Below are 57,036 nucleotides of genomic sequence, written 5' to 3'. Positions count from 1 at the left end.
CGGCCAAAGACCTGGGCATCTCCGTCAAGGAAGTGCGGACCACCGCCACCGGGGCACAGGTGATCGAAACCGCCGCGACGCTGGACTCCACCGCATCCGAGGACCTCGTGGCCGGGCTGGAGGCCAATCCGGATGTTGCGTACGTTGAGCCGGACCCGCTGCTGCAGCCGGCCGCGGCGGCGCCGGATGACGAGCTGTACGAACTGCAGTGGAACTTCTGGGAAGAGCAGGCGGGACTGCGCGTGCCCGGCGCCTGGGATGCCGGCCGGGGCGAAGGCGCGGTGGTCGCCGTCGTCGATACCGGCATTACCAACCACAGCGACCTGAACGCCAACGTACTGCCGGGGTACGACATGATCTCCGATCCCGCGATGTCCCGCGACGGGAACGGCCGCGACCCCGACGCGCATGACGCGGGGGACTGGTACGGTGCCTACGAGTGCGGCTCCAACACCGGCGGCTCGGGCTCGTCCTGGCACGGCACCCACGTGGCCGGGATCGTGGCCGCGGTGACCGGCAACGGCCAGGGCGTGGCCGGCGTGGCCCCCGGCGCCAAGGTCCTTCCGGTCCGCGCGCTGGGCGCCTGCGGCGGCTACATGTCCGACATCGCCGACGGCATTATCTGGGCAGCCGGTGGCACGGTGCCCGGTGTGCCGGCGAACACGAATCCGGCTGATGTGGTCAACATGTCCCTCGGCGGCAGCGGAGCCTGCTCTATAACATCGCAGGCCGCGATCGACTACGCCTACAACGCCGGAGCCGCCGTGGTGGTCGCCGCCGGCAACGAGAACCAGGACGCGCTGAACTCCAACCCGGCGAACTGCGAGCATGTCATCACCGTGGCCGCCAGCGGCCGCGAGGGCAACCGCGCCGACTACTCGAACTACGGTTCCGTGGTGGACGTGACCGCGCCGGGCGGGGACATGAGTACGGACTTCACCAGCGGCATCGCTTCCACGCTGAACGACGGCGCCACCGTGCCCGCCGCCGAATCGTACTTCTACTCGCAGGGCACCTCCATGGCGGCACCGCACGTGGCCGGGGTGGCTGCGCTGATGATAGCAGGCTCCGGCGGAACCATGACACCGGCCGCCGTCGAGCAGCGGCTCAAGGACACCGCCCGGCCGCTGCCGGCCTCCTGCACCGCCGGCTGCGGCGCCGGGCTGGTGGATGCTGCCGCCGCGGTGGGGTCCGCCCCGTCGCCGACCCCGGAGCCGCCCGTCGTCCAAGTGGTGCCGAAAGACGTGGTTTTCACCGACAAGGACGGCACCGCCGCCGATAGCTACACGGTTCCGTCGGTCGAGGGGGTCCGCTACCAGTCAAACGGCAAGACCGTGGCTGCCGGCAGCCACCCGGGAACCGGCACGGTGGTGGTCACCGCGGCCGCGCAGCCGGGCTACGGGCTGCAGCAGGGCTCAACCACCGAATGGTCCCACGCCTTCAGCGCGGCCGCCATCAAGGTGGACACCGCAGCACCGGCACTGGCCGGCTCCACGGTGACGCCGGAATCGCTCAACCCGGCGGACGGCACGGAGACCGTCACCGTGAAGGTGCAGTTGACCGACGCAACCGGAACCGTGGCACCGTCGGTCTCCTTGGAGCACGCGGGGACGGATGAAACCGTGGGCTTCGGCGAAATGAAACTCGTTTCCGGCGACGTCAAGAACGGCACCTGGGAACGGGCCATGACGCTTCCCGACGGAGCGTCCGCCGGCACGTGGGACGCCACGCTGTATCCGCTGCGGGACACCCTGGGCAACTCGTCCGGTGACTTCCAAAATCTGGGCAGCGTCGAGGTCACAGCGGGCAACTCCGCGCCGGAGCCCAGCCCCTCGATCACGTCCCAGGGCGAGATCGTGGCCTTCGATTCGCACGGCCAGCTCTGGAACTACGGGCACAGCGGAACCGGTTCCACCCGGGTCATGATCGGTGCCTCCGGTTGGACCACCATGGACGAGATCCACACGGTGGACTGGAACGCCGATGGCTACATTGACATCATCGCCCAGTCCAAGTCCGGCAGGCTCTACTACTACCAGGCCAAGCGCGACGGCGGCTTCAGCCGCCACACCATCGGCAGCAGCGGCTGGGCGCCCTATGACCTGACCGTCACCAAGTGGCGGACCGGCGATAAGTACTCGGTGGTGATCGCCAAGAACAGCTCCACCGGAAAGCTCTACGTGTATCCCAACGAAACCGGCACCGGGCTTTCCCCGCGGTACGTGCTGGGCAGCAGCGGCTGGAGCGATTACACGCTGACCGCGATGGACTGGGACCGCGACGGGCAGCAAGACGTCGTTGCCAAAACCCCGGCCGGGCAGCTCAAGCTCTACCGCGGCAATGGCTCCGGGACGTTCATCAGCGAAACCCGCCGGATTGTGGGCAGCTCCGGCTGGAACTCGATGAGCAACATCGTCACCTCCAACGGCTACGCGGGGGAGGGGACCGCCGGGCTGATCGCCAGGGGCAGCGACGGCCGGCTCTGGTACTACCAGGCGAACAAGGGCAGCTGGGCTTCGCGCGAGCTCATCGGCACGGGCTGGTCGAGCTACACTGTGGCGGCCCAGTAGAACCGAAGAACGACGGCGGTGCTCCGCGACACGGAAAGCTAACGTTTAATCCTGCATCTATCGCGCGGGTATGAGGATGCTGTAGTTTTGTTGTCAGCGGTGAAGGAAAATGTTGGTGCAGTTTCCTTCATCTGCTGGCGCAGTTGGGGCGTTGGGGAACGATACTTCCTTGTTGGGGAATGATATTTTCTTGCCGTGCCCGAGTGCGTGTAAGTACTGGGAGGCTCTCAGTTCTGTTACCGCCGGGCACGTGCTTCACTTGATCCCCCGAAATCGGGTCAGCGCGTGCCCGGCTCAGCAGACTGTTGTGCTCCCCGTTTGGAAATAAGCGATAGACAGTTGGGGAACTGCATGAATCTACGACGTTTGCGGCGCAAATGGCGCCGGATGAAACCCGAAGCGCAGCGCGGCATTGCGAACGCAACAGTAGCGGTCCTGGGCGTGATGGTCCTGGCCGCCGGAGTTTACTCCATCACTCTTTAGCGCCGGCCAGCACTTTTGTGCCGGCCCGCACTTTTGTTCAGTACCCAGTCGGATCGGCCGGCGCCCGCTCCCGCCGTCAGCAGGCTCGCGCACGTATGTTTAGAAATGCGCGAGCTGCTGCGGCTGCGGATGCTCCGCCGGGAGTCAGAGTGGACGGATGTTCTCCGCCTGCAGGCCTTTCTGGCCCTGGACAACGTCGTATTCGACCTTCTGGTTTTCTTCCAAGGACTTGTATCCACTGCTGGCAATGGCTGAGAAGTGGGCGAAGACATCCGGCGAACCGTCGTCCGGCTCAATGAAGCCGAAGCCCTTGTCTGCGTTAAACCATTTGACGGTTCCTGTTGCCATGATTCTTCTCCCAATGCTCTTTCGGCGGACCGGTTGGGACAGCCCCATTCGGTCTTCGCTTCTCAACCTAGAGGCAGGCAGCAGAAGTCGCAAGGGTCCGTGTAATCCCGCGCGGCCGTCATGCGGGTGAGTGCAGCCCGTCGGCTTCGACGGGCAATCCGGCGGCGACCCATTCAGGGTATCCGTCCTCCAGCCTGGCTGCCGGGAGGCCGCGTGCGTGCATCATGCGTACGGCTTCGTCGGCGAACACGCAGTACTGTCCGCGGCAGTAGGCGACGACGGTGCGTCCGTCGGGCAATTCCTTCAGTCGGCCAGCCAGTTCCCGGACCGGGACGGAGACCGCTCCGGCGATGTGGCCGGAGCGGAATTCCGGTTCCGGCCGCACATCCAGGACAACGACGTCGCCGGCGGCCATCCGCTCGGCCAGCTCGGAGCGCGTTAGGACGTCCAGGCCGGAACGGGTACCCAGGTAGGCGGCCGCAAGTTCGTCAAGCTCCTCGACGTGCTCAGCAGCTACTTGACGGACTGCGGCCCAGAGCCGCACTACGGAGGGGCCGCTGAGCCGGTAATAGATTCGGGTTCCCTGCCGGCGGGCGCTTACCAGGCCCGGCCGCAGCAGCTGTTGGAGATGCTGCGAGGTGTTGGCCACGGTCTGCCCGATCTCCCGCGCGAGCTCGTCAACGGGGCGTTCTCCCTGAGCCAGGACGTCTACGATCTCGGCCCGCCGCCCGCTGCCGAGCACCTTCGCCACTGAGGCGAACGTGTCAAACAGCATGTCCTTCTCGGCCCTGCCACCCATCGCGTCTCCTCACAAAGTCACACTAAGCATATTCAAGTAAGTACTTGACAACATATACCGCGGGGGTGTGGTATTCAAGTATCTACTTGAATAGAGTTCACAGGGCCTATCCGGGCCCGGTTCCATCGGAAAGAGGCGAACCACGATGGGAACTTCAGCAACCACGCGCAACGGAATCGACGTGGACACTCTTGTCGGGACGGTCGAGGCAATCAAGGCTGATCCCGCACAGGGCAGCTTCACCTTTAGAGCCTCCAGCGCCTGGCGCGGAGGCACACACAACACCGGCCGTGTCCCCGGATTCACCCACGCCGGAGCGGCCGACACTACCCGGAAGTCCGCCTTTGAGCTCGAGGGGGATGAACCGCCCGTGCTTCTGGGAAACAACGCCGGGCCCAACGCCGTCGAGCTGCTGCTGCAGGCCCTGGGCTTCTGTTACGCCGTCGGCTATGCAGCCAATGCGGCCGCACAGGGAATCGATATCAGTTCCATGGAGTTCGAGGTCGAAGGCGACCTGGACGTCCGGCCGTTCCTAGGTCTGGATGGTCCCCGCCCCGGATTCACCGCCATCCGCGCCCATGCCCGTGTCTCCAGCCCGAACGCCGGGCCGGAGCAGCTGCAGGAACTGTGCCGGTACGTGCAGGACACCTCGCCCGTGCGAGACTGCCTGACCAGCCCGGTGCCGATCGAAACCACGCTCGAAATCGTCTGAAATGCAGGCAGAACCATGACCACCACCACCGCAATTGACCGAATTGAACTCGAGGCCAAGGTCAAGCAGGTCTACCGGGCCGTCGCCCAGGACCCCGCGGGTAAATACCACTTCAAGATGGGCCGCGACCTTGCCGAGCAGCTGGGCTACCCGCCCGGGCTGCTGGACCAAGTCCCGTCCAGCGCCGTCGATTCCTTCGCCGGTGTCGGATACTTCTTCGACCTTGCGGACCTGGTTCCGGGAGAAAAGGTCCTGGACCTGGGCTCCGGTTCCGGCATGGACGTCTTCGTCGCCGCCGTCAGCGTCGGCAGCGGCGGGCAGGTAGTTGGCCTGGACATGACCGAGGAACAACTGGACAAGGCCGAAAGCCTCCGAAAGCAGGCGGGATTCAACCAGGTCAGCTTCACGCGCGGACACATCGAGCAACTCGCGTTCCCGGACGGCAGCTTCGACTGCGTTATCTCCAATGGGGTCATCAACCTGTCCGCGGATAAGCCGGCGGTCTTCACGGAAGCCTCCCGCGTGCTGCGCGCCGGCGGGCGACTGGCCATCGCCGACATCGTCACCCGGAAACCGCTGACCGACCGGATCGTCTGCAATACCGACCTCTGGGCCGCCTGCATCGGCGGCGCGGCCCTGGCCGACGATTACCAACAGGCCATCGTCGACAACGGGTTCGACCTACAACGTCTCAGGAGGAACGATTACGAATTCCTATCCGACAGCGCGCGCGCCGCGACGGCCAAGTACGGTGTGATGAGCCTCTCGCTCCTCGCGCGCCTTCACTCCGGGGAATGATGGCACCGTAGCCGGCCATCCGCCGTCGTGCTTTGACTGTTTTTCCTGCTCAGGGGCAAGGTTCAGTGTGGGGTAGGTTCTGGCGGGAGGCCGGGAACCGTGCCTAGGATGTGAGGAACAGCCCAGCGTCGGGCAGGTGAGGTGGTTCCTATGGCACTGAATCATGGGTACGGGGTGGTCGCGGGGGTCAAAGAGGACTACTTCCGGGATCCACCGAACGACTACGGGCAGTACTTCCACGGGAACCTGCGGCTGCGCACGCCGGCGGGTGTGTACCACTGTGCGATCGACGTCGACAGCAAGGCCGTCCCGAACGGCGTGCAGTGGCGGGTCATCGAGCTGCGGCCCTCGATGCTCAAGGGCGTGGACAAGCTCGGCGACGGCTGGCATCCGCTGGAGTCCACGCCGGATTCCGGTGCGCTGGACTTCATCCGCAACAAGGACCTGAACTGGCGGCACCACCTGGGGTGCATTCCGGGCCTGCTGGCCGCGGTGTTCCGGGTGCATTTCCCCGTGCAGTGGAAGTCGGGCGTGAGCACCGAGGCGCTCGCCGACCTCGAGCCGCTGCTTGAAGTGTCGCAGCGGATCTGGGTCTTCGGGGAACCGTTCCAGGACGGGCTGGGCTTGCACAACATCCACCAGAACCAGGGGGACCCGCTCGATTCGCCGTGGTCGGCGGAAAACGGGATCTGGCAGGACGGTGCCACCCTGGTGCAGCGGCAGGATGGCTCGTTTGCGATGTTCTGCAACAAGTTCGTCACCCAGTCGGTTCGGACGGACGAGAACGGCAAGCCGCGGAAATAGCGCAACCCATTGTCCGGTCCTTGAAGCGGGGTTAGTGTCGGAAGCAGGATCCATTCCATCCGAGACCGCAATCAATATCGGGCGGGGCGCGGCTGCGCGGCTGCCCGAGGCAAGGAGGCTGGCATGGCTGAACGCCGGACTGAGAGGAGCCTGCGATGGGCTCCGTAGTGATATTTGCGCCCTCGCCGGTGCTGACCGTGACCGTGGAGGATGTCGAAGGGACCGCCGACATCCACCTCCACGCCGGAGGCCAGGGCGTGTGGCAGGCGCGGATGCTCACCGCCCTGGGCGCTTCGGTCACGATGTGCGGCGTGTTTTCCGGCGAAACCGGCCGCATAGTGCGCCATCTGATCGCCGACGAAGGAGTCCACGTGCTCTCGGTAGAGGGCCAGGGCAACGGCGGCGCCTACATCCACGACCGGCGGGACGGTGGCCGGAAAGTGGTCGCCGAATCTCCGGGCGACAAGCTCTCCCGCCACGAGCTCGATGAGCTGTACGGCCTGACGATCAAGGCGGGAATGGACGCCGGAACGGTGATCCTCAGCGGCGCAGCCAGGGAAGACGCGGTGCCGGCCGACGTGTACCGGCGGCTGGCGGCGGACCTCCGAACCGCCGGGTGCCGGGTCATTACCGACCTGACGGGGGAGCGGCTGTCCGCTTCTTTGGCCGGCGGCCTGGCCGTGGTCAAGATCGCCGACGACGAGCTCGTGGAGTCCGGCCGCGCCGCCGGCTCCAGCCCCGCCGACATCGTCAAAGCGATGCGCAAGCTGAACGAAGAAGGCGCGGAAACGGTCATTGTCACCCGCGCCCACCTGCCGTCCCTGCTGCTGGAGGAGGGCGAGGTCAGCGAAATACACATGCCGGAGATGCAGAGCGTGGACACCAGCGGCGCCGGCGATTCGCTGACTGCCGGTGTCGCCGCAACGTTGTCCGACGGCGGCTCGATGCATGAAGCGGTGGTGCTGGGAACGGCTGCCGGCGCGCTGAACGTGACCCGGCACGGGCTGGGCACCGGCGAAGCGGCGGCGATCCACAAGCTGAGCACCCTGGTGAAGGTGGCTCCCTTCGAGGGCGAGGCTGAAGCAGATCAGTCGCAGCAAATTAGTCCGGACGAGCTGGCGCAGAAGATACGGAAACAATGAACAAGCCGAAGATGGTCCTGATCACGAACGACGACGGCATCGACTCCCCGGGTCTGCATGCCTTGGCTGCCGGTGCCGTGGAGGCCGGCCTCAAGGTCACGGTTGCCGCACCGGTGGTGGAAGCCAGCGGCAGCAGCGCCTCCATCACCGCCCGGGAGGACGAGGGCCGCATCCGCATCGAGGAGCGGAAACTGGAAGGCCTCGACGGTGTTCCGGCGTATGCGGTCCACGGCGCGCCGGGCTTCATTGCCATGATTGCTACCCATGGCGCCTTCGGCGACCCGCCCGACGTCGTACTTTCCGGGGTGAACCGCGGCGCGAACGTCGGCCGCGTGATCCTGCACTCGGGCACGGTAGGCGCAGCGCTGACCGCGGGCATCAACGGCGGCCACGGGATGGCGGTCTCCCTGGACACCGGCATGCATCCGGCCCACCTGTACTGGGACAACGCCGCGCGGCTGGCCACCGGGCTGCTGCCGTTCCTGCTGGAGCAGGAGGCCGGCACCGTGCTGAACCTCAACGTGCCGAACACGGACTCTCCGGAGCTGCCCGAATACCGCACGGCCACGCTGGCCGAATTCGGTATCGTGCAGACCACCATGGCCGAACGCGGGCAGCAGCATCTGCGCCTGGCCATTGCCGACAGCAAGGAGGAGGCGCCGCCGGAGAGCGACTTCGCGCTGCTGGCCGCGGGTTTCGCTACGGTGACAAGCATCCAGCCGGTGACCGAAAGCAAGCTGCCGGACCTGGAGCGGAGCCTGCCGAAGCCAGCCGGATCCTAAGATGGACTTTCTTGCCCGTTCAGGTCCGGCACGATGGCGGCGGGCGTATGCTCGGCCTATGGGTATTCCACGGGGATTGGCTGTTCTCGCCATGGCCGCGCTGGCTCTGACCGGTTGCGGCGAGGGCAGTGGCAACGAATCCGCCGGTTGCATGGAAGCTTTCGCCGCGGCCGACAAGGAACGGGAGCTGCAGGACACCGATAAGTTCCTGGAGCCGGCCTTCACCGCATGCTCGAATTTGAGCGAGTTCGAGGCGGCTTCGGAGGCGCATCAGGGCGTTCTGGGCAATACGCTACCCAGCAGGTATGTGACGGAGCGTTGCCAGAACGAAACTGCGCTGGCAGAGACGCCTCTGTGCACGTCGTTGGGCAGCGGTTACTAGGACGCGCGCTTAAATCTGTTCCGGAGTCGGACGCCGGAAGCACCCTAGTGCGCAGGTGGGGTGTATTTCAGCGGCACCGAAGAGTACAGCGAAGCCAACGACTGACTGCAGGAGGTCCTGGAGCGCGAACTGCGCTGACTCGATTACGGTGGACACACCGGATCGGACCGCATCGGATCCGGAGAGGCGAGCTTCAACGGCGGAGAGTCATCGGCCGCCGGCGAGATCGTTCAAACTGGGGCTCACAGTCGTTCCCTTTCACAGCGTCGTGAGTCACGCTAGACCGGATCGAGTGGTATTCTGCAGGAGAAACTTAAACGAATAATGGGGGCGTGTGGAATGGATCGGATTACTAAGTCTTACCTAGAAGTTTTTCGTAAAGAGCAGAGCCTAACTGGCCTTACTGAGAGCGATTTGTTCGAACATTTCGCGGCCTTTTGTGTCGTCTCATCCGTATATGAAGAAGAATTCGACATTTCCACAGTAACAGTTGGCGGAGACGGTGACTTAGGCATCGACGGCCTTGCGATATTGGTCAACGGCGTTCTGGTGGACTCCGTCGACGCCGCGCAGGACCTTCTCACAACGAACGGTTTTCTCGACGTCAAGTTCATCTTCATCCAAGCGAAAACTAGCAGTGGCTTCAGCGGAGAACAAATGATGACGTTCTTCGATGGCGTAGACGAGTATTTCGAGGAGACACCGACGCTCCCGATGAATGAGCAAATCAAGGTTTCTCGAGAAATAATGCAATGGATATTCAACAACAGCGTGAAGTTCAAGCGCCAAAAGCCTGTTCTTAGTATGGCATTTGTGACTACGGGCGATTGGCAAAGCGATGACCACCTAGAAGCTAAGGTGGCCAAACGCCGGGAGGTGCTCACAAAGACAGGATTGTTTAGTCAGGTTGTTTTCGAGCCATACGGCGCCGACGAAATTCAAGCAGCTTATCAGCGTAGTAAGAACAACGTGACAGTTGAATTCTCATTTGCCAGTAAAGTCACCCTTCCTGAAATTACTGGCGTCACTCAGGCGTATCTGGGTGTGGTACCTCTCAAGGAGTACCTTACGCTCATTACAGACCAAACCGGAAACATCAGGAAGCCGCTATTTTACGATAACGTGCGTGATTTCAAAGGCGATAACCCGGTCAACGACGAAATTCGAGCAACTTTAGAGGACAAATCGGGCCAACAGCGCTTTGCAGTGCTGAATAACGGAATCACTCTTGTTACTCGCGGTCTAAAGACAACTGGCAATAAATTTGTTGTAACCGACTATCAAATCGTCAACGGCTGCCAGACCAGCCATGTGCTCTTCAATGCAAAGGCATCGATAAACGAAGACACATTTATTCCGCTTAAGGTTATTGACACAGCGGATGAGGACCTCATTACGTCCATCATCACGGCTACGAACAGACAGACGGAGGTAACAGCCGATGATTTATACGCGACGAGTTCCTTCCAGAAAAAACTTGAAGCCTTTTTCAATGCATATCCGGATAGGAAGAAACTCTATTACGAGCGGCGCTCGATGCAATACGCGTCGGTAAGCGGGATAGAAAAGGTTCGAATAATAAGCAAGACTCTCATGCTACGTTCATTCGCGGCAATGTTCCTTGACGATCCTCATCGTGCGGCTCGCTATCTCTCTGACCTGCATGGTCTCGTCGGTTCCAAGGTCTTCAATCTGGAACACAAATTTGAGCCTTATTATGCCGCCGCCTATGGGTACTACAAACTTGAGTTTCTTTTTCGGAATGCATCAATACCTGTTTATTACAAACCTGCCCGGTACCATCTCCTCATGGCTCTCCGGTATGTCACCGCGGGCGAACCAACGCCTTTAGTAAGTAGCAACAAGGTGACTAAGTACGCAAACGGGATCGCGGAAGTCCTCTGGTCTGACAACGCAGCGACCAAGGCGTTCAGTCGTGCTGTAGAGGCAGTCGACGCAGCGCTGAACGGCGCGGCGCTGACTCGTGACGTGATCAAGACTCAGGCCTTCACTGACGCAGTGAAATCGGCGGCAAAAGCATTGGCGCAAACGCCGACTCCGACGGTCGTATGAGTATGTCACCGCTCACAAATCGGACTCGTTGAGCGACTAGCCAGCGAACGATAGCCATGCTGTAGCTTGTCCTTTGCAGAAGGTGTTGGTGAAGGACAAGCGCCGCTAGGTTGCCAGATCTAATGCCTATCGGGTCTCGATAATGCGACTTCCAGTTTACCGCTCAGAACTCCACATTTCGATCGCGCAGCTTCCATGCTTAGTCATCGAAGTATGTTTGCGCCGCTCCCTGGCCGATGGAGGCCACAATTCCGGCTGCGATCTCGCGGAGCTTGATGTTCCGGCTGCTGGAGGCGTTCTTCAGGATGCTGAACGCCTCGTCCTGGCTGCAGCGGTTCTGGCCCATGATGATGCCGACGGCGAGATCGATAGTGGTCCGCGAGTCCATGGCCCGCTTGAGATGGTCTGCCGTTTCCGTGCGGTGGGCAAGACGCAGCGCCAGCTGCAGCGTGCGCGAGGCTTGGGCTGCGTAGCCTTCGGCAATCCGGACCGAAGCGGGTCCGAAAGTGCCCGGTTCCCGCGCATAGAAGTTCAAGGCAGCACCGCCGCTTTCGCCCAGGATCAGCGGCACTCCCATCATGGAGTAAAAGCCATACTCGGCAACGGCCGCGAAGTAGTCCGGCCACCGGTTATCCGTGCGGACATCGGCAATGACCGTTGTTTGCTCGGTGGCAATGGCATGCAGGCACGGCCCGTCGCCGAATCCGTACTGGACTTCATCCAGCAGCTTGGCCTGGGCGCTGCTGCTGGCCACCGTGAGCGCCCGCTTCTCCCGCTTCAGGGTCACGCCGCAGTGCACCTCGACAACCCCGCCGAGGATGTTGGAGGAAAAGACGGCCAGATCCTCGAGGAAGTCGTCAACATCCTCGTTGCTGAGGATCAGGTTTTGGAGTTGTTCCGCGACGGGAGTCCGGGCGTAATTCTCTGTCATCGCTCAAGTCTAAGTTCCGGCCGGCCTAAATGCAGCGCCCAACTTTCGCCATCAGGTCCTGCGGACCTTGAGCGGTCAGGGCAGGCGCCGGCCCTTGTAGACCGAATCCGTGTTCAACTCGGGCACGCGTTCGCCGCAGTCCCGCTCAAAATCCTGGACACCGGCGAAACGGATTTCCACAGTAACAGCACCGGGCTGGCCAGCAGCGCCGGCAGGATCAGGTCCCACCACTAGCACCAGGTCTCCCGACGCCGGTAGTCCGTCCAAACCCGGCTCAAGGCAAAAAGGCAACCACCCGCCGTCGTTCTTTGGAAAGCCGATCACCTGCCGCGACGGCGGGACACGCGTTGACGTGTGGGCGGTGAAGTTCCGGAGCTCGACGCCGGAAAGCAAATCCAACCAGGTATTCCCGCCGGTTCGTGCCAGCAAGCCGATCAACGCGGGAGCGGCATGGCGTCCGCCGGTGATGCCGATCCAGCAGGCCTCATCGGCGGGCAGGGCGACGAGGAGACGGGCCGCGGCATCTGCGGCACCTACGATGCAGAGGGGCAGCGCTCCGGCACTTGTGGGCAGCGCAGTGAGTCCGTCAGCGGCGGGGCAGCGGTAGCGCTGGAACGATACGAACACCCCCTCCGCCACAGCATATTCAAACATTCGATCCCTGCCCTGTTACGCCGATTGCCCGGGCGGGAATGAGAAGCCTGCGTGCGGCGTCCTGGCTGTCCGTCGCGCCGCTGCGCTGGATCCAGTGCTCCAGTTGGCGGGCGTGCACACGTTTTGACCCGGGGTCGGAGGCCCAGGCCAGGAACGGACCGAAATTCGTCACCGCATGCACCCGTTCCCAGAGCGATGCCGGTAGCAGTTCGGGGTTTGCATAGCTGGCTTGCGTCATGAGCTGCCAGCCGGCCCTGAAAATCGGCGGTACGGTGAAGGGCTCGGTGGTGTGTAGGGCGGGGTCCCTGCAGCGCAGCGACAGGGCGGCTACGTCCGGGTGCACGTATCCCACCATTTTCCCGAGCCGGACCACGGCAGCGTCGAAGGCGGCTTGCCGGGCTTCCGCCCCGCGCTGGCTGTGTTCCATGGCGATGAGCAGCAGATAGCAACCGAGGATGCCGGCAATTGGATCGTTGTACTCTTCCAGCAAGAGCCGCTGCAGATTCATTCCGTGGCTCTTGCCGAGCAGATCCCGCCCCTGCGCTAGTCCCAGGCGGGCTGACTCCACGACGCGGTCCTGCTCTACTGAGCCTGCCACGCCGTAGGGGCGCATAAAGACGGCCGCGTCCACCAGCGGTACAACGTCATTGGCAGCGAGCCCGGGCACCAGCTCCGCCGGGGAGCGTTGCAAGGCAATCTGGGTGAGCCATTCTCCGCAAGCTATAACGCTGGCCTCTCCCGTGCGGCCGCTGCGGAAGGTCTGGCGGAGGTAGTAGGCGCCGGGCGCCACCCGTCGTGCCCACACAGCAACCGGGTCCGTAGGGGAGGAGCTATCCAGACTGCTGTCCTCGAGCAGGGAGGCGATGACTGTTCCGTCCGGCGAGATCAGTTCCAGCCCCTCCATCGGGTGGGCCAGGGGAAGCTGCGGGCGGTCCTCCGGATCCAGCCAGTAACGGACCAGCACGGAAATGGTAGGGGCGTCCAAGGCGGCGCCGGCGCGGCTGTCGGCCTGGGCCCCCTCGCGAAAGCGCGCTACATGCGATTCGTGGATCAGCGCGGTTCCGGGGATGGGCGCAGGGGAGGGTACCTCAGGCGAAGCGGACATCGCGGGTTGCATGTCCTGGTCCAACAAAATGATGCGTTCGAGCACCGTTGATATGTCGCGCCCGAGTTCAGTCCTGATCTTGTAAACGCCAGGGGCGTCGAACTCGTGCAGCGCCCCGGTGTCCGAGAAGATTCGCTTGAGCGTGTGGTCCATGATGGAGACCGAGGCAGCGGGATTGGCTGTCTGCACATCGAGGGTGAAAAGCCGGGTGGGATGAGGCGGCAGAACCCGCGGCCCGGTATCGCGCACTTCCACTTCCATCGGCCCGGATCCGGTGACCTGAAAACCGTGACGGAAGCCTGCGTCCGGAACTTCCGCGACGTACAGGCCGCGGACAAAATCACCGGTCCAACTCCTTCCGGTGATCTTTTCCATAACGACGGCGGCGTGCGGCCTTCCGGTCCAGACCTTTAGTTCCAGTCCGGTGAGGTCCCGGGGGAAGGCCAGCGTGACCAGATAGGCCGGCCGGTTGCGGAACCGGCGGAAGGTGATGCCGGCATCCGCCCGGATGAAGGGGTGCAGGTCCACCGCGGAGGCATTGCGCACGTCCTCCGGAAGGAACTGCGGCATGGTGTCATGCAGGAAGGCCTTGAGGCTTTCGGAAGTCACCCGGCCGTGTTCGTCCGTGGCGCCACCCCGCAGCCCGTGCAGCAGCGTCCAGCTGAAGACGCCGTGAACTTGTCCATCCGCCATCTGGTGTTCCAAGGCGCTCTTTGTCTGGGCGGCAACGGCCACGAAGGCAGGACCCGGCACGCCGGTTCCCACACCGGCGCGGATGGGAACACTGCTGACCGGGATGGTCTGGTGGTGGGTCATGCAGCAGTCCATCCACAGGACGACGTCCCTGAAACGCCGGGCCTTGCGGAAATTGCGCATCCAGTCATAGGCATACACGTAGGACGGGATGGTGTTGGTAGCCTCGGCGGTAAACAGCGCTCCTTCTTCAAGCACCGGGGCGAAACCGTGCCCGGAGAAGTACAGGTACAACCGGTCCCCCGGCCGGTCCGCGGTCTCCTCCTCGAGCCAGGTCAAGGCACGCCTGATGGTGGCTTCTTCCGGCTCCGGTTCGTCAGGCTTGGGCGGATGGAAGTCCGCCGAACGGATCAACCGCACGTTCTCGGAGCTCAGCCCTCCGCCGTCGGCATCGATGAGCCAGTCATGGATGTCCTTCGCATCCGTGTCCGGTCCCTGCAGGTCGGCCGTGGTGTCTGCGGTAGCGAACTTGGGATAGTGCGAGATGCCGACGACGATGGCGTAGTCAGCCATGCTCTGGCCCCCTTTTTAGGCTGAACCGCTCACCAAGGATAGGCGCCACGGATAAATTCGATGTCGGTCCCGGACAACCTGGAGTTGAAGCCGGCGGAGAAGCCGTCGGTGGTCCAGGACAGCGGAATGGGATACATCATGATGGAAGAACTGTCCGTGTCCGTTCCGGTGACCTGCGCCGTGTTGTACTTGCCGAAGATATTGTGCTCGATGGTCTGCTCATCCCAGTTGTTCGGTGGGCCGGACAGATCGGCGATGACAGCCGCGCGGTTCCACTGGATTGGCCGTTGGGGATTCTGGTGCTCATGGATCAGCCCGATGGCGTGGCCGAACTCGTGAAGTACCACCTCATCGACTTCGTCGTCGGTCGATTCAGGCGTCAGCCAACCGAAGTTCATGGTCGGCTCGCCGGTGGCGATGTGCTGGGCCTGGGTTCCGAGATAGGACCAGGATCCGTCACCTTGCAGGAAGGCGACCCGGATATCGCTCGGGCCATCAGTGGCCTCCAGAAATTTCAGATTCGCGACGTCCGGACCGGTCCATTTACGCGCCGACGTCAACACGCGCTGCTGCAGATCAGCGTCACCCTCGAGGAAGCCGACAGTGAGTTGGGTGGCGTTCCACTTTGTATCATTCAGCAGCGCGGCCTTGGTATTGCCGGTGGGCGGCCGGACTGTCCGTATGGTGCAAAAATGATTCCGGTTAGTTCCGGTTCCCTGGTTCTGTTCCACGAGTTTCTCCTGCTGGCGGCCGTATCAATCGATGGCGCCTTGCCCCGCTTATTGCCGGGCAGAACGTTTACCCGGTATAGCCCGTGAAGTGTTACTGGAGCATTACCATCTGTTGCGTTGCAAGCCTGGCCTACCTGTGAACTTGCTGAAAATCATTGACTCCTTTGCTTCAAGTGAGGATCGTCGAGTCAAAGGTTGGTATCGGGGGATTGCCGGCGATCGACAGTGGGGGGCTTATGTCTTCGGCCGCAGTAAGCAAAGGAAAAACGTCCAGGGAATACAGTCTGTCTCTGCTGCAATGCTGGCGCCTGAGCCGCGACGACGAGGTGGTTTCCGTGGCCTTGCGCCAGCAAAGGCTTATCGCCGCCGTGGCCATAGCCGGACCGGCACCGCGGAATTATCTGAGCGGGTTGCTGTGGCCGGACAGCCCCGAACTCCGGTCTTCCGAGAACCTTCGGGTCAGCGTCCACTACGTCACCCGCGACCTTCCGGGACTGCTGGATGTTGACGGCCGGACCCTGGGGCTTGGGCCGCGGGTTCAGGTTGATCTCCATGACTTGTGGCACGAACTTTCACGCCCGGAGCCGGAAACTAACGCCATGGCCTTTTCCCGCGTCAAACAGTGGGCGGAGCTATTGCCGGGCTGGTACGACGAGTGGGTAACCCAGGAACAGCGGCGGCTGCTGCAGATGCGGGTGTCCTATCTGGAACGGCTTGCGGCGTGGTTTCTTGAGGTGGGCAAGCCTCCTAAAGCACTGGAGGCGGCTGCGTCTACCCTGAGCCTTGAACCCGTGAATGAGATCGCTTTGACGCTGTTGGTCAGGGCCCATTTGGCCCTCGGAAACCGTGGTTCTGCCCTGCGTGCACTGGATGAATTCGAGGAGACGCTGTACCGGGAATTCGGAGTCAGTCCCTCTATTCAGATCTCCGGTCTGATGGATTCCATCCGATGGGCTTAGTGCAGGGTTGACCACGGAAACTGTCGCTTTGTTCCATGGAGTTAGAAGACCGGTAGCGGGATAATCGGTACAGCGGTAAGGAAGCTAGTAATGGACACTACGGAACAGTTTTGCCAGCCTTTCGTCTCAATACAGAAGCCGGGGCCGGCGGATGTGGAAGAGCGGCATACGGTCTGGGGGACGCTGATCAGCGATAGCCTTGTGCTCTGCCGGGACAGTTCGTGGACCCAAGATGTGGATCGGGACTGGGAAGTGCTTCTGGCCACCGACCCCCGCAATGGCAGCGCCGCAGTGGAGCGGATCAAGATGGATGAAATCGACATCCTCGGGCACGACGGCGCAGGCAGCGGGTCCGTTGCAATGATCAGGCTGGCCCACACACCCCGGTATCCCGTGCGCACGCACGTCAACCTGGACGATATCGACGAGGACGTCTTCACCCAGGGACTCGGCGACAACTGGGATGTCTGTGCCGCCTTGCAGGCCGCCGGTGCGTTGCCGTCCGAACCACAGGATGGGCCGGTGGGCCAAGTATTGGGTCCGGTGGCGGATTGGGAAGCCGCGGATGAAAAGCCCCGGATCAAGAGATACGATCCCGCCGCGGATCAGCCCTCCGGTCGGACCAGAACCTTTGCGCAGAGTGCGCAGGACGCGGAGAAGCCGGCAGAGGAACCGGAACCGCCGAGCCGGATCCTGCTCTGTTTCTTCAAGAGATGCGGGTAGCCCGCCATGCGTCGCCCCCACCTTCCCACAAGCGTCTCACCGGCTCTGGATGTGGTGGTGCTGACCCTGCTGTACGTGCTGGACCTGCTGATTTCCTGGGACCCCGCGACCAGTCCGCCGGGCTTGGGCACGTATGCTGTCCCGCTGCTGGGTATGGCAGTGTATGTGCCGTTGATGTGGCGGCGCCAGCACCCGCTGCTGATGCTGCTCTTGACCGTGTTAGCCAGCGTCGTTTTTGCTATTCTTATGCCGCCCACCGTCCTGATGCTGGGTGCATTCCTCGGCCTCTTCAGCGTGGCGCGGCATTGCCGACTGCGTCCCTCGTATACGGGCTTCGCGTTGGCAATGGTCTTGGTAATGGTCAATGTGGTGGCGCAGCTGGACTACATGCCTGCCGGAGAGCCGGGCCAGATCATTCTGGTCGGTGGCCTTCTGGGTACCATGATGGCCATTGCCTCGTTCGCCGCCGGCCGCTGGGCACGCAGTGCTGCCCGGCAACGCCGGCTGACGGCTCAGCTGGCAGCAGCAGATGAACGCAGCCGCATTGCTCGGGAGCTGCATGATGTGGTGGCCCATGCCGTGAGCTTGATGGTGCTGCAGGCAGCTGGCGCCGAAAAGATGCTGGACAGCAATCCGGAACGGGCCCGCGCTGCGTTGGGGAGCGTTAACCAACTCGGCACGCAGGCGATCACCGAGCTGCGCCGGATGCTCGGTCTGCTGGTGCCTGCGGGGCCTTCCGGGCCAGCAGATGCCCTGATGCCGGCTGAAGCCGCCCCGCCAAGTCGGCTGGATGATGTTGGCGGGCTCGTCGAAGCGCTTCGGGAAACGGGTCGGAAAGTGTTGCTGGAAGTAGTCGGTGCCCCCGTTCCGCTCGAAGCAGGTGTGGATTTTTCCGCGTACAGGATAGCCCAGGAAGCACTGACCAATGCGGCAAAATACGCGGATGCCAGCCGCCCCGTTATGGTGCAGATAACCTGGCAGCAGGACGAGGTCCGTCTATCGGTCCGCTCCCAGGGGGCCGGTCCCGCGGCCCCGCAGAACCTGTCCACAGGACACGGCCTGCTCGGAATGCAGGAACGCGCCAGAGCTGCTTCCGGCAGCCTTGCGGCAGGCCCTACACCGGATGGCGGCTTCCTCGTGTCGGCCGCATTTCCGACCGCCGCGCCTACCAATACCGGCACCGCCGACCGGCACAGCAGGTTCCGCCGGCTGCATCTGGGTAGGATCTGATGGCCCAAACTGCCGGCGACGGGATTCGCGTTCTCTTGGCCGATGACGAGGCCTTGGTCCGCGCCGGGCTGACAATGCTGTTGGAGTCTGAACCGGACGTCACCGTGGTTGGGGAAGCACAGGACGGTGAAGCCGCCGTCGATATGGCACGGAACCTGCAGCCTGACGTGGTGGTCATGGACATCCGCATGCCGGTGATGAGCGGCGTGGAGGCCACGGAGATTCTCACCTCTGACGATTTCCTGAACGGTGTGGAGAACGTGCCTTCCGTGCTCGTCTTGACCACATTCGGCGATGACGAGGCCGTCCGGGCCGCACTGCGCTCCGGTGCGTCGGGCTTCATTCTCAAGAGCTCGGCTCCCAAAGGCCTCGGCGACGCCGTACGCTCGCTGGCGGAAGGGGACGGTTGGCTGGATCCTGCCGTCACACGGGGCCTGCTGGTCGATTTCGCCGGCCGGCCCGATGCCCGGCTGCCCACCACAAAGGAGATGGGGCGGTTGACCGCCCGTGAACGTGAAGTGCTCGCCGTCGCAGCACACGGATTGAATAATGCGCAGATTGCGGCTCACTTGTTCCTCAGCGAAGCGACCGTCAAGACGCACCTGCACAGGATCTTCCTCAAACTCGGCATCACCGACCGTGCCCAGGCAGTTGCCGCCGCCTATAAGTGCGGTCTCGTGAAGTCGGAGGACAAGCTGTAAGACCATTCCGTCCAGGCTGCCTGCTGCCTGACTGGCCCTCACGGCCTACACCGCTGGTGGTATGCCACTTTTGCATCACCCGGAGGACGCTGAGTTGCCCCTGCTGGGCGCATTCTGATTCCGAACCTGAACAAAGGTTGGGAGAGGAACAGGACATGCTCGGCACAGATACGGCCACTGGTCGCAAGGTAAACGCGGACTCGGCCAGCGGGAATGCAGTACGTGTGGATATATTCCTCTGGGCGGCAACGTTGTGCGCTGACCGGAGCTGCGATCCTTCACCGGCGTTGCTCCACGATAAGTATGCGGAAAAGGTACGGTTCTGCGACGGATTCGGGCATCTCGAGGCAGCGCAGGCCGAGAACCCGGACGAGACCTCTGTTTACCTGCCCTGGTACTGGCAGGTTTCGGAAGCCTGCACGCTGGATGCCTTGGCCACGGGTTACCGCACTGAACTGGAACGGGCACAGGGGGAGACGGGTTCGGAGAGCCGAATGCTGGCCCTGGCGGTCGAACTGCGCGACCGGGTTGCAGCAGACCTGCGGACGGCGCAGCGGAACTACTGCAGCTACTTGGCGGAGGCTTTGAACTGGTGGCTGGGCAAACTCAACGGGCTGGTCAGCCACTTTGCCGAAGAGCGGTTTGCGTCCATGTCTGAAATCAGTCGATGAACGCCGCCTTCGAAATGTACTCCTGGTACATCCGCACAGCATCCTCCAACGGAAGGTGACCGAATCTTAAGGCAGTCTGCAGCCCTTCCAACTCGATGTTGCAGGCTTCTGCAGCCGTTATTTGCGCGGCCACGTTATTGGAATTGGCCAGACCGGTGGCCACTGCGGATGCTACCGAAAGCAGCGCAGCCAGAACGCAGATGACTTGCCAGACGACGGAGGGGTCCGGAAGTGAGAACAGCCGGGCCACCGCCGCGGTGAAGCCTTCCTGGCCAAAGCCCGGACCAGCGGTCAGGGCAGCAACCACGGCGCTTCCAACAACGCTGGTTATGGTTAATCTGGTCCGGCGGGGACGGGCACGCCGCAGGTACGTCTTGATGTCACGGCGCCGTTTGTCAATCTCGCGGAATAAGTTATCGCGGGTTCCTGACGTATTCATGTCCCATCCTTGCCCAGCACCTACCGGGACGCCGGACGCGGCATCCGCAGCAGACCGCTGCTTGGCCCAAAGCTATAAACCACCTGTTACTGGGCCGTTACCCAGAAGCCTGTCTTGCCGACCTTGCAGGACCGGATCTCCTGCACCTGAAGTCAGCAGATGGACGGTCATTTCATTGGCGCGTAGCGTGGAGACTATGAGCGAGATCCGTGTCAACGGCGTGTCCCTCTACTACGAGGAACACGGCGACGGCGTTCCCATCCTCTGCATCCACGGAACCGGCAGCTCGGCGAAGGTCTGGGGCGAGGCGACGGCGCAGCTTGCCAAGCGTGGGCGGTCGATCATCTACGACCGGCGCGGCTGCACCCGCAGCGAGCGGCCGGAACCGTACTCGATGACCTCGGTGGGGGAGCATACCGAGGACGCCGCGGCGCTGCTGCAGGCACTCAAGGCGACCCCCGCCGTCGTTATTGGACGCAGTTACGGCGGCGAGATCGCCGTTGACCTCGTACAGCGCTATCCCGGACTGGTCCGGGCCCTGGTCCTGCTGGAACCGGCGATCGTGACGATGACGGCGGAAGCACATGCCTGGGAAGGCGCCCTGGAGGCGAACGTCGCCGCGGCTGCCGCGGTCGGGGGACCGGAAGCCGGAGCGGACTGTTTCTACCGGGAAATCCTCGGCGACGGGGGCTGGGCGCAGTTACCCGAAACCTGGCGGCGCATGGTGCTCGATAACGCGCCCGCCATCCTGGCCGAGCTCAAAGGCGGATCCTCCCGGCCGGACCAGGAGCAGCTCGTCCGCGTGCGAAAGCCAGTGCTGATTGTTTCCGGTGCTGGGTCGCCGCCGGTCTTCCGCGCAGTCGACAACGTGCTGGCCGACCTGATTCCCGGGTCGCGGCACGAAGTGGTGGAAGGCGGGCACCTCATCGATCCGGCTTCCGCGGAGGTGCTGGCGTTTCTCGACGAGCAGCTGGCAGGAGGTGGCGGGCGTTAGGACCGGTCCGCGTTCGGCCGGGAAGGTCCAGAGGACTGGGTATCAGTCCCGGTGGCCGTGGTCCGCCTCGAACGCACGGAAGACATCCCGGGTGGTGGTGCCTTCGAGCGCAAACTCGTCCCGCAGATAACCGGCCAGTTCCGTCAGCGAGGTTTCCAGGACTTCGGCGGTGAGGTTGACATCCTTACTGGGAGACCGCTGTCCGGCCGCGGAAAGGTCCAGTGCGTAGGAGAGGGAAACGGCCAGCGAGACGTCAGGGGACATGTCCCGAAAGTAGTACGTCTCCGTGGTCTGGCTGAGGTCGATGCGGGCGTGGGAAATGCTGTCCGATACCGATTCCAGCGCACTGCAGGCCACTGAAGGTTCCAATTGGCATAGTTTGTCCACGTACCCGCTCTTGCTCATCGAGGACAGCTTTAGCGCCAGCGTACGGCGGCGTGAAAGGGCAGGATAGATCTGCATGAACCACGAAACCGCTGCGGTGAGCAGGCCGAATCCCGTGACTGCCTGAAAGGTAGAGGCCCAGCGAATCCAGTTGTCGATAGGAACGACGTCGCCGTACCCCAGCGTGGACAGCGTCATGACCGAGACGTAGAGCGCCTCCGCGGCGTTGGAGTACCTGGTTTCATCCAGTCCGGCGGAATAGGAGAACCCGTCCGGAAAATGCGGGTAGTAGATCAGCGCCCATCCGACGGCCTGCAGCGCCGTCCACGTGAGGATCACGCAGACGATGGCCAAGGGGCCGGCGTACTTCCGGAAGCCTCCCTTGCCCCTGAAGGCCTTCCACATTCCGTTGACCACGAAGTGGCTCAAATGGCCGCGTCCGGTCGGCCGGAGCAGGGTATGGAATATGTCGTTCAGCCCGGCAACAATCAGAACGACGCCCAGCAGGGTGAAGAGCCACATCATCCTTACTGTCTAGCACGCCGGCCCTGCGGGTGGGGCAGATCGGTGAAGCGGGCGTGCTTCCAAGGACCAGGGGTCCTTCCCCCAACATCCCTCACGCACTCCCGTTCCCGGGTCGGCAGACTTCAGTCCCTGCCCGCTGTCTTCCTGTCCTGCCCACGCGTGAAGATGCGTGGGCAGGACAGGACGACAGCGTTTTGTTTAGGAACCTGCAGGCGCAAGGACAATATCAAAGTGAACTTTTGCCCAGGTGGTCTCGCCTAGCTCACGGCTATCCGGTGTCGGAGCGCCAGCAGGCTGCTGGATAAATTCTTTGACCAAAGACTGCTTTACCCCGAATACCGTGTCATATTTTAACAGCTCGTCACCGTTCACGAAGATGTGCGTGACGAGGGTGCGCATCTGAGGAGCCGTGGCCATGAAGTGTAAGTGGCTGGCTCGCATCGGTGAGCGTCCTGTTGCCTGCAGCATCCGGCCCACTGGTCCATCATGTGGGATCGGGTACGGTGTGGGGGTTAATCCCCAGAACCGGTAGTTGCCTTTGTCGTCGCTGAAGAGATGTGCCCGCCCATAGACGCGTCCGTCGGCGTGCTGGACATCGTAGAAGCCCTCGTCATCCGCCTCCCATACCTCGATCCGTGCACCCGGGATGGGGTTGCCATCGAGATCACGTACTGTTCCCTCTACCCAGCAGGGCTCCCCCGCAGCGCCCCCGGCGATATCCCCGCCATTTTCAATCAGCGGGGCATCATCGACAAAGAACGGGCCGAACACGGTTGCCTCGGTAGCATCGCCGCGCGCCTCGTTGTTCACATTGATGGTCTGCATGGACGCGCCGAGCACGTCCGAGAGCAGGATGAATTCCTGTCGCTTGTCATCGGTGATGTGTCCGACCTCGGTCAAAAATCCGATGGCCTGGTTCCATTCCGCCTCGCTCAGACGCACGTCTCGAATGAATGCATGCAGGTGACACACCAGGGCTTGCATGATCTGCTTCAAGCGTTCATCGGTGCATCCCTCGAACGAGGCCAGTACGTTGGCAATCAGCCTTTCCTCCACAGCCTGCTGCGCTTCGGAAACGGCTGTGTTCTCCTGCTGACTATTCATGATTCCATTCCTAGGTTCTGCGAGGCAGCGGTCAGTAGTGATAGTTCGTCGTCGTTGAGCACCAGATCGATGGTTTCCAGCAGCGGTTCAAGCTGTTCGACGGTACGCCCGCTGGCAATCGGTGCGGTAATGCCTGGCTGGGACCGTAGCCACGCCAGCGCAATCGGCGCGTAGGGCAGGCGGCGGTCGGCGGCGATTGCCCCCAACGCTTCAAGCACCCGTTTGCCGCGCCCATCGAGATAACGTGTGGCATCGTCGGCCCGGGCACTGTCCACCGAAACACCGGGACGGTATTTCCCGGTCAGGAATCCGTGAGCCAGCGAGTAATAAGGGAATACCTCAAGGCGGTGCTCCCTGGCCAGCGGAAGCAGACGCTCCTCTATGCCGCGCTCCATCAAGTTGTACTGGGGCTCCAACGCTACTGGGATGTGGTATCCGCCCGACTTGGTGATTTCCATCCATTCGGTCAACCGCTCGGCGCTGTAGTTCGAGACCCCGATCGCGCGGATCTTGCCTTCATCTACCAGTTCGGAGAATGTCGCAATGGTCTGTTCCAACGGGGTTTCAGGGTCATCGAAGTGGGCATAGTAGACGTCCACATACTCCAGTCCCAGGCGCCGGAGCGTACCGTCGATTCCTTGGCGGATCGTAGCCGGGGCCAGCCCGAACAGCTCCGGATGGTAGCTGACTTTCGAAGCGATCAGAACCTCTTCGCGTACGGTCCGTTTGGCCAGCCACGTACCAATGATCGTTTCGGATTCACCGCCTGTATTGCCCTCAACCCAGAAAGAATATGAATCAGCAGTGTCGATGAAGTTACCGCCCGCGGCGGTGAAGGCATCCAGGATCTGGTGTGATTGGGCCTCGTCGGCGGTCCAACCGAAAACATTTGTCCCCAGCACCAGCGGCGCCACCCGCAACCCGGTGGCTTCGGCTGTGGTCAATGACATTTCAGTCCTCCTCTTGTCCCGGATTCTCGCGGGGAGCGCGGCCGTGCAATGCGTCAGTCAGCAGAGCGCGTACGGTCGCTGCATCAATGGGACGCGGGTTTCCGTAGGAGTAGCCGGTGACCTCTTCGACGATGCGTTCCACATCGGATTCCTTCATGCCCAATTCAGCGAGGGTACGTGGGGCGCCTAGTTCTCCAGTCAGGTTCCACAGGGCCAACGCCGGATCTTCTACCCCGCCCAAGGCTCGGGACAGTGCAGCCTTGGCAGCCGGAGCGGCGGGCTGGTTGAAAGCCAGTGCGTAGGGAAGAACCACGGTGTGGGTCTGGGCGTGGGGAAGGTTCAACGTGCCGCCCAGGGCGTGGCACAGCTTGTGGTGCAGCGACATCGTCGTGGCCCCGAGGCACGCCCCACACAACCAGGACCCGTACAGTGCGTCACTACGGGCATCCAGATCGGCGGAATCTTTGACAATTTTCGGCAGAGCACCGCTCAGGGAACGGACCCCTTCCTCAGCCATCAGAGAGATAATGGGTGTGGCATCCGGGGCGTACAGTGCTTCGACCGCATGCGCGATGGCGTTGATGCCGCTGGTGACGGACATTCCAACCGGCAAGGTGGCAGATAAGGTGGGGTCATAGACAACACTTCGCGGCAGCACCCGGGCGTCCCGGCCGGTCTCCTTCCGGCCATCAGTGGTGAGCCCCCACACCGGGGTCATTTCCGAACCCGCATAGGTTGTTGGAACCGCGATGATCGGCAGCGAGTGGTTCAACGCGATCGCCTTGCCCAAACCGATCGCCGATCCTCCGCCCACTGCCACGCAACCATCGGCACCGACCCGCTTGGCTTCATCGCTGGCCTTTTGTGCCGCTTCGGCGGGCACATGCATCACAGCTTCGGGCAAGACACCTACGGCCCGGGAGCCCAGGGCCTGGGCGACCTCCCGCCCGGTTGCTTCCTGCTCCGGCGAGCAGAGCACCAGCACGCGCTTGAGCCCGATCGCGTCGAGTTCGGCCGGAAGATCGGCCAGCGAACCGATTCCGAACCGCACCCGCATGGGCAACGTCTGGTAGGTGAATCCGCGGTCCTTGGTTTTCTGTGTGTGCATCGTCTTTGCCGTCATCGTCAAACTCCTTCGCATGTGGTTACGTTCTTTGCTTGCTTTTCGGGTGCTTATTGCGCGCCGGCGCGGCGCTTGTTCCAGATGTCGAAGGCCACGGCGAGCAGCAGTACCAGACCCTTGACCACGGACTGCACCGACTGGTCGATACCCATCAATTGCATGCCATTGCTCATCACCGCCATGATCAAGCCACCGGCCATCGCCCCGACAACCCTGCCCACGCCGCCGGTGACTGCTGCACCACCGATAAACGCCGCAGCGATCGCATCCAGCTCGAACATGTTTCCAGCGCCAGGCTGGGCCCCATTGGTGCGCGAAGAAAACACGATGCCGGCTACGGCTGAGAGCAGACCCATATTCACAAAGATCCAGAAATTCACTGCCTTGACCTTCACGCCCGACAACGCCGCCGCGGAGAGGTTCCCGCCGATCGCGTAGATCTGTCGGCCGAACACGGTGTGCTGCATGATCAGCGAGTAAGCCATGATGAGGATCGCCAGCATGATCAGTACCACCGGCAAACCGCGGGCGGTGGCCAGCTGCCAGGCAAGGGCCATGACGACCACACCGACGGCCGCGATTTTCGCGGCGAAGAGCCACAGCGGGGGGACCGGTTGCCGGTAGGACCGGCGTGTCTTGCGCGTACGGTATTCGTTTACCGCGAAACCGATGACTCCGATTGCAAACACGAGCAAGGTGAATGTGTCATACCCGTACCCGCCCAGTAGCCCGTTGACGAATCCGGAAGCAATGACTCCGTACTCGGAAGGGAAGGGAGAGAGCGAAATATTGTCCAGCACCCAGAGGGTCATACCGCGGAAGAGCAACATGCCGGCCAGCGTCACGATGAATGCAGGGATTCCGACATAGGCGACCCAGAAGCCGTGCCATGCGCCGATAGCCAGCCCTGCCGCCAGGGCAGCGAGAACGCCAACCCACCAGGGCATCCCGTATTTGATCACCGTGATCGCCGAAATAGCGCTGGTCAGCGCCACCACCGAACCGACCGATAGATCGATATGGCCGGCGATGATCACAATGACCATGCCTATGGCGAGGATCAAAATGTAGGAGTACTGCAGCACAATGTTCGTGATATTTCCCGGGGAGAGCGACGCCCCGCCGGTGAACACAGCGAACAGCACTACCAAGGCCACCAGAGCCATGTAGATCCCGCTGGTGCGCAGATTTCGGGTCAATGCCAGCCGCAGCTCGGTCAGCGTTGAGGAGCCCGAGCCGCCGGGGTCTTGTAACGGTTTGTCGGTGCGTTGGGCCATTGTAGTCATCGCACTGTTTCCTTCTCTTTGGTCATCAATGTCATCAGGTTTTCCTCGGTCGCCTGGCCGACCGGAACTTCACCGGTGATCCGCCCCTGGGACAGGGTGTAGATCCGGTCGCAGGTGCCCAGGATCTCCAGGAGGTCCGAGGAGATCACCACTACTGCCTTGCCCGCCGCAACAAATTCGTTGATCAATTGGTAAATCTCGTATTTGGCACCAACATCAATGCCGCGTGTCGGCTCGTCAATAATCAACAATTCGGGTCCGGTCAACAGCCACTTGGAAAGCACCACTTTTTGCTGGTTTCCACCCGAGAGCTGACCAACCACGGACTGCACACTCGGTGCCTTGATCCGCATCTTCTCCATAGCCTGTTCGGCCAGCCTGTTCTCCCTGTGTTGGTTAACCCAACCGAACCGCGCCAGCTTGGGTAAAGCAGCGCCGGAAATATTCCGGGCAATAGTGTCCAGCAGGTTCAAGCCGTACTGCTTACGATCCTCACTGACATAGGCCATTCCGTAATCGATCGCCTCGGCGACACTGCGGGGCTTGATTTCCCGACCACGCATCAAGGCACGTCCCGAAATGAACCGGCCATAGGATTTCCCAAACAAGCTCATGGCCAGCTCCGTGCGCCCGGCTCCCATCAATCCGGCGATCCCCACGACTTCACCGGCCCGCACCGTGAAGGAAGCCCCTTCGACCACGAGCCGATCCTGCACCGGGTGGCGCACCGTCCAGTCCTGGACTTCCAGAACAACCTCGCCTGGGTTCGAGACCCGATCGGGATAGAACGATTCCAGATCGCGGCCAACCATTGAACGGATGATGCGGTCAATGCTGGCGGAGTCATCGGCCATGTCCATGGACTCCACCGTCTGCCCGTCCCGGATCACCGTGGTGGTGTTCGCCGATGCCTCGATTTCGTTGAGCTTGTGGGAAATGATGATCGAGGTGATCCCTTGATCCTGCAGCTGACGCACCAAACCCAGCAAGTGTGCTGAGTCCGTATCGTTCAAGGCGGCTGTGGGCTCATCCAGGATCAGTAACTTCACGTCCTTTGACAACGCCTTGGCGATCTCGACAAGCTGCTGCTTGCCCACGCCCAACTGCCCCACAGGTGTCGTGGACTTCTCGCGAAGGCCAACCCTGTCCAGCAGCTCACTCGCTTCGGCATGGGCGCGATGCCAGTCAATCAGACCGCCAGACCCGCGCCGCTCATTTCCAAGGAAAATGTTCTCCGCGATCGATAAGTGCGGCACCAGCGCCAGTTCCTGGTGAATGATGACAATTCCGGCCCGTTCCGAATCACGAATAGATGAGAATTGGCACTCGGTTCCCTCAAAGATGATCTGGCCGCCGTAGCTGCCATGGGGATATACACCCGAGAGTACCTTCATCAAGGTGGACTTTCCCGCACCGTTCTCACCGCAGATCGCGTGTACTTCACCGCGCCGGGCGGACAGGGTTACCCCCGAGAGTGCTTTAACCCCGGGAAAGCTCTTTTCAATTGAACGCATTTCAAGGATGTAGTCGTCCATGGCGCCCATTCCTTCCAGCTTCATTAATTCCGTTACCGGGCAGCTACAGCTGCCCGGCTTTAACCTGCTCGGCGGTGTAGTAGCCGGACTCCACCAAGACATCGCCGATGTTCTTTTCCTTGACTACCTCGATGGGCATCAGGAAGGAAGGCACCACCATGGCGCCGTTATCGTAGGATTCGGAGTCGTTGACTTCGGGTTCCTCGCCGTTGAGCAGCTTCACGGCAGAGTCCACGGTCTGGGCGGCCAGCAGCTTGGTGTTTTTGAAAACCGTGGCGTATTGCACCTGGTCCTCGATGAGCTTAACCGAGGCAATTTCCGCGTCCTGTCCGGTGGCCACCGGCATCGGCTTGCCCTTGGACGACAGGGTGGGTCCGTAGCCGGCGTTACGCAACGAAGTGATGACTCCACGAGCCACGGCATCGTTCGGGGTCAGTACCGCATCTACGCTGCGGCTGCCCGTGTAGGTGGAGGTGATCAGGTTATCCATGCGTGCCTGGGCTTCCTGCTGCGACCAGTCCTTCGTGGCGATCTGCGACAGCTCTGTCTGCTTGGAGGCAATCACGATGGTGCCATCGTCAATAAACGGTTGCAGGACTTCCATGGCCCCTCCGTAGACAAAGGTGGCGTTGTTGTCATCGAGCGAACCGCCGAATAATTCAACGTTGAAGGGGCCCTTTTCCGAGGTGCGCTGCCCCTGTTCGTCAAGCACGCCCAGACCGGTCAACAAGGCCGTGGCCTGCTCAGATCCGACCTTGTAGTTGTCGAACGTGACATACAGGTCTACATCAGGGCTATTACGAATCAGCCGGTCGTAGGAAATGATCGGCACATCGGCACCGACTGCCGCTTGGATCTGCGGGGCGAGGGCCGTGCCATCCAGGGGAGCCAAAATCAGCAGGTCCGCACCGCTGGTGATCATTTGATCAACCTGCTGCTGCTGGGTGGGAATGTCGTTGTTGGCGTACTGCAGATCCACCTGGTAGCCCAGTTCCTCGAGGCCCTGCTGAATTGCCTTCCCATCTGTGAGCCAGCGTTCTTCGTCCTGGCTGGTGAGGGAGACGCCAATACGCGTATCTGCCGGCTCCTGTGTACCGCCCCCCTGAACGCCGCCCCCGGCACCATCTCCGCCACAACCGGTAGCCAGCAATGCCGCGGCGAGTGCCGCCGAGACCAATAGGGTTTTTCTCTGCATGATGTCCCCTCCCTGAGGGAAAAGCGAAGTAATGTGGATCGCTGTCATTGAGATGTTGGCCAAGTGTCCGCTTGTGCCATAGGATGGACAACGTGTTCAGACAGTACCACATGATTTGGATCACTGCGAGTGGAATGATGGGATTAAAAACCTTTGCGACGCTCGCAATCTGCCCCACACCGGCCAGCGTTGAACCTATCCGGACCCATACGGCCCAGGCCAAACACAGGCCTTAACGGCCCTCATTCGAGGAGCATTCAGATGAAGACGGTAAACCCGATCCAGCTGGTCATGAAGGCGAGCCAGTTGGTCGACGATTTATCCATTTTGGGCCGCTCAACCCCGGCAGACTTGGCCAAGGTTATGAACGAACCCCGCCCCTCCATCTACCGGATTATCTCCACATTGGAACAGGCCGAGATTGTGCGGCGCACTCCGGAGGGACTGGTGGAAATGGGCACCGGAATCCTGCGCTTGGGTGAGGCCGCCGGTGACGCTTTGGTCGATCGGCACGCACTGAAGAAGGTGCTTGACGACGTGCAGGCCCAACTCGGACTGACCGCCGCCTTCTGGATCCCCCGCAACGGTACGGCCGTGTGCCTGGACCAGGTTGATGCCACGGATGTAGATCTTTACGAACTGTCCTCCGGGCGCATCCTTCCACTGCACGCCGGAGCGGCGTCGCACGTGCTGCTCGCCTGGCAGCCCGGGGAAGTGCTCCAGCAGGTACTTGCTTCCGAACCCTACGCACAGCTCTCTGCCCAGACCCCTACCGACGCTCAAACTCTGGCGCGACTGGTGGAGGCTACTCGACGAGACGGGTGGCGGCTGGAGGCCAATGAGGTGGTCAACGGCATTGCAGCCCTCGGCTTCCCGGTCTTCAATCCCGATGGAAGCATCTTCGGGGCCCTAACCGCCGCTGGCCTGGTGGAACACGTCATGGGCCAGCAAGCAGAAGCAAAGGCGGTCCTGTCCGCCGCAGCTCAAGCCCTCACCGAGGTCATGGCCTCGTTCCAGCCCGAACCGACGGGCAGTCAATTTGAGGCCCCGGATTCCCAGGGGTCGGTACTCACCAAGGCCAATGCCCTCATGCGCGCATTGGCCAGTGAGCGGGTCTCCACATCCTCCAGGCTGACCGAACTGCTCGGCGAGCCGGTCAGCTCCGTTTACCGCATGCTCGCCACCCTCATCGAAGCCGGCTGGGTCGAGCAGTTGGGCCACCGCGGATCGTACCGGGTGGGTAGCAAGATGCTTTCGCTCTCGGGAAAGATGCTCAACTCCCTGGACCTGCGCCGCGCAGCACTGCCCGTGCTGCGCAGTATCCACGACGCCACCGGCGAAACGGCTTTCTTGTGTATTCGGCGCAACACCCGGGCTGTATGCATTGAGCGGATCGACGGCAAGAGGGTAAACAGCCGTCGGCTGGCATTGGGAAGTTCGTTGCCACTGCACGTTGGAGCCGCTCCGCGGGCGCTCCTGGCCTTCGAAGACCAGCAGGCTTGGGAGGATTATGCAGGGATGCTAGCCCAGAGTGCCGACTCCCGATTCGATGTGCGCTCACGTTCCAAGTTCTTCAGTGAACTGACAGCTATCCGGGAGAGGGGCTATGCCCTGAGCGACGATGAGCTGACCCCCGGCATCGCCGCGGTCGGGGCACCGATCTTTGATCACCGAGGTCATGTGGTCGCTTCCCTGTCGGTCAGCGGGTTACGCGACGGGATTCTTACCGCAACACCTGAGTCTGCCGGTGCAATCGCCTTGGCCAGCGAGGGGGCCCGGGAGCTGTCAACCTACCTCGGTGCCCCTTCCATGTCTTGAACGGCCCCGGCTACCGGCGCGCCTGCGGATGCGTGATGTGACCCGGCGTACTTGACCGGCGAGGTGTGAGATGAAATACTTTGGACAAGTTGTCCATCCAGTGGCACTTTGGGAATGAAGAATCAAATTCCTCCCCCTCATCTTTCCCCCTCGGTCCCGGACGCCGGTTCCATGGGAACCCTTTGACCAAACAAACAGGAGACACCTCATGAAGCCCATCGTTGTCGGACTGCTGGGTATCACACACCCCCACGCATCAGCACGGGTTCGGGCCCTGCGGGCGATCGAAAACGTTGAAGTCGTCGCCGCGGCCGACACCGATCCCCGGCTGACATACTTCACCGAAAAGTACGATGTTGAAGCCCGCAGCATCGAGGACGTGCTGGGCGATGATCGAATCAACGCAATTATGGTTCATTCCAAGAGCAAGGACATGATTCCTCATGCCCTCCGCGCACTTGCCGCTGGAAAATCGGTGGTCGTGGAGAAGCCCGGGGGCGGGACCGTGGAGGACCTTCTTGAACTGGCCGAGGCAGAACGTGCGGCTGCTCAGGACCAGGTTGTCCAGGTCGGATACAACGTGCGTCTTGCCCCAAGTATCGAGCGGGCACGCGAGCTCATCGCTGGAGGCACCATAGGAGAGGTCGTCACTGTGTCGGCCCGGGGAGCGGCAATGGTCGGTGAACATCTGACTGACCACTTGAACCAGCCGGCTGACATGGGGGGAGTGCTGTGGATTCTTGGGTGCCATATGCTCGATTCGCTGGTACACATGTTCGGCGCTCCGCAGTCAGTCAACGCTCGCGTTCATAAGTCCCCCAGATTGTCCGACGGGAAGAGCCGCGAAGACTCGGCGTCGGTGCTATTGAATTACCCGGATCTATCCGTCACGTTCAGCTTTGACGGGCATGACAGCCTGGAATGGTTCGAAAGCTCGCGGATCTTCGTTTACGGCACACGCGGAATGCTCGAAATTGGTGTTCTGCCGCAAACGTTGCGCGTACACGTTGATCAGGCCCGGGACGGCTACTTGCCCGGTTGGAATGAATGGACCGAATCCCATTTCACACCACCATTTGCCCGCACCGAAGCCAATAAGTTCTCTGAACTCCCGGAGTTGGGGAACATCTCGAATTTCCATACCGAGATGCGAGGCTGGGTGAATTCGATGCGAACCGGAGCGCCAATCGTAGCTCCGGTCGCCGACGCACTAAGCGTCGCTCAAATCGTTGAAGCCAGCTACCGATCCAACAACGCCCAAGGCGCCGAAGTTTCACTGGCCGCCCAGGTCCCCGTCAGCTAGGAGCATGATGAACACGCATTCCCCCACCAGCGCTCCCGCGCTGATCGCCACCTGCTGGACCAGCGCGGGAGACGCTGCTCCACTACGCCCCAGTGAGTCGAGTCCAATTGCCCTCAGCGACCGCATTGCGGCTATCGCCGCAACCGGGTGGGCGGGCATTGGTTTGGTTCATGCCGATTTGATACTGGCCCGGGAAACTATCGGTTACCCGGAACTGGCCCGACAGATCAGCGAGGCAGGGTTGTCAATCACCGAAATTGAGTTTCTCAACGACTGGTGGGCCACAGGTAGCGCCCGTGAATCCTCCGACACGATCCGTGCAGATCTGTTCGAAGCGGCCACCGCGCTGGGGGCCCGCCACATAAAGATCGGCGCCGGCAACGCCGACGTGCCGCTCCCCATCTCCGTGCTCACCGATGCCTTCGGCGAGCTGGCAGACGATGCATCCTCCCTGGGCATCCAACTTGCTCTGGAAGCCACCCCTTTCTCAAACCTGCGCACCACACCGGACGCAATCAAGGTAGTCACGGCAACCGATAGCCCATCGGCCGGACTGATGATCGACATCTGGCACACCGCGAAGACCGGACTGTCGCATGAGGAACTATGGTCCATCGTCCCGATGGACCGGGTAGCTGCCGTAGAGATTGACGACGGCTACTACGACACCCTGGGCACGATCTTCGAGGACACCATCAATCGGCGGACCTATTGTGGCGAGGGCGAGTTCGACACCGCTGGTTTCGTGCGACATGCCCTTAAAGCAGGCTATCGCGGCCCCTGGGGCGTGGAAATTATCTCCGAAACCCACCGCAACACCCCGGTATATGAAGGCCTGCAACACGCCTTCAACACCGCTGTTGCCAGCTTCCCCAACCTCTCCTCCTAAGCGCCATAACCGAAGGAATACACAATCATGAGTTCATCTCGTCCTCTCCGCCTTGCGCTGTTCGGCTCAGGCCGCATCGGACAGGTCCATGCCCGCAACCTCGCGGCAGATCCCGATATCGAATTGGTACTGATTGCCGATCCGTTTATCGATGCAGCCCGTGCCTTGGCTTCCCAAACAGGAGCCCGCGCAGTCCAGGACCCCGAAGAGGTTTTCGCCGCACAGGATCTTGACGGGGTCATCATCGGCTCACCCACCAACACTCACGTGGACCTCATGACCCGTGCTGCGGAGCGGGGCCTAGCAGTCCTCTGCGAGAAACCCATTGACCTGGACCTAGACACAGTCCTGGCCTGCCGTGATCGAGTCAAGAACGCCACAGCCCCCATCATGCTCGGATTCAACCGCAGATTCGACCCGGGTTTCGCGGCGGTCAACGCGCGTGTGGCAGCTGGCGAGATCGGGCCTCTGGAACAGCTGACCATTATCAGCCGGGATCCGGCGCCGGCCCCACGCGGCTACCTCGAGACTTCCGGAGGAATTTTCCGGGATATGACCATTCACGATCTCGATATGGCACGTTTCTTCGTGCCGGATATCGTCGAGGTTACGGCTGTTGGCGCCAACCAGTTCAGTGATGAAATTCGAGAGCTTGGCGACTACGATTCCGTGGTCGTGACACTGCGTGGACGCGGCGGCGAGCTCATATCGATCACCAATTCGCGCCATTGTTCCTACGGATACGATCAGCGTCTGGAGGCTTTCGGCCCTGAAGGCATGCTCGAAGCGCGCAACTTGACTCCAACTGCTGTGCGCAAGCACGACGCCAGCGGTACAGAGCTACAAGACCCCATCATGAATTTCTTCCTGGAACGATATGCCGAGGCATATCGCTTGGAGTTGCAAGCTTTTGCTCGGGCAATCCGGAGCGGGACCGCGCCGAGTCCTGGATTCGCGGATGGGCTAGCTGCGTTGGTGTTGGCCGATGCCGCCGTCGAGTCTGCTCAGATTGGAAAAACCGTTAAGGTCGAACAGATTTGGTAACCGTTCTTCCTCCACCAGTCGAAGCAGGCGGCAAAGGTGAAAACTACCTGTCAGGGTGAAGTCGGCGAGAAGCATGGCACATCCGTTCACAGTGCGTGAGATTGCACGTCAGGCGGGTGTCAGTGATGCAACGGTTGACCGGGTACTACACGGTCGACCGGGAGTGCAGTCCGGGACTGCCGGGCAAGTGCAGCAGGCAATTCAGGACTTGGAAGCGCAGCGACACTAAATGGAGCTGGTGGGACGACGTTTCATGATTGACGTCGTGGCAGCTGCGCCGGCCTGGTTCCATACGACGGTTCGCAGGGCGCTAGAAGACGAGCTACCCTTCCTCCTGCCAGGGGTTTTCCGAACACGTTTCCATCTGTATGAACGCTGGTCACAGGAGGAATGTGTTACCCGGATGGATCGAATCGCGGCCAAAGGCAGCCACGGTGTGGTGCTTATGGCACCGGACGTACAAGAGGCGGTTGCGGCCGTCGATCGATTACAAGCGGTTGGCATTCCTGTGATCACCCTAGCCTCTGACCTGCCGGTAAGCCGGCGGTTAGCCTACGTAGGCATCGACAATCGTTCCGGTGTCACCGCAGCATATCTCCTTTCCTAGTGGTTGCGAGGACAGCCGGGCGACATCGCAGCGATCGGGGGCAGCGATTCCTTCCGCGGTGAAGAGGAACGGGAGATGTGATTCCGGGCGGCGCTACGCCGTATGGAACCGGAGCGCCCGTGCACTACCTGGACGGTTCGCACGGATTGAATGAGAACCCGCGGGAGATCATGATGGGGGAGCTGAACGAGGATCAGTGCTTGGCTGGCGTCTACTCCATCGGAGGTGGCAATTCGGGAATCTTGGCCTTCGACGCTGCAGGGCGCCAGCCAACCGTGTTTATTGGACATGACCTGAACGACGATAATCTTACGCTGCTGCGGACCGGCAGAATCGACGCGCTGCTGCGGCAGGATCTCAACCGATGCTGCAGGATCCTGATGCACGACCACGGGGCCTTGTCCAATGAGCCGCCGATCGAGGCTTCGAAAATATTACCCTATACAACATCCCGGTCGGCCTGTAGCAGCCGGTCCCACGGCCTGATACCTCAGGACCCGCAGGCTCATAATCCGTGAGCGATGGTTTCGTATGGCGTGCGCCTGCGTTAATGCCAACTGCTCGTCAACCACGAACTTGGGCGTCTCTTCAATAAGATCCATTCGATCCGAAGCCGCTTGCCTCTTCTCGCCTGGCAGTTCTGCCATGTTCGTCGCGGAACCACAGGGCACGCGTAACTCGGGTCAGGGCTCGGCTCTGGCAGTGGCCGGCCAGGAGCGTCTCATCCCGGAAGCTGACGGAACGTACGCAGAGAAGTAAGGAATAATGGAGTATCAGGGACCATGGGGAGATCTTCAGGGCACCACTGCGTCCAGTTGATGCAACGCCAAGTGTTCGAGTTTCTCCGCGTGACCCTCTAGGATCAGGCGCTCAGCATCTTCATGGGTGAGGTGACCGATATGCCGACCAAGCAGACGCCTGCGGGATGTCGAGCATGCCTCTACTGCGTGTCCTGGGTCCGGGGCGCGCGCAGCGTCTTCTACACAGCTTTCTCGACGTTTTTGCCGTTCGTCGTCTCGGTTCTCTCGATCCGCTCGACCGCTTGTGCCCTGATCTGTTGACGGCCAGCTCTGTTGACGGCCAGCACGAAGCGATATCTGGGCCGTGATCAGTGCGATGCAGACAGGCAGGGCCACGTCCCTCGCAATCTCTAAGATCGAGGTAAGCACTTCCATTGCTCGCTGCTCTCGTGCTGGCACACCGAGCAGCTACTTCGACGTGCGGCTTGGCGGTAATTCCGATTAGAAGGAGGGCCACAGTGCCAAGTGGTGTCAATCGTCTATTGGCTTGATGCCAGCGTTCCTTGGGCGCGCTTAAAGGGCGGCTAGCCATAGATATGGTTCTCCGTCGACGGATGCCCATTGGGCCTTTGCTTTTAGGGCATCGGGCAGACTGATCCTTCCGTCGAAGATAACCGCCAAGTCCTCACCGCTCATTAGGACGAGCTTGGACTGATGTGAGAGTCGGTAAAGCGCTTCGACTTCTTCCTGGAAACCGGCCATGGAGATGAAAAGACCCAGGGTGGAATCGATACCCCGGTTCGCCTCATGCGCGAGGTCGGCGAGGTCTCCATCGACAGCAGGAGCATGACGCCACCTAGCTTCGACGAGGTACGTGTGTCCCTTTGTTGTTGGAAGGTCCCTCTCATGGAATGCATGTGCGCCTCCATGGCAATCGAGCTATTGGACCGGGACCATCGAGAGCAGCAGCTGGCCACCGGTCAGGCCACGGCGCGTTCTTTGACTACACCGATGAAAGCGTCCAAGGGCTAAGCCATGGGCACTTATCCGATCAGATTCGTCCTCCCGGAGGATCCATTGCTCGCGGATCCTCCGGGTCAGAACAGGCGACCGTAGTACTAGGCGGGGAACGGCACCAGATCGACGGCGGGGACCGGATCGGCCGTGCCGTCGAGGACATCGCGCAGCGCCGGGACGGCTACCGGCTCACTACGGACGAGGGACAATTGAGCTGCATCTGCCACGAGGGACGCGGCTACGGCGTCGAACGGCGTGCACGGGTTGTCACGCTCCCCTAGAACTAGTTCGACAAACGCGACCAGCTCGGCCACGTACGCGTCGACGAACCGCTCGGCAAACGTCTGATGGGCGGTCCCGGCCGGGAACCCCACGTCGGGTTCCGCGGAACGCAGGGCCGACCGGTCGTCGAGGCCAACGACCACGGTGTCCTTGGATCCCTGTACGTCTAGGCGTACATCGTGCCCCGCCCCGTTGTAGCGGGTGGCCGTGGCCATGGCGACGGTGCCGTCGGCGAGGGTGAGCGTGGCCTGCGCCGTGTCTACGTCACCCACAGCGCCGATTTCAGGATCGCCGTTGTTGGTGCCCCGTGCGTAAACCTCGACGATCTCCTGGCCGGTCAACCAGCGGATCACGTCGAAATCGTGCACGGCCATATCGCGGAAGATCCCACCGGAGGTCGCGAGGTACTCCACCGCGGGTGGAAATGCGTCCCCTGACACGGCCCGAAGGCCGTGGAGCCATCCGAGATCGCCGGCGTCGAACCGGCGTTTGGCCTCCTGATAGCCCACGTCGAAGCGGCGCTGATGGCCGATCTGTACGACGCCGGAAACTGCCTCGATTTCTTTCAGTAGAGGTAGCGCGCCGACGACGCCGGAGGATACTGGCTTCTCACAGAACACCGGCAGTCCGGCGGCGAGGCCAACACGAATCAGGTCGGGGTGGGTTGCGGTGTTGGTCGCGATGATGAGGCCGTCGATGCCTTCGCTGATCAGTGTGTCGACACTCTCGGTGGCGCGCAGACCGAGCCGATCGGCAACCTGGCGGGCCGTCTCCGGCGCGGCATCCGCAATCACGATTTCGAGCTGCACGCCGCGAGCTGCCACTTGGTCGCGAACCGTCAGCAGGTTTTGGGCATGCATCTGGCCGATCCGGCCGACGCCGACGAGTCCCAGGGTCAAAGTGTTCATTTGTCTCTCTCTTCTCTCAAGTCTCTTCGATAAGCGAGTCGTCCGTGACTACGGACGCATCTCGAACGGGTCTCCTGCAGCCTTAGCCCGCACTGGCTGCGGCGACCCCGGCGATCGCCACCGTCCGGCCGGTGGCGGCGGATTTGGCGAAGGCTTGCAGGTCGGCGTTGTAGCCTGTGCGTAACGCTCGAGGAAGAACGGCATGTATGGCTCTGCCTGCTCCGTGCCCCGTCGAGTTGTACTTCTTGACGAAAGTTGGCGTGACGTTTCCGACGGACAGCATGCCCTCGGGGCCGAAGGCCTCGAGTCGCTGGTCATAACCGAAGGAACAGTGGCGTGCGCCGGGGTCAAATTCCGGTGGGTTCTCTAGCCAGCCACCGGGAAGCAGGCGAGTGCGGTGTCCTGGGCTTTCTTCAGACCATCGAGGACGGGGAGGGAACGGTGCTCCGCCGAGATTATCTCGACACCCCACGGTCCCGTCCATCCCGCTTCCAGAGTGCGCTCGACGAACGTCCGCGAATCGAAGTCGCCCTCGCCGCAATATGCACGGTTGTTGATGGTGTCCTCGAAGATGGTCCCGACGGTTTTGTGGTAGCCGTCGTCGACCTCGATCGCCGCAACGCGTTCCATCGGTACCACCTTCCACAGCTCCTCGTGGGATAGGCCGGTCTTGGCGGTGTGCCAGATGTCGATCAACAAGCCCGCGGATGGGCTGCTGGAACGTCCCACGACCTCCACGGCTTCCTGCGTGGTACGAAGGTGGGAGAACGGGGTGGCCTCCAAAGCCAGCTGGATGCCCGCTTCGGCGGCCTCGTCCGCGAGGTCGGCGAAGGCGCCAGCGATTGTCGATAGGGGCAGCGGCTGTTCGGTCATACCCGCTCCGACTTTCATATGCCGGGCTCCCAGCACCTTTGCGGCCTCGAACAGGTCTGCACGGATACCATCAGCTGCAGCACGCTCTTCACCGGTGGTCCACCAGTCGTTGAGGAACTCGACCTCGACGATTCCGATGCCGGCGTCGCGGATCATGCGCGATAGTTCGGCGTAGCCGATCGTATCGCGAGCCGCAACAAGGTCGGCATGCACCAGGCCGATGCCGGACCACCCGGTCTGGGCGACAGCGGCAATGCGCTTGGCCAGGGGCACTGGGCTTGTCTCATCGGCCCGCATTGGCGCGGCGTCGCCGGCGCTGGTCCAACAGGTGGCGATCAGTTGAGGGGTCATGGTCTCTTCTTTCGTCGTGCTCATGCTGGGTCCACCTCGATCGAGGTGCCCTGCTGGTTTTCGGATCGGTAGCAGGTATCGACGGCGGGCCACGGCCAGTGCATCCGTGACCGGGGACATGATGGGCCGGCCGGCGCGGATGCAGTCGACTCCATCCGCGCATGCCAAGTGCGCTTGGCGACCGGGAGTGACCGGCGTCCGCCTATCTTCGAGCAGTAGTGCCGCCTAATGGACAATGTGTCCAAAGCATGTCACGAACACTGTACGAGGTCAAACTATGACCCAGAACACTTCGGATGCCTCCGATCCCTAGCCCATGAAATACGCTTTTGCCTGTGGGGCGCCCGAGGTGCCGGTTGGCCTCCATGCTTACTTGACGCACCGGCTCGGCGACAGGGGGGGGTGTTTGGCGGCGGGGGCCAGGATGCCTTCGCCTGGTCCGCTGATCGACAGGGAGGCGTCGGACTCCTCCATGGTGGCGCTATCGTCACTACCCACGGCCAATCATTGAGCTAGGCCGGCCTTGCTTGACGGCTGAATGGCCGGCCCCTGCTCACTCCGCTCTTCGTAACAGATTCGATCGAGAAGTAATCTGGATCACTTTTACGTGTGTTTATGCTACGGTGTGAACATGTTGTCCGGTGTGCGGTACTCGGAGCATCCCGGTCATAGGCTCAAAGTGGACATGTTCACCGTTGCCTTCGGCAAGGGCGGGGTGCCGCTGCTGGCCGTGGTCTTCGACACCCACAACAAGCGCCGCGCCGGCTCCCGCTGAACCACCAGGCCACCCACCCGTTCGTTCCGTCGGAAGGTCCCCACATGTTCGCCCGAACGTTCGAGCCGCCCTCCACCCGCACCCGCCGCAGCACCACGTAGCATCCTGCGCGGCGGAACCGCCGCATTTGAATTACGACCAATCCATCGTTTGAGGGCGCCATGCGCGATTCACAAAGGCATCATCCAGGCAGCGACAAAGGAGTTAAAATGTCTCAAAAATCTACAGTCGACAGACAGGTCACCCTTCCGCCGTTGACCGGTGGACCGCATCGGAAGCGGCTCGGATTGATCTCGACCGTGGCCTGCCTGGGCGGCCTGCTGTTCGGGTATGACACGGGTGTGACCAACGGGGCCGAGGGGCCGATGGCCCAGGACCTGGGGTTGAACCTGATCCAGTTGGGCGTGGTGATCAGTTCGCTGATCTTCGCGGCGGCGGTTGGAGCTCTGGTCTGCGGCCGGATCTCGGATGGATGGGGCCGACGTAAAACGATCATCATGCTGGCGGTGCTGTTCTTCGTTGGCACCCTGCTGGTGGTCTTCTCGCCCGCGCCTCCGGAGCCGGGAACCTTCTCCCTTACGGGGTTCGCGGTCTTGGTATGCGGGCGGATCATGATCGGCCTAGCCGTCGGTGGGGCCTCGACGGTGGTGCCGGTGTATCTGGCCGAGCTGGCCCCATTCGAGATCCGTGGGTCGATCACGGGCCGGAACGAGCTGGCGATCGTGATTGGTCAGCTGTCCGCATTCGCCATGAATGCGATCATCGCCACCTCGCTCGGCGGCATCGTGGACGGCGTGTGGCGAATCATGTTCTCCGTCTCCGCGGTGCCGGCGATCGCACTGTTCATCGGCATGCTGCGCATGCCCGAATCCCCACGCTGGTTGACCGAGAAGGGTCGGTACGGTGAAGCTTTGGCAGTGCTGGAGTCGGTCCGTCCGGCCGAGCGCGCGAAAGCTGAGCTACGGGAGATCGAGCACGTAGCGGTCAAGGAAGTCGAGGAGCACCAGATCGGCTTGAAGGCAGTTCTGACGAACAAGTGGCTGCGGCGGATCGTCCTGGTTGGCATCGGATTGTCCGTGACCCAGCAACTGACCGGCATTAACTCAGTCATGTACTACGGCACGCGCATTCTGGAGGAGTCCGGGATGTCAGCGCAGCAGGCCGTACTCGCGAACATCGCGTTCGGCGTCGTGGCCGTTATCGGCGGCATCATTGCCTTGTGCAACATGGACCGGCTTAACCGCCGCACCACGTTTATCATCGGATTGTCGTTGACCACGACCTGCCACCTGCTGATTGGGGTCGCCGGCATGCTGCTTCCCGAAGGCAACCCGGCCCGCCCAATCGTGATCCTGATCCTCGTGGTCGCATTCGTGCTCTCGATGCAGACGTTCCTGAACATCGCTATCTGGGTGTGGCTTGCAGAGATCTTCCCGCTGCACATGCGCGGGCTGGGTATCGGCGTCTCGGTGTTCTTCGGCTGGACCATGAACGGCTTCCTAGCCCTGTACTTCCCGACGCTTGTTGGCGCGGTCGGCATTTCCGGCTCGTTCTTCCTCTTCGCGGGAATCGGCCTGCTGGCCCTGCTCTTCGTAATCACCCAGGTCCCCGAAACCCGGGGCCGCTCCCTCGAAGACCTCGAGGAAGACGTCTCCACCGGAACGATCTACCACGTCGTCAAGCCCGCCGACGCCCGACATTCCTGACGCCCAGAGCTTTACCCTCCGGAGCTCAATCCCCCGGACCCGTGAAGTGGCCGCCAGCGAGTTCGCCGCAAGCCAACCTGCCTTGCACCGGTCACCGTGGAAGTCCTTCCAGCCGTTGCCGTACTGGGGGCTTGCGGCCCACGTGGAGCGGGGGAAACTCGTACCTTTCGGTCACCTGTCAACGCTGGTGTCGAAACCCTGCAAACCCTCGTGGCGGGGAACGTTGAAGCCATGAGTGGGGATGACTGGCGTTTCTACCTGAACGAGGAAGGCAAGATCCTGAACCTTGTCCATACCGCCGCGTCCGCGCTGCTGGTCCTTGAAGAAACCTGGGTCCTGGCCGACGTGCCCGGGCACCTGATCGACCTCGCATAGCAACTCTTCGGACTGCACCAAACGGCCGCCTAATCACCGAATCCTTGCCGGGCGGAAACCCCGCCCGGCAAGGCCCGGCTCCGCCCCGCCCGCGCGTTCAGGCAAAAGGATAAAGCACCATGGCTGGCAGCAACAGGAGCAGTGAAAGCACCGCCCGGACAGCCGTGCTCACATAGACCCCCCAGGGCTTACCGCCAGGAGAAGCGGGCAATGTCGGCAGCCCCGATGAGCCCCGCCTTCGGTCCCAGTGCCGCCACCTCGATGGGCGCTGCGGGACGGAAACCGCGACCGGTCAGGTTGCGGCCGAACGCGCGGCGGGTCGGCTCCAGCAGCAGCTCGCCTGCTTCGGAGAGTCCACCACCGATCACGAACATCCCGGGGTCCAGGGCCGCGGCAAGGTTGGCCAGGCCCAAACCGAGCCACTCGCCGATGTCCTCGATCAACTGGATGCTGGCCGGATCGCCCTCGCGGGCCAGGGAGGTGACGACGGCGCCCGTGATGTCCTCCGCCCGGCCATCCACCGCGCGGAGCCATTCCTGGGCAACCGGGGAATTTGCCCGGGCAAGTTCGCGTGCCTCGCGGCCGAGGGCGTTGCCGGAGGCATATTGTTCCCAACAGCCGCGGTTCCCGCATTCACAGCGATGGCCGTGCGGGACGATGACCTGGTGGCCGAACTCGCCGGCCACACCCCAGTTTCCCCGCTCCAGCCGGCCGTCGATGACGATGGAACCGCCGATGCCGGTTCCCAAGGTGATGCACACCAAGCGGCTCTGGCCGGTTCCCGCTCCGAAGCGGCATTCCGCCCAGGCCGCGGCGTCGGCGTCGTTGGCCAGTGAAACCCTTCGGTGCAGCAGCTTTTCAAGATTGGTGCGCACCGGCTCGTTGCGCCAGGCCAGATGCGGGCTGAACAGCACAGTGCTTCCGCTGCGGTCCATCCACCCGGCCGCGCCGATGCCGACTGACAGGATGCGGTGGTTAGCGGACAAGGAGCGGACGAGCGAAACGATGACCTGCTCCACTTCGCGGGGATCCTGCCCAGGGGTGGCACGGATTTCTTCGGCGAGGATGCGGCCGTCCGCGTCGACGACGCCGGCAGCAACCTTGGTGCCCCCAATGTCGATCCCGATGGACAGCCCACGGCGCGTCAGCCGGCTGGGCAGCCGGAGCTGGGCGCGTGCACGCGGGACCCGGCCATTACGTAGGGCCGCGGCATGGATCCTGATGGTGCGCGGGCGGTCCGGATCAGCTCTCATCTGTTTCATATTAGGGGTACTTCTGCCAGCTGACCGTGACCGGTGGCTTCGATGACGGAGTATTGGGCCCTGTTAGACCCAGTGGGGCGGCATCTCGACGATGCCGCCCACTAGCCCGTACTTGATGTCGAATGCGTCCTACCGCTTAACCAAAGAGGCCGTCAATGCAGCATCGGCATCCTTCAGGACACTGGCTGCGGCTTCAAGGCCTTCGATCCGGCCAAGCGAGACATCCTCATGCTCGATGTTTACGAGCATTTCGGGATCGACTTCGTAGAGCGCCCGCAGGAACTCCGTCCAATAGGCAGTGTCATGCCCCTTGCCCAGTGCCACAAAGTCCCACGCGGATTCCTTCGGCCATTCGTTGGCCCATTCGTCGCCACCCAGATTCGTGCGCTCCTCCTCGGGCGAGAGGCGCCGGAACCTGTTATCGAGAACCCCGTAGAGGGCAGCCGTCTCCGTGTTAACGCGAACGTCCTTGGCTGCGGCCTGCACCACCAGAGGTCCCAGATGGCGAACCACGGCGACGGGGTCCATCTGCTGCCAGAACAGGTGCGAAGCATCGAGTTCGACGCCGATATGTGTTGCCTTGGTCAGTTCCAGCAGCTTGTATACGTCGGCAGGGTTGAACACGAGGTTCTGCGGGTGGAGTTCCAGCGCGACCTTGACGTCGAGTTCCCGGGCAAGCTGGTCGGTTTCCTTCCAGAACTCCGCCGCGACTTCCCATTGGTAATCCAGCACGTCCAGGGCAGCGGAGTTCCAGGCGTTGACGATCCAGTTGGGACGGGTGGCCTCGGGTTCGCCGCCGGGAAGGCCGGACATGGTCACAACACGATTCTGCCCAAGGCGATGGGCGAGCTGGATCGAACACCGAATGTCCTCGGCGTGCTTGTCTGCGATGGCGCGGTTGGGGTGCAGGGGATTGCCGTTGCAGTTCAGCCCTGCAATCGACACGCCGGTGCCGTCAAAGATGGCCAGATAGTCGTCGCGCGCGGCGTCGCTTTCCAAGATCTCGTCGATGTTGGGCATGTGGACGGGCGGCAGGAAACCGCCGGTGTTGATCTCGATGCCGGTCAGCCCGAGGTCAGCGATGACCTTCAGTGCTTCGGGCAGGGGACGGTCGTGCAGAACTGCGTTGTAGACACCGAGTTTCACAGCGAGACCTGCTTTCCGCCGTTGAGGGCCGATTCGCTGACGGCTGCCAGCAGTTCCATGTTGTGCACACCTTCGTCGAAAGTGGCGCAGCGAGGCAGCGAGGAGGCCTCGTCGATGCCGGCCACCTCTTCGAGGAATGCACGGGCCTGGTAGCCAAAGGCATCGTTCTGGCCGAAACCGACGCTCGGGGCGTCCATAGCAAGGCCGCCTGCCAGGTAGGGGTGCTCAGGGCCGAGGATGACTTGGCGGTAGCCGTTTTCGGACGAGGAACCGTCGTTGAGGAATAGCCCTATCTCGGGCGGCCGGCGCTGGTCGAACTTGGCTGCGCCGTTTTCGCAGAACACCTCGAAGGTGAGGCTGTTGGCGTGGCCTGCTGCTACACGGGAGACTTCAAATCCGCCGCTGCCGTTTTCGAAGACGGCCGAGAATGCGGCGTAGTCGTCGTTTTCAACTACCTCGAAGGTCTCGCTGACCTCAACGTGGTCGTGGCCCATGACAGCGCCCAAGGGAACCGGTCGCTTGCCGATGACTGTGCTCAGTTGGCCGCCGCTGACAGACTGGGCCTGGCCGCAGAGGAATTCGGCGACGTAAGCAAGATGGCTTCCGACGTCGGCGAGGGCGCCGGAGCCGGGACAGCCCTTGTAACGCCAACTCATCGGCGCGGAGGGGCTGAAGCCGTAGTCGGTCCAGTACCGGCCACTGAAGTGCAACACCTTGCCCAGGACACCGGACTGGATAAGGTTGCGGATGTAGGCGATACCGGGCGTGCGCCGGAAAGTGAACCCGATGCGGGCGATGGTCTCGGCGCTGCGGGCAGCGTCGGCCATGGCGCGGGCGTCTTCAAGAGTGTCGGTCAAGGGCTTTTCGCAGAGCACGTGCTTGCCAGCCGCCAGCAGCCCCTCGACAACTTCGCGGTGCAGCGAGTTGGCGATGACCACGCTGACCACGTCGATGTCGTCAGCTTCGGCGATTGCCTGCCAGGAACTGTCATGCCGCTCATAGCCAAACCGTTTGGCGGCAAGAGAGCCGAACTCGGCGTTGACGTCACCGATGGATACTAGCCGGACCTGGGGAAGAGTTGGGCTGTAAAGCGTGGAGGCAGTACGGTAGGCGGCTGCATGGGCCTTTCCCGCCATGCCGGCACCGATAACGGCGACTCCGATATCTTTGGACATTTTCCTTCTCCTTTGAAATTCCGCCGAGCTTGGAAGGGGACTCGGGGTGGTCTGAGGCTGCGCCTTTTGGAGCGCTCCATGTGAGATTACGGCCACACATTTGTCCTGTCAATAGATCTTTTGCTGCGACTCGCGTTTCGATTGCACCTGGAGGGTTGAAGGTGGGATGGCCGCTCCGTTGTTCTGTCCGCAAAGGTGGACTTCGATCGTCCGGGGTGCGACGATTCTGCCTGCCGTCGTAGTTTGGAGCGTTCCACGGTTATACCGGAGTCGGAGCCAGAAACTGTCGGCGGGCAATGCGCTATTTCCGGAAAACCGGAAGGAAGGATGTCATGACTACTGCTAATTCCCGGAAGGGGCAGCGCCCTACGATCTACGATGTCGCCCAGAGGGCGGGGGTCTCCAAGTCGCTGGTGTCGTTGGTGCTGACAGGTTCACCTCTGGTCAAGCCGGACAAGAGGGTGGCCGTGCTGGCTGCTATCCAGGAACTTGGCTACCGGCCCAACCGGGCAGCTTCCACCTTGGCCAGCCGGCAAACCAAAAGCATCGGTTTGGTCATCGATGACTATCGGAATCTATGGTTTGTCAGCCTGCTTAACGGAATGCAGTCCGAGCTGGAGTCTCAGGGTTACCGAGTGGCGGTGGCGGACGCCCGTGCCGATGCCGGCCCCGGCGGAGGGGCTGTCGACCGATTCCTTTCCATGCGGGTGGATGGCCTGGTCATTGCCATGGAGCCGCTGGACTCAATGCTGCAGGCGACGGGAACGCCCACCGTCGTGGCCGGCTGGCGCGATCGGCTGCCCGAAGGCGCAGAGTTCATTGCGAACGACGACGAAGCCGGCGGGCGGCTTGCCGCTGAGCACCTGCTGGAGCTCGGCCATCGGCGGATCGGACATCTGACCGGCACCGGCGGCGCTGCAACCCACCGGAGGAGCGGCTTCAGTGCTGCCTGTGACAGTGCAGGGATAGGTTTTCGCATGCAAGGGGAAGGGCATGGGACAACAGAAGAAGATGGCTACCAGGCGGCACTCGCCCTGCTCGCGGATTATCCCGGCGCTACGGCCATCTTTGCCGCGAACGACACAATGGCAGTGGGTGCCCTCGCTGCGATCAAAGGCCGGGGCCTTTCCGTCCCTCACGACATTTCTGTCATTGGCTACGACAACTCGCCGCTGGCACAGTCCCGCTACCTGGACCTCACTTCCATAGACGGTAAGAGCGAGGAGATCGGCGTCCTGACGGCTCAGGCGTTGTTGGCGCGGATTGACGACCCCAGCCGAAAGCCGCAACGTACTCTCGTCCAGCCGGCAGCGGTTATTCGGGGCACGACGGCGCCTGCCCCAGCCTAAGTCTGCCGACTATATTGCGTCTCCGGCAGGGCCGGAAGCGCCCCTCTATCCACAATCTTTACGTTGAATGTAAGTATGTCAGTACAAACGTTTGACAGGACATATTCTTCTCGTGCAAAGTAGTTGATGTGGTTCGGCTCACAGCCAGCCAGCAGGCGGCCGCGAATGGCCCGCCCCGAAACAGAGAGGCCGAGGATCTTAAGTGGCTCACGATTTGCTTACCATGGGACGGATCAGCGTCGACATATATCCGAATGAAATCGGGGTCGGGCTGGCAGACGTCAGTACGTTCGGCAAGTACCTGGGCGGCTCCCCGTCCAACGTTGCTGTAGCCGCCGCGCGGCACGGCCGCCGCAGTGCCATCATCACCCGTACCGGCGAGGATCCGTTCGGCGAGTACCTGCACCGCGAGCTGCACAAGTTCGGTGTGGACGACAGCTTCATCACGGCGGTTCCGGGCCTCCAGACCCCGGCGACGTTCTGCGCCATCATGCCGCCGGAAGATTTTCCGCTCTACTTCTACGGCCGTTTCCCCACGGCTCCCGACCTGCAGATCGCGGCCGGCGAGCTGGACTTGGACGCCATCCGCGACGCCGGCATCTTCTGGTCCACTGTCACCGGACTGTGTCAGGAGCCCAGCCGCTCTGCCCATCTGGCCGCCCACGAAGCGCGGCGCCGCGAGGACCTGCAGGCCGGCCAGTTCACGGTTCTTGACCTGGACTACCGCCCGATGTTCTGGGCCTCCGAAGAGGAAGCCCGCGAGCAGGTTGCGCGCATCCTGCCGCACGTGAGCGTGGCCATCGGCAACGACAAGGAATGCGCCGTCGCAGTGGGCGAAGGTACTCCCGACGAGCAAGCGGACCGGCTGCTTGAGGCAGGCGTGGAGATTGCTGTGGTCAAGCTTGGACCGGAGGGCGTGATGGCGAAGACCCGCTCGGAACGCGTGGTCTCGGCCCCGGTCCCGGTGGAGACCGTAAACGGCCTCGGCGCCGGCGATGCCTTCGGCGGTGCTTTCTGCCACGGACTGCTGGCGGGCTGGCCGCTCGAGGCGGTCCTGGACTATGCCAACGCCTCCGGCGCCTTGGTGGCCTCCCGACTCTCCTGCGCGGATGCGATGCCGACGCCGAAAGAGGTCAATTCGCTACTGGCCGAACGCGGGCGCAACGTTCCGGCTCCCGTGGAGGCAGTCCGATGAGCGAGTTTGACGACAATCCTCGCCGCTACGAGCACCTCTCGCGCATTCGGCTGGAAGATCCGGACGCTGTGGCACGGGCGGCAGCCGTACGCCGGCGGCACCCGGGGCTCAAGCTGGGCGAGCAGAACTTTATCGTAGCCGCGGATCATCCCGCCCGCGGCGCTCTCGCTGTCGGGGAAAATCCCACGGCGATGGCCGATCGGCGCGATCTGCTGGACCGGATGCAGGAGGCTTTGGCCAACCCGGCCGTGGACGGGGTGCTGGCCAGCCCCGACATTATGGATGACCTGCTGCTGCTCGGAGCGCTGGAGGGCAAGCTGCTTTTCGGTTCGATGAACCGCGGCGGCCTCGCCGGCTACGTCAACGAGATGGATGACCGCTTTACTGGCCACAGCGCCGCCGCACTGGAAGCCCTCGGCGCCACCGGCGGCAAGATGCTCACCCGCATCTGCCTGGGCGACCCGGCTACCGTAGCCACGCTGGAATCCACGGCCAAGGCCATCGACAGCCTGGCCGAACGCCGACTGGTCGCCATGGTGGAGCCCTTCATTTCGGTGTGGGACAACGGCCGGGTCCGCAACGACCTGAGCACCGACGCCGTGATCAAGTCCATCGCGATCGCCTCCGGCCTCGGTGCCACCAGTGCCTACACGTGGATGAAGCTGCCGGTGGTCCAGGACATGGAGCGCGTTATGGCTGCCACCACCATGCCCACGGTCCTGCTGGGGGGGGACCCGTCCGGCACGGCCGAGGAGATCTATTCGAGCTGGGGTGCTGCGCTGCGCCTGCCCGGCGTGCAGGGCCTGACCGTTGGCCGCACCTTGTTGTACCCGAAGCAGGGCAGCGTGGGAGAGGCCGTGGCCACCGCCGCATCGCTGCTGAAGAGCCGTACCGAACAGGAGATCGCCAGCTGATGGCAACCCGCAGAATGACCGTGGCCCAGGCGGTCGTAGAGTTCCTGGGCAAGCAGTACACCGTCGATAACGTCGGGGGAGCAGAGTACCGCGAGCGGCTGATCCCGGGCATGTTCGGCATTTTCGGCCACGGCAACGTTGCCGGCGTCGGCCAGGCCCTGAAACAGTGGCAGGTCCAGGATCCGACTCTCATGCCGTACTACCAGGGCCGAAACGAGCAGGCCCAGGTACATCAGTCAGTGGGTTACGCCCGGCACATGCGGCGCCGCGCCACTTTCGCGATCTCCAGCTCGATCGGTCCGGGTTCCTCGAACCTGCTGACCGGTGCTGCCCTGGCCACCACCAACCGCCTGCCCGTGCTGCTGCTGCCTTCGGATACCTTCGCCACCCGTGCGGCGGACCCGGTGCTGCAGCAGCTGGAGCGCCCGGACGCCTACGACATCACGGTTAATGACGCCTTCCGACCGCTGTCCAAGTACTTCGACCGCGTCACCCGCCCGGAGCAGTTGTTTTCCGCCTTCCATCACGGGCTTCGCGTCCTGACGGACCCGGCCGAAACCGGAACCGTGACCATCTCGCTGCCGCAGGACGTGCAGGCCGAGGTGCTGGATGTGCCGGAGGAATTCCTCGCCGAGCGGGAGTGGCGAATCCGCCGCCCCGAGCCGGAAGAGGGCGACATCCGCCGTGGCGCCCAGCTGATCCGCGCGGCCAAGCGTCCGCTGATCATCGCCGGCGGTGGCGTGCTGTACTCCTTCGCAAACGAGCAGCTCGCCCGGTTGGCCGAGCAGACCGGCATCCCGGTGGCCTACACGCAGGCCGGCGTGGGAGTACTCCCATGGGACGCCCCGTACTGCCTCGGTGCGGTCGGCTCCACTGGAACGACGGCGGCTAACGCTCTCGCCCGTGAAGCGGATCTGATCATCGGCATCGGCACCCGTTACGAGGACTTCACCACCGCCTCGCGCACGGCGTTCCAGAACCCGGACGTGCAGTTCGTCAACATCAACATTGCCCCGATCGACGCGTACAAGCAGGGCACCAGCCTGCCGATCGTCGCCGACGCCCGCAAGAGCCTGGTCAAGCTGGTGGAGAGCCTCTCCGGCTACCGGGTGGCCGGCGATTTGGAGCAGCAGGTGGCCGCAGAGAAGGACCGCTGGAACAAGACGGTGGACGAGGCGTTCGACAGCCGGCACACTCCGCTACCAAGCCAGAACGAGATCATCGGCGCCGTCAATCGCACCATGGACGCCCGCGACGTGGTCATCTGCGCGGCCGGTTCGCTGCCCGGGGACCTGCACAAGATGTGGCGTGTGCGGGACCCGTTCGGCTACCACGTGGAATACGCATACTCCTGCATGGGCTACGAGATTCCCGGCGGCCTGGGCGTGAAGCGAGCGGCCATCGACGAGGCCGACCGCGCCGCGGAGGGCTCGGCCGACGCCGAGCCGCGCGACGTAGTCGTTATGGTCGGTGACGGCTCCTACTTGATGATGCACACGGAGCTGGTCACGGCAGTTGCCGAGGGGATCAAGCTCATCACGGTGCTCATCCAGAACCACGGCTACGCCTCCATCGGCGCGTTGTCCGAATCGCTCGGCTCGCAGCGGTTCGGCACCAAGTACCGCACGCTGGACAAGAAACACCACACATTCGACGACGGCGAAAAGCTGCCGATCGACCTAGCCACCAATGCCGAATCACTCGGCGTGCGGGTGATCCGGGTCGAGCCCGGCGAGAACGTCATCGCCGACCTGGAGGCGGCGGTCGCCAAGGCCAAAGCCGAGCCGGAAGGAACCGGACCTGTGCTGATCCATATCGAATCAGACCCGCTGATCGACGCGCCGGATTCCGAGTCCTGGTGGGATGTGCCGGTGGCCTCGGTCTCCGAGCTGGACTCCACCAAAAACGCCTACCGCACCTATGCGGACCACAAGGCCCAACAGAAGCCCCTGATCTAGTAATTTTCCACTGCAACACCGAGGAGCAACCATGACCACCACCATCACGCACTTCATCAACGGAGCGGAGACCGCCGGCGAGGGCGACCGCACCCAGCCCGTCTACAACCCGGCCACCGGCGAGGCCACCGGAGAACTGCGACTGGCCAACCGTGCGGATATTGACGCCGTCGTCGCCTCGGCTAAAGCCGCCTCCGAAATCTGGGCCGAAACCTCGCTGACCAAGCGCACCGCCGTGCTGTTCAAGTTCCGCGAACTGCTGGCAGCCAACGTGCAGGAACTGGCCAAGATCGTCACCAGCGAGCATGGCAAGGTCGTCTCCGACGCCGCCGGCGAAATAGGCCGCGGCCTCGAGGTTGTCGAGTATGCGTGCGGTGCCTCGCAGTCGCTCAAGGGTGAGTACTCGGACCAGGTCTCGGGCGGGATCGACGTCTTCTCCTTCCGCCAGCCGCTCGGTGTGGTTGCCGGCATCACGCCGTTCAACTTCCCCGTCATGGTGCCGTTGTGGATGGCCCCGGTAGCCATCGTCACCGGCAACGCCTTCATCCTCAAGCCGTCTGAGCGCGACCCCTCCGCCAGCCTCTTCATGGCTCGGCTGTGGAAGGAAGCCGGACTGCCCGACGGCGTCTTCAACGTGCTTCAGGGTGATAAGGAAGCCGTGGACGGCCTGCTGACTCACCCGGACGTGGACGGCATCTCCTTTGTCGGTTCCACCCCGATTGCCAAGTATGTGCACGAGACCGGCACCAAGCACGGCAAGCGAGTGCAGGCCCTGGGCGGCGCAAAGAACCACGCGGTGGTGATGCCGGACGCGGACATGGACCTCGCCGCAGACCACATCAACGCCGCGGCCTTCGGCTCCGCCGGCCAGCGCTGCATGGCCATCTCCGTGGCTGTTGCCGTCGGAGATGCCGCCGAGGACCTCGTGGCCAAGCTCAAGGAACGCGCAGAGGCGGTCAAGGTAGCCAACGGCCTGGAGCCGGACACGGACATGGGACCGGTCATCACCCCGCAGTCCAAGGCCCGCCTGCAGAAGATTGTCGGTGAGGCCCAGGATGACGGCGCCGCGCTGATCGTGGACGGCCGCGAACTAATGGTCAAGGACCATGAAAACGGATTCTTCGTCGGCCCGACCATCATCGACCACGTCCGCCGCGAGATGAGCGCCTACCAGGAGGAGATCTTCGGACCCGTCCTCGCCGTGGTGCGCGTGGCCAACATGGCCGAGGCCCTTGAGGTCATCAACTCCAACCCCTACGGCAATGGCACCGCTATCTTCACGTCCTCCGGTGCGTACGCTCGTGCCTTCACCCGCGGCGTCACCGTGGGCATGGTCGGCGTGAATATCCCGCTGCCGGTGCCGGTGGCCTGGCACTCGTTCGGCGGCTGGAAGGACTCGCTGTTCGGCGACCACCACATCTACGGCCCCGACGGCGTGCGCTTCTACACCCGCGGCAAGGTTGTCACCCAGCGCTGGCCCGAACCGAAGCAGGCCTCCAACGCGTCCTTCGCGTTCCCGTCCAACTGACGCGCGCCCATCCGGCCCGCCGATTAACCCCGCCAAGCACAAGGCTGAAAGGACTGATTCATGTCCGAGGTTGAGAACAAGCTGATCATCGGGACCGCTCCCGATTCCTGGGGCGTCTGGTTTGCAGATGACCCCAAGCAGACACCATGGGAGCGCTTTTTGGACGAGGTCGTGGAATCCGGCTATAAGTGGATCGAACTCGGTCCCTACGGTTACCTGCCCACCGACCCGTCCAGGCTGGCAGATGAGCTGAAGGCGCGCGACCTGAAGGTCTCCGCCGGCACCGTCTTCACGGCCTTCCACCGGGGCGTGGACCAGTGGGACATCGCGTGGGAACCTGCCCGCAGGGTAGCGGAACTGACCGCGGCCGTCGGCGGGGAGCACATCGTGGTCATCCCCGCCATGTGGCGCGACGACGTCACCGGCGAGGCCGTGGAGAACGGCGAACTCACGGTGGAGCAGTGGGATGACCTGTTCAACGGACACAACCGCCTGGGCAAGGTCCTCTCCGAGGAGTACGGCCTGCAGCAGCAGTTCCACTCCCACGCAGATTCGCATGTTTGCGTGCAGCCGGACATCGAGCGCTTCCTGCAGAACACGGACCCGCAGCTGGTCACGCTGTGCCTGGACACCGGCCACGCTGAATACGGCGGAGCCAGCAGCCTGGACCTGATCGAAAAGTATCCGGAGCGGATCGGCTACCTGCACCTGAAGCAAATCGACCCGAGCGTGCTCAAGACCGTCCGCGAGCTGAACATGACCTGGGCCGCCGCCAACCTGGCCGGCGTCATGATCGAGCCGCCGAACGGCCTGCCGGACCTGTCGAAGGTGATCGACGCCATCGAGAAGCTGGACAAGCCCATCTTCGGCATCGTCGAGCAGGACATGTACCCGGTGGCGGACTTCGGTGTGCCGATGCCCATCGCCAAGCGGACCTGCAGCTATCTGCTCTCCTGCGGTTCCCGGACCCGCGTCCAGTAGCCCGTCCCACATCGCTCGCAACCACCATCAGCCAGAAGGAAACACCATGAGCCTGAACCTGCGCGTTGCCGTGATCGGCGCCGGACGCATGGGCATTGACCACATCCAGCGCATCCACCGCCGCATTCACGGCGCCGAGGTGGCCGCCGTCGTCGATATCGACCTGGAGCGTGCCACAGCCGCCATCGCCGACATTCCCGGCGCCGTGGCGCTGACGGATGCCCAGGCTGTCTTGGACAACCCGGAAATCAACGCCGTACTGATTGCCACCCCGGGCTTCCTGCACGAGGAGATCCTGCATGCGGCGCTGGCCAAGGACATTCCCATCCTCTGCGAAAAGCCGCTGACTCCGGACGCCGAGTCCGCCTGGAAGGTTGTTCAAGCGGAGGAGAAGCTTGGCCGCAAGCGGATCCAGGTAGGCTTCATGCGCCGTTACGATGCCGAATACGCGCAGCTCGGCGACATCATCCGCGCCGGCGAACTCGGCGAACTGCTGGTGCTGCACCACCAGCACCGCAACCCGACCACCCCGCCCGGCTTCACCAACGAGATGCTGATCAATGACTCCGTCGTCCACGAATTCGACGCCGTCCGCTTCTTCACCGGCGAGGAAATCACCTCGGTCCAGGTCCGGATGGGCAAGCGCACCCGCAACGCCCCCGAGGGCCAGCACGATCCGCAGCATGTGCTGCTCGAGACCGAGTCCGGCGTCCTGGCCGACGTGGAGATCTACGTCAACGCGCAGTACGGCTACGAGGTCGGCACGCAGGCATCCTTCGAGGATGGCGTGGTCAGCATCGGCGGCGACTCCGGGCCCTCTGTGCGGACGCAGGGCCGCTGGGGCGGCAAGGTGACCCCAGGCTTCGAGGAGCGCTTCGGCGCAGCGTACGACGTCGAAATCCAGGCGTGGGTCGATGCCGCGCTGAAGGATGAAATCGGCGGCCCGAGCGCATGGGACGGCTACGCCACGGCTGCCTGCTGCGAAGCGGGCGTCGAGGCGCAGAAGACGGGCGGCAAGGTCGCCGTCGAGCTGAACCCGAAGCCCGCGCTGTACAACTAAACCTCCGCATGGCGGGAGGCGCCTGGAACCAACGGCCCTCCCGCCATTCCCATGTCCCGTCTACTCCGGGCCCAAATCCGCAAGGAGCGCTATCGATGAAGATCGCCCTAGATCCCACCCCGTTCCATCACAGCCACTCGGTGCTCGAGTTCCCGAAACTCGCCGCCGAACTCGGCTACAAGTACATTCAGCTCACCCCGCACAAGGACGTTATCCCCTTCTTCACCCATCCGAAGGCCGACGACGCCTTGATCGCGGACCTGAAGAAGGCCTGCGTTGAGGCCAGCGTCGAAATCGCATCGGTGCTGCCGGTGCTGCGCTGGTCCTCTCCGGACGAGAACTTGCGTGCAGCCGCAGTCCGTTACTGGAAGCGCGCGGTACAGATCGCCGTCGACCTCGGCGTGACGCAGATGAATACAGAATTCAGCGGCCGGCCGGAGCAGCCCGAAGAATCCGAGGCGGCGTTCTACCGGTCCATCGAAGAGCTCGTGCCCGTCTTCGAACGCGAAGGTGTGCACGTAGCCATCGATCCGCACCCGGACGACTTCGTCGAGGAAGGCCTGGCCGCCTGGCGGGTCATCCGCGGCGTCAACTCACCGAACCTGGGCTTCGTCTACGTCGCGGCCCATTCCTTCCACATGAAGGATGATCCGGCCGAGATCATGCAGGCTGTGGGGGACCGGCTCCGCGTTGTCCATGTTGCGGACACCATGAGCCACCACGCCTCACACGGCCTGCGTTACATCACGAACCCGCCCGGCAACCCGGTGCGCGTTCACCAGCACCTGAAGATCGGCGACGGCGACGTGGACTGGCAAGACTTCTTCGGCGGACTCGCCGAGAACGGCTTCCTGGACCGGCCGGATTCGGTCATGGTCTCCAGCGTGTTTGGCGAAAACGAGAATGCTGTCGACGTGGCCCGTTACCAACTCCAGACGATGAAGGAATTCGTCGGCGGTTTCCAGTGACCGGCAGGCGCTCCGATGGAGGAAATGTGAGCTCTACAGAAACGGAAAAGACTGAGGTGTCCTCGGGGCCGGCTCGAGCTGCCGGATCGGAAAACAAGCCAAACAAGGCGCTCAAGCGCATCACCGCCATCAGCACGCTGGGCGGCCTGCTCTTCGGCTACGACACCGGCGTCATCAACGGCGCCCTGCCCTTCATGGAGCAGGACCTGGGGCTAACACCGTTCACTACCGGACTGGTCACCAGCGCCCTGCTCTTCGGCGCGGCATTTGGTGCGCTAATGGGCGGCCGGCTGGCCGATCGGTACGGCCGCCGCCGCATGATCATTGCTCTCGCCGGCGTGTTCCTGATCGGCACCCTGGGTGTTTCTTTTGCGCCGAACGTGGAGATCATGGTCCCGTTCCGCTTCGTTCTCGGGCTGGCCGTGGGCGGGGCCTCGGCCATGGTTCCGGTGTTCCTGGCGGAGATGTCTCCCGCGCACATGCGCGGGCAGATGGTGACCCGCAACGAACTGATGATTGTCAGCGGGCAGTTGCTGGCGTTCGTGACCAACGCGGTCCTCGGCAACGTGTGGGCGGACGAGCTGCACATCTGGCGCTGGATGCTGGTGCTGGCCACCCTGCCCGCGATCGCCCTGTGGCTTGGCATGCTCCGGGTGCCGGAGAGCCCGCGATGGCTGGCCTCGATCGGCAGCTTCGAAGAGGCCTTCGAGGTGCTCAAGAGAATCCGGTCCGCCGCGACAGCCCGGAGGGAATTCGATGAGGTCCGCCACCTGGCCCGCGAAGACTACGAGTCCAAGAAGGGCTCCTTCAAAGACCTGACCGTCCCGTGGATGCGCCGGATCTTCCTGATCGGTGTGGGCATTGCCATCTGCCAGCAGATCACGGGCGTGAACTCGATCATGTACTACGGCACGGAGATCTTGAAGGAATCCGGGTTCGGCACCGAGGCCGCCTTGACAGCGAACATCGCCAACGGCGTGATCTCGGTTCTGGCAACCTTCGTAGGCATCTGGCTGTTGGGACGTGTGGGCCGCCGGCCGATGCTGATGGTCGGCCAGATCGGCACGATTGTGGCTTTGGCTCTCATTGGTATCTTCTCCCTGGTGCTGCCGGAGGGGACTACGAGGGGTTTCGTCATCCTGGGTCTGACCGTGACCTTCCTGGCCTTCCAGCAGGGGGCGATCTCCCCGGTCACCTGGCTGATGCTCTCCGAGATCTTCCCGCTGAGGATCCGTGGTCTCGGCATGGGAAGCACCGCATTCATCCTTTGGATGGTCAACTTCGCCGTAGGCTTCAGCTTCCCGGTTCTCGCGGAGGGGATTGGTATCGCGGGTACGTTCTTCATGTTCGCGTTCTTCGGAATCTTCGCCGTCGTCTTCGTAAAGGCGTACCTGCCGGAGACGCGCGGCAAGA

The 57,036-nt window shown here is 62.6% G+C and carries 53 protein-coding genes (2 of these 53 cut by a window edge); 34 read left to right on the top strand and 19 right to left on the bottom strand.

What is annotated here, in order from left to right; all coding sequences use genetic code 11:
* On the top strand, nt 1-2,570 hold the 3' portion of the coding sequence (locus B0G38_RS03680) for a S8 family serine peptidase (protein ID WP_264668198.1). 283 nt of this gene lie to the left of the window's left edge; 2,570 of the gene's 2,853 nt are visible here — the last part of the coding sequence; its start codon lies beyond the left edge, outside the window; it ends in the stop codon at nt 2,568-2,570.
* Between the two features lie 351 nt (nt 2,571-2,921).
* Complete coding sequence (locus B0G38_RS03675) at nt 2,922-3,053, top strand: hypothetical protein (RefSeq protein WP_264668197.1); 132 nt, start codon at nt 2,922-2,924, stop codon at nt 3,051-3,053.
* Between the two features lie 144 nt (nt 3,054-3,197).
* On the opposite strand, the gene B0G38_RS03670 is transcribed toward B0G38_RS03675, so the two are convergent.
* Nucleotides 3,198-3,401 (bottom strand): cold-shock protein, encoded by a 204-nt coding sequence (locus B0G38_RS03670; RefSeq protein WP_169995204.1) that lies wholly within the window; start codon nt 3,399-3,401, stop codon nt 3,198-3,200.
* A 118-nt stretch (nt 3,402-3,519) separates the two neighbouring features.
* Nucleotides 3,520-4,200, bottom strand: coding sequence for an ArsR/SmtB family transcription factor (locus B0G38_RS03665; protein WP_264668196.1), 681 nt, complete (start codon nt 4,198-4,200; stop codon nt 3,520-3,522).
* 145 nt (nt 4,201-4,345) lie between these two features.
* On the opposite strand from B0G38_RS03665, the gene B0G38_RS03660 reads away from it, so the two are divergent.
* From B0G38_RS03660 to B0G38_RS03630, 7 genes are all read left to right on the top strand, one after another.
* Nucleotides 4,346-4,912, top strand: coding sequence for an OsmC family protein (locus tag B0G38_RS03660; RefSeq protein ID WP_264668195.1), 567 nt, complete (start codon nt 4,346-4,348; stop codon nt 4,910-4,912).
* 15 nt (nt 4,913-4,927) lie between these two features.
* Nucleotides 4,928-5,710 carry a methyltransferase domain-containing protein gene (locus tag B0G38_RS03655; RefSeq protein ID WP_264668194.1) on the top strand — a complete coding sequence of 261 codons (783 nt, stop codon included), beginning with the start codon at nt 4,928-4,930 and terminating at the stop codon, nt 5,708-5,710.
* A 150-nt stretch (nt 5,711-5,860) separates the two neighbouring features.
* A complete protein-coding gene (locus B0G38_RS03650) occupies nt 5,861-6,514 on the top strand; it encodes a YukJ family protein (protein WP_264668193.1) in 654 nt (217 codons plus the stop codon).
* Nucleotides 6,515-6,669: 155 nt separating this feature from the next.
* Nucleotides 6,670-7,656 (top strand): 1-phosphofructokinase family hexose kinase, encoded by a 987-nt coding sequence (locus B0G38_RS03645; protein WP_264668192.1) that lies wholly within the window; start codon nt 6,670-6,672, stop codon nt 7,654-7,656.
* Nucleotides 7,653-8,438 carry a 5'/3'-nucleotidase SurE gene (gene surE / locus B0G38_RS03640; protein ID WP_264668191.1) on the top strand — a complete coding sequence of 262 codons (786 nt, stop codon included), beginning with the start codon at nt 7,653-7,655 and terminating at the stop codon, nt 8,436-8,438. The genes B0G38_RS03645 and surE overlap by 4 nt, the downstream gene beginning before the upstream one ends.
* Before the next feature lie 58 nt (nt 8,439-8,496).
* A complete protein-coding gene (locus tag B0G38_RS03635; RefSeq protein ID WP_264668190.1) occupies nt 8,497-8,820 on the top strand; it encodes a hypothetical protein in 324 nt (107 codons plus the stop codon).
* 339 nt (nt 8,821-9,159) lie between these two features.
* A complete protein-coding gene (locus B0G38_RS03630; RefSeq protein ID WP_264668189.1) occupies nt 9,160-10,893 on the top strand; it encodes an AIPR family protein in 1,734 nt (577 codons plus the stop codon).
* 199 nt (nt 10,894-11,092) lie between these two features.
* On the opposite strand, the gene B0G38_RS03625 is transcribed toward B0G38_RS03630, so the two are convergent.
* The 4 genes from B0G38_RS03625 to B0G38_RS03610 form a co-directional block, all read right to left on the bottom strand.
* Complete coding sequence (locus B0G38_RS03625) at nt 11,093-11,824, bottom strand: GAF and ANTAR domain-containing protein (RefSeq protein WP_264668188.1); 732 nt, start codon at nt 11,822-11,824, stop codon at nt 11,093-11,095.
* 75 nt (nt 11,825-11,899) lie between these two features.
* Complete coding sequence (locus tag B0G38_RS03620) at nt 11,900-12,478, bottom strand: hypothetical protein (protein WP_264668187.1); 579 nt, start codon at nt 12,476-12,478, stop codon at nt 11,900-11,902.
* On the bottom strand, nt 12,471-14,849 hold the full coding sequence (locus B0G38_RS03615) for a caspase family protein (protein ID WP_264668186.1): 2,379 nt from the start codon (nt 14,847-14,849) through the stop codon (nt 12,471-12,473). The genes B0G38_RS03620 and B0G38_RS03615 overlap by 8 nt, the downstream gene beginning before the upstream one ends.
* Before the next feature lie 29 nt (nt 14,850-14,878).
* Nucleotides 14,879-15,580 (bottom strand): M12 family metallopeptidase, encoded by a 702-nt coding sequence (locus B0G38_RS03610; RefSeq protein ID WP_264668185.1) that lies wholly within the window; start codon nt 15,578-15,580, stop codon nt 14,879-14,881.
* A 335-nt stretch (nt 15,581-15,915) separates the two neighbouring features.
* On the opposite strand from B0G38_RS03610, the gene B0G38_RS03605 reads away from it, so the two are divergent.
* From B0G38_RS03605 to B0G38_RS03585, 5 genes are all read left to right on the top strand, one after another.
* Entirely contained in the window at nt 15,916-16,539 is a 624-nt protein-coding gene (locus B0G38_RS03605) for an AfsR/SARP family transcriptional regulator (RefSeq protein WP_264668184.1), read from the top strand.
* Nucleotides 16,540-16,629: 90 nt separating this feature from the next.
* On the top strand, nt 16,630-17,262 hold the full coding sequence (locus tag B0G38_RS03600) for a hypothetical protein (RefSeq protein ID WP_264668183.1): 633 nt from the start codon (nt 16,630-16,632) through the stop codon (nt 17,260-17,262).
* Nucleotides 17,263-17,268: 6 nt separating this feature from the next.
* A complete protein-coding gene (locus tag B0G38_RS03595) occupies nt 17,269-18,492 on the top strand; it encodes a sensor histidine kinase (protein WP_264668182.1) in 1,224 nt (407 codons plus the stop codon).
* Nucleotides 18,492-19,193 (top strand): response regulator transcription factor, encoded by a 702-nt coding sequence (locus B0G38_RS03590; protein ID WP_264668181.1) that lies wholly within the window; start codon nt 18,492-18,494, stop codon nt 19,191-19,193. Before B0G38_RS03595 ends, B0G38_RS03590 begins: the two co-directional genes overlap by 1 nt.
* 155 nt (nt 19,194-19,348) lie before the next feature.
* Nucleotides 19,349-19,864 (top strand): hypothetical protein, encoded by a 516-nt coding sequence (locus B0G38_RS03585; protein WP_264668180.1) that lies wholly within the window; start codon nt 19,349-19,351, stop codon nt 19,862-19,864.
* On the opposite strand, the gene B0G38_RS03580 is transcribed toward B0G38_RS03585, so the two are convergent.
* Entirely contained in the window at nt 19,854-20,303 is a 450-nt protein-coding gene (locus B0G38_RS03580; protein ID WP_264668179.1) for a hypothetical protein, read from the bottom strand. The genes B0G38_RS03585 and B0G38_RS03580 overlap by 11 nt on opposite strands.
* 196 nt (nt 20,304-20,499) lie before the next feature.
* Between B0G38_RS03580 and B0G38_RS03575 the strand changes: the two genes are divergently transcribed.
* On the top strand, nt 20,500-21,297 hold the full coding sequence (locus tag B0G38_RS03575) for an alpha/beta fold hydrolase (protein WP_264668178.1): 798 nt from the start codon (nt 20,500-20,502) through the stop codon (nt 21,295-21,297).
* Between the two features lie 42 nt (nt 21,298-21,339).
* On the opposite strand, the gene B0G38_RS03570 is transcribed toward B0G38_RS03575, so the two are convergent.
* The 7 genes from B0G38_RS03570 to B0G38_RS03540 form a co-directional block, all read right to left on the bottom strand.
* Nucleotides 21,340-22,203: a potassium channel family protein gene (locus B0G38_RS03570; RefSeq protein WP_264668177.1), complete on the bottom strand. Its 864-nt coding sequence runs from the start codon at nt 22,201-22,203 to the stop codon at nt 21,340-21,342.
* 201 nt (nt 22,204-22,404) lie between these two features.
* A complete protein-coding gene (locus B0G38_RS03565) occupies nt 22,405-23,310 on the bottom strand; it encodes a dioxygenase family protein (RefSeq protein WP_264668176.1) in 906 nt (301 codons plus the stop codon).
* Nucleotides 23,307-24,260, bottom strand: coding sequence for an aldo/keto reductase (locus B0G38_RS03560; RefSeq protein WP_264668175.1), 954 nt, complete (start codon nt 24,258-24,260; stop codon nt 23,307-23,309). The genes B0G38_RS03565 and B0G38_RS03560 overlap by 4 nt, the downstream gene beginning before the upstream one ends.
* Before the next feature lies 1 nt (nt 24,261).
* Entirely contained in the window at nt 24,262-25,383 is a 1,122-nt protein-coding gene (locus tag B0G38_RS03555; protein ID WP_264668174.1) for a maleylacetate reductase, read from the bottom strand.
* Nucleotides 25,384-25,433: 50 nt separating this feature from the next.
* Nucleotides 25,434-26,660 carry a multiple monosaccharide ABC transporter permease gene (mmsB, locus tag B0G38_RS03550; protein ID WP_413542024.1) on the bottom strand — a complete coding sequence of 409 codons (1,227 nt, stop codon included), beginning with the start codon at nt 26,658-26,660 and terminating at the stop codon, nt 25,434-25,436.
* Between the two features lie 5 nt (nt 26,661-26,665).
* On the bottom strand, nt 26,666-28,204 hold the full coding sequence (locus B0G38_RS03545; RefSeq protein ID WP_264668172.1) for a sugar ABC transporter ATP-binding protein: 1,539 nt from the start codon (nt 28,202-28,204) through the stop codon (nt 26,666-26,668).
* Between the two features lie 43 nt (nt 28,205-28,247).
* Nucleotides 28,248-29,399, bottom strand: a complete 1,152-nt coding sequence (locus B0G38_RS03540) for a substrate-binding domain-containing protein (protein WP_264668171.1) — start codon at nt 29,397-29,399, stop codon at nt 28,248-28,250.
* A 261-nt stretch (nt 29,400-29,660) separates the two neighbouring features.
* Between B0G38_RS03540 and B0G38_RS03535 the strand changes: the two genes are divergently transcribed.
* The 7 genes from B0G38_RS03535 to B0G38_RS03515 all read left to right on the top strand — a co-directional run bounded on the left by B0G38_RS03535 (nt 29,661) and on the right by B0G38_RS03515 (nt 35,578).
* Nucleotides 29,661-31,217, top strand: coding sequence for an IclR family transcriptional regulator (locus tag B0G38_RS03535; RefSeq protein ID WP_264668170.1), 1,557 nt, complete (start codon nt 29,661-29,663; stop codon nt 31,215-31,217).
* Nucleotides 31,218-31,425: 208 nt separating this feature from the next.
* A complete protein-coding gene (locus B0G38_RS03530) occupies nt 31,426-32,520 on the top strand; it encodes a Gfo/Idh/MocA family protein (RefSeq protein ID WP_264668169.1) in 1,095 nt (364 codons plus the stop codon).
* Between the two features lie 7 nt (nt 32,521-32,527).
* On the top strand, nt 32,528-33,409 hold the full coding sequence (locus tag B0G38_RS03525; protein WP_264668168.1) for a sugar phosphate isomerase/epimerase family protein: 882 nt from the start codon (nt 32,528-32,530) through the stop codon (nt 33,407-33,409).
* A 27-nt stretch (nt 33,410-33,436) separates the two neighbouring features.
* On the top strand, nt 33,437-34,453 hold the full coding sequence (iolG, locus tag B0G38_RS03520) for an inositol 2-dehydrogenase (protein ID WP_264668167.1): 1,017 nt from the start codon (nt 33,437-33,439) through the stop codon (nt 34,451-34,453).
* A gap of 73 nt (nt 34,454-34,526) precedes the next feature.
* On the top strand, nt 34,527-34,682 hold the full coding sequence (locus tag B0G38_RS23295; RefSeq protein ID WP_413542020.1) for a LacI family DNA-binding transcriptional regulator: 156 nt from the start codon (nt 34,527-34,529) through the stop codon (nt 34,680-34,682).
* Nucleotides 34,683-35,060: a substrate-binding domain-containing protein gene (locus B0G38_RS23290; RefSeq protein ID WP_268019596.1), complete on the top strand. Its 378-nt coding sequence runs from the start codon at nt 34,683-34,685 to the stop codon at nt 35,058-35,060.
* A gap of 119 nt (nt 35,061-35,179) precedes the next feature.
* The gene (locus tag B0G38_RS03515; RefSeq protein WP_264668166.1) at nt 35,180-35,578 is read left to right on the top strand and encodes a type 1 periplasmic-binding domain-containing protein; all 399 of its coding nucleotides are present in this window, start codon (nt 35,180-35,182) and stop codon (nt 35,576-35,578) included.
* Nucleotides 35,579-36,918: 1,340 nt separating this feature from the next.
* Here B0G38_RS03515 and B0G38_RS03510 read toward each other — a convergent pair.
* Together B0G38_RS03510 and B0G38_RS03505 are read right to left on the bottom strand one after the other, a co-directional pair.
* The gene (locus B0G38_RS03510; protein ID WP_264668165.1) at nt 36,919-38,007 is read right to left on the bottom strand and encodes a Gfo/Idh/MocA family protein; all 1,089 of its coding nucleotides are present in this window, start codon (nt 38,005-38,007) and stop codon (nt 36,919-36,921) included.
* 366 nt (nt 38,008-38,373) lie between these two features.
* A complete protein-coding gene (locus tag B0G38_RS03505) occupies nt 38,374-39,255 on the bottom strand; it encodes a sugar phosphate isomerase/epimerase family protein (RefSeq protein ID WP_264668164.1) in 882 nt (293 codons plus the stop codon).
* 601 nt (nt 39,256-39,856) lie between these two features.
* Here B0G38_RS03505 and B0G38_RS03500 point away from each other — a divergent pair.
* The 3 genes from B0G38_RS03500 to B0G38_RS03490 all read left to right on the top strand — a co-directional run bounded on the left by B0G38_RS03500 (nt 39,857) and on the right by B0G38_RS03490 (nt 42,087).
* Nucleotides 39,857-40,006 (top strand): hypothetical protein, encoded by a 150-nt coding sequence (locus B0G38_RS03500; RefSeq protein WP_264668163.1) that lies wholly within the window; start codon nt 39,857-39,859, stop codon nt 40,004-40,006.
* Between the two features lie 161 nt (nt 40,007-40,167).
* Complete coding sequence (locus B0G38_RS03495; protein ID WP_264668162.1) at nt 40,168-41,712, top strand: sugar porter family MFS transporter; 1,545 nt, start codon at nt 40,168-40,170, stop codon at nt 41,710-41,712.
* 231 nt (nt 41,713-41,943) lie between these two features.
* Complete coding sequence (locus B0G38_RS03490) at nt 41,944-42,087, top strand: hypothetical protein (RefSeq protein WP_264668161.1); 144 nt, start codon at nt 41,944-41,946, stop codon at nt 42,085-42,087.
* A 188-nt stretch (nt 42,088-42,275) separates the two neighbouring features.
* On the opposite strand, the gene B0G38_RS03485 is transcribed toward B0G38_RS03490, so the two are convergent.
* The 3 genes from B0G38_RS03485 to B0G38_RS03475 form a co-directional block, all read right to left on the bottom strand.
* The gene (locus B0G38_RS03485; protein WP_264668160.1) at nt 42,276-43,349 is read right to left on the bottom strand and encodes an ROK family glucokinase; all 1,074 of its coding nucleotides are present in this window, start codon (nt 43,347-43,349) and stop codon (nt 42,276-42,278) included.
* Nucleotides 43,350-43,478: 129 nt separating this feature from the next.
* On the bottom strand, nt 43,479-44,495 hold the full coding sequence (locus B0G38_RS03480) for a sugar phosphate isomerase/epimerase family protein (protein WP_264668159.1): 1,017 nt from the start codon (nt 44,493-44,495) through the stop codon (nt 43,479-43,481).
* Nucleotides 44,492-45,670, bottom strand: a complete 1,179-nt coding sequence (locus B0G38_RS03475; protein ID WP_264668158.1) for a Gfo/Idh/MocA family protein — start codon at nt 45,668-45,670, stop codon at nt 44,492-44,494. Before B0G38_RS03475 ends, B0G38_RS03480 begins: the two co-directional genes overlap by 4 nt.
* Nucleotides 45,671-46,002: 332 nt before the next feature.
* Between B0G38_RS03475 and B0G38_RS03470 the strand changes: the two genes are divergently transcribed.
* The 9 genes from B0G38_RS03470 to B0G38_RS03430 form a co-directional block, all read left to right on the top strand.
* Entirely contained in the window at nt 46,003-47,019 is a 1,017-nt protein-coding gene (locus B0G38_RS03470) for a LacI family DNA-binding transcriptional regulator (protein ID WP_264668157.1), read from the top strand.
* A gap of 202 nt (nt 47,020-47,221) precedes the next feature.
* Entirely contained in the window at nt 47,222-48,214 is a 993-nt protein-coding gene (iolC, locus tag B0G38_RS03465; protein ID WP_264668156.1) for a 5-dehydro-2-deoxygluconokinase, read from the top strand.
* A complete protein-coding gene (locus tag B0G38_RS03460) occupies nt 48,211-49,128 on the top strand; it encodes a Cgl0159 family (beta/alpha)8-fold protein (protein ID WP_264668155.1) in 918 nt (305 codons plus the stop codon). The genes iolC and B0G38_RS03460 overlap by 4 nt, the downstream gene beginning before the upstream one ends.
* A 14-nt stretch (nt 49,129-49,142) precedes the next feature.
* A complete protein-coding gene (gene iolD / locus B0G38_RS03455) occupies nt 49,143-51,086 on the top strand; it encodes a 3D-(3,5/4)-trihydroxycyclohexane-1,2-dione acylhydrolase (decyclizing) (protein WP_264668273.1) in 1,944 nt (647 codons plus the stop codon).
* Between the two features lie 31 nt (nt 51,087-51,117).
* Entirely contained in the window at nt 51,118-52,614 is a 1,497-nt protein-coding gene (locus tag B0G38_RS03450; protein WP_264668154.1) for a CoA-acylating methylmalonate-semialdehyde dehydrogenase, read from the top strand.
* A gap of 60 nt (nt 52,615-52,674) precedes the next feature.
* On the top strand, nt 52,675-53,595 hold the full coding sequence (locus B0G38_RS03445) for a sugar phosphate isomerase/epimerase family protein (RefSeq protein ID WP_264668153.1): 921 nt from the start codon (nt 52,675-52,677) through the stop codon (nt 53,593-53,595).
* A gap of 46 nt (nt 53,596-53,641) precedes the next feature.
* Nucleotides 53,642-54,655 carry a Gfo/Idh/MocA family protein gene (locus B0G38_RS03440; RefSeq protein WP_264668152.1) on the top strand — a complete coding sequence of 338 codons (1,014 nt, stop codon included), beginning with the start codon at nt 53,642-53,644 and terminating at the stop codon, nt 54,653-54,655.
* A 95-nt stretch (nt 54,656-54,750) separates the two neighbouring features.
* Entirely contained in the window at nt 54,751-55,623 is an 873-nt protein-coding gene (locus B0G38_RS03435) for a sugar phosphate isomerase/epimerase family protein (RefSeq protein WP_264668151.1), read from the top strand.
* Between the two features lie 26 nt (nt 55,624-55,649).
* Nucleotides 55,650-57,036, top strand: partial view of a sugar porter family MFS transporter gene (locus B0G38_RS03430; RefSeq protein WP_319801220.1) — the 5' portion only. The gene runs 89 nt beyond the window's last position; the window shows 1,387 of its 1,476 coding nt (coding positions 1-1,387); it begins with the start codon at nt 55,650-55,652; its stop codon lies off the right edge, out of view.

The organism is Crystallibacter permensis (assembly GCF_025960875.1).
In the GTDB taxonomy this organism is placed as follows: Bacteria; Actinomycetota; Actinomycetes; order Actinomycetales; family Micrococcaceae; genus Crystallibacter; species Crystallibacter permensis.
The sequence above is the reverse complement of the archived record's forward strand: the minus strand, read 5'-3'. Positions and strand labels throughout refer to the sequence as shown.

Excerpts from the sequence above, each read along its gene's own strand:
- B0G38_RS03675 (WP_264668197.1), top strand. The coding sequence starts at position 2,922 with ATGAATCTACGACGTTTGCGGCGCAAATGGCGCCGGATGAAACCCGAA.
- B0G38_RS03670 (WP_169995204.1), bottom strand. The coding sequence starts at position 3,401 with ATGGCAACAGGAACCGTCAAATGGTTTAACGCAGACAAGGGCTTCGGC.
- B0G38_RS03665 (WP_264668196.1), bottom strand. The coding sequence starts at position 4,200 with ATGGGTGGCAGGGCCGAGAAGGACATGCTGTTTGACACGTTCGCCTCA.
- B0G38_RS03660 (WP_264668195.1), top strand. The coding sequence starts at position 4,346 with ATGGGAACTTCAGCAACCACGCGCAACGGAATCGACGTGGACACTCTT.
- B0G38_RS03655 (WP_264668194.1), top strand. The coding sequence starts at position 4,928 with ATGACCACCACCACCGCAATTGACCGAATTGAACTCGAGGCCAAGGTC.
- B0G38_RS03650 (WP_264668193.1), top strand. The coding sequence starts at position 5,861 with ATGGCACTGAATCATGGGTACGGGGTGGTCGCGGGGGTCAAAGAGGAC.
- B0G38_RS03645 (WP_264668192.1), top strand. The coding sequence starts at position 6,670 with ATGGGCTCCGTAGTGATATTTGCGCCCTCGCCGGTGCTGACCGTGACC.
- surE (WP_264668191.1), top strand. The coding sequence starts at position 7,653 with ATGAACAAGCCGAAGATGGTCCTGATCACGAACGACGACGGCATCGAC.
- B0G38_RS03635 (WP_264668190.1), top strand. The coding sequence starts at position 8,497 with ATGGGTATTCCACGGGGATTGGCTGTTCTCGCCATGGCCGCGCTGGCT.
- B0G38_RS03630 (WP_264668189.1), top strand. The coding sequence starts at position 9,160 with ATGGATCGGATTACTAAGTCTTACCTAGAAGTTTTTCGTAAAGAGCAG.
- B0G38_RS03625 (WP_264668188.1), bottom strand. The coding sequence starts at position 11,824 with ATGACAGAGAATTACGCCCGGACTCCCGTCGCGGAACAACTCCAAAAC.
- B0G38_RS03620 (WP_264668187.1), bottom strand. The coding sequence starts at position 12,478 with ATGTTTGAATATGCTGTGGCGGAGGGGGTGTTCGTATCGTTCCAGCGC.
- B0G38_RS03615 (WP_264668186.1), bottom strand. The coding sequence starts at position 14,849 with ATGGCTGACTACGCCATCGTCGTCGGCATCTCGCACTATCCCAAGTTC.
- B0G38_RS03600 (WP_264668183.1), top strand. The coding sequence starts at position 16,630 with ATGGACACTACGGAACAGTTTTGCCAGCCTTTCGTCTCAATACAGAAG.
- B0G38_RS03595 (WP_264668182.1), top strand. The coding sequence starts at position 17,269 with ATGCGTCGCCCCCACCTTCCCACAAGCGTCTCACCGGCTCTGGATGTG.
- B0G38_RS03590 (WP_264668181.1), top strand. The coding sequence starts at position 18,492 with ATGGCCCAAACTGCCGGCGACGGGATTCGCGTTCTCTTGGCCGATGAC.
- B0G38_RS03585 (WP_264668180.1), top strand. The coding sequence starts at position 19,349 with ATGCTCGGCACAGATACGGCCACTGGTCGCAAGGTAAACGCGGACTCG.
- B0G38_RS03580 (WP_264668179.1), bottom strand. The coding sequence starts at position 20,303 with ATGAATACGTCAGGAACCCGCGATAACTTATTCCGCGAGATTGACAAA.
- B0G38_RS03575 (WP_264668178.1), top strand. The coding sequence starts at position 20,500 with ATGAGCGAGATCCGTGTCAACGGCGTGTCCCTCTACTACGAGGAACAC.
- B0G38_RS03570 (WP_264668177.1), bottom strand. The coding sequence starts at position 22,203 with ATGTGGCTCTTCACCCTGCTGGGCGTCGTTCTGATTGTTGCCGGGCTG.
- B0G38_RS03565 (WP_264668176.1), bottom strand. The coding sequence starts at position 23,310 with ATGAATAGTCAGCAGGAGAACACAGCCGTTTCCGAAGCGCAGCAGGCT.
- B0G38_RS03560 (WP_264668175.1), bottom strand. The coding sequence starts at position 24,260 with ATGTCATTGACCACAGCCGAAGCCACCGGGTTGCGGGTGGCGCCGCTG.
- B0G38_RS03555 (WP_264668174.1), bottom strand. The coding sequence starts at position 25,383 with ATGACGGCAAAGACGATGCACACACAGAAAACCAAGGACCGCGGATTC.
- mmsB (WP_413542024.1), bottom strand. The coding sequence starts at position 26,660 with ATGGCCCAACGCACCGACAAACCGTTACAAGACCCCGGCGGCTCGGGC.
- B0G38_RS03545 (WP_264668172.1), bottom strand. The coding sequence starts at position 28,204 with ATGGACGACTACATCCTTGAAATGCGTTCAATTGAAAAGAGCTTTCCC.
- B0G38_RS03540 (WP_264668171.1), bottom strand. The coding sequence starts at position 29,399 with ATGCAGAGAAAAACCCTATTGGTCTCGGCGGCACTCGCCGCGGCATTG.
- B0G38_RS03535 (WP_264668170.1), top strand. The coding sequence starts at position 29,661 with ATGAAGACGGTAAACCCGATCCAGCTGGTCATGAAGGCGAGCCAGTTG.
- B0G38_RS03530 (WP_264668169.1), top strand. The coding sequence starts at position 31,426 with ATGAAGCCCATCGTTGTCGGACTGCTGGGTATCACACACCCCCACGCA.
- B0G38_RS03525 (WP_264668168.1), top strand. The coding sequence starts at position 32,528 with ATGAACACGCATTCCCCCACCAGCGCTCCCGCGCTGATCGCCACCTGC.
- iolG (WP_264668167.1), top strand. The coding sequence starts at position 33,437 with ATGAGTTCATCTCGTCCTCTCCGCCTTGCGCTGTTCGGCTCAGGCCGC.
- B0G38_RS23295 (WP_413542020.1), top strand. The coding sequence starts at position 34,527 with ATGGCACATCCGTTCACAGTGCGTGAGATTGCACGTCAGGCGGGTGTC.
- B0G38_RS23290 (WP_268019596.1), top strand. The coding sequence starts at position 34,683 with ATGGAGCTGGTGGGACGACGTTTCATGATTGACGTCGTGGCAGCTGCG.
- B0G38_RS03510 (WP_264668165.1), bottom strand. The coding sequence starts at position 38,007 with ATGAACACTTTGACCCTGGGACTCGTCGGCGTCGGCCGGATCGGCCAG.
- B0G38_RS03505 (WP_264668164.1), bottom strand. The coding sequence starts at position 39,255 with ATGAGCACGACGAAAGAAGAGACCATGACCCCTCAACTGATCGCCACC.
- B0G38_RS03495 (WP_264668162.1), top strand. The coding sequence starts at position 40,168 with ATGCGCGATTCACAAAGGCATCATCCAGGCAGCGACAAAGGAGTTAAA.
- B0G38_RS03490 (WP_264668161.1), top strand. The coding sequence starts at position 41,944 with ATGAGTGGGGATGACTGGCGTTTCTACCTGAACGAGGAAGGCAAGATC.
- B0G38_RS03485 (WP_264668160.1), bottom strand. The coding sequence starts at position 43,349 with ATGAAACAGATGAGAGCTGATCCGGACCGCCCGCGCACCATCAGGATC.
- B0G38_RS03475 (WP_264668158.1), bottom strand. The coding sequence starts at position 45,670 with ATGTCCAAAGATATCGGAGTCGCCGTTATCGGTGCCGGCATGGCGGGA.
- B0G38_RS03470 (WP_264668157.1), top strand. The coding sequence starts at position 46,003 with ATGACTACTGCTAATTCCCGGAAGGGGCAGCGCCCTACGATCTACGAT.
- B0G38_RS03460 (WP_264668155.1), top strand. The coding sequence starts at position 48,211 with ATGAGCGAGTTTGACGACAATCCTCGCCGCTACGAGCACCTCTCGCGC.
- iolD (WP_264668273.1), top strand. The coding sequence starts at position 49,143 with ATGACCGTGGCCCAGGCGGTCGTAGAGTTCCTGGGCAAGCAGTACACC.
- B0G38_RS03450 (WP_264668154.1), top strand. The coding sequence starts at position 51,118 with ATGACCACCACCATCACGCACTTCATCAACGGAGCGGAGACCGCCGGC.
- B0G38_RS03445 (WP_264668153.1), top strand. The coding sequence starts at position 52,675 with ATGTCCGAGGTTGAGAACAAGCTGATCATCGGGACCGCTCCCGATTCC.
- B0G38_RS03440 (WP_264668152.1), top strand. The coding sequence starts at position 53,642 with ATGAGCCTGAACCTGCGCGTTGCCGTGATCGGCGCCGGACGCATGGGC.
- B0G38_RS03435 (WP_264668151.1), top strand. The coding sequence starts at position 54,751 with ATGAAGATCGCCCTAGATCCCACCCCGTTCCATCACAGCCACTCGGTG.